The sequence below is a fragment of the Exilibacterium tricleocarpae genome (genome assembly GCF_007004655.1).
GTDB classification, from domain to species: domain Bacteria; phylum Pseudomonadota; class Gammaproteobacteria; order Pseudomonadales; family Cellvibrionaceae; genus Exilibacterium; species Exilibacterium tricleocarpae.
The window spans coordinates 115,344-173,014 of sequence record NZ_ML660092.1 but is presented as its reverse complement, the minus strand read 5'-3'; the positions used below and the strand labels follow the sequence as shown (position 1 = coordinate 173,014).

Sequence of the window (57,671 nt, the reverse complement as noted above, 5' to 3'; positions counted from 1 at the left end):
GTTATACCTGGTCCCCAAAGTGATCGACCAGAGTGATTTAATAGGGACTGTCGAATAACCGCCTCGACACGGATCTCGATAACTGATAGCCAGATCACATTTTTTAAGCGACATACCACCTGAGGACAACTCTCAATGCACGATCAAACCATCGCCGAGCTGAGTCGCGGCCTGGCAGACAAGGCGTTCTCCTGCGAGGAGCTGACCCGCCACTATCTAGAGCGCATTCAGCGCCTGGACACCGCTTACAACAGTTTTATCAGCGTTACCGCAGATGCGGCCCTGGCCCGGGCACGGGCCGCCGACGCCGAGCGGGCCGCGGGTACGGCGGCGCCCCTGTGCGGCATACCCATTGCCCACAAGGATATCTTCTGCACCCGCGGCCAGCGCACCAGTTGCGGCTCGAAAATGCTGGACAACTTCGTGCCTCCCTATAACGCCAAAGTTATCGACAATTTCGACAACGCCGGTTGTGTGAGTCTCGGCAAAACCAATATGGACGAATTTGCGATGGGCTCGTCCAATGAGAACAGCTTCTACGGGCCGGTAAAAAACCCCTGGGCCACCGACAGTGTCCCCGGCGGCTCCTCCGGCGGCTCGGCCGCCTGCGTGGCGGCCCGCCTGGCACCGGCGGCGACCGCTACCGATACCGGCGGTTCGATTCGCCAGCCGGCCTCCCACTGCGGCGTTACCGGCCTCAAACCCACCTACGGCCGGGTCTCGCGCTGGGGTATGATCGCCTTTGCCTCGAGTCTCGACCAGGGCGGCATTATCACCAGGACGGCCGAGGATGCCGCGCTGCTGCTGGCGGTGATGGCCGGCTTCGACGCCCGCGATTCAACCAGCGTCGAGCGGCCGGTGCCGGACTATACCGAGCACCTCAGCGACAGTATCGAGGGTCTGAAAATCGGTGTACCGGCGGAGTATTTCGGCGCGGGGCTGGACGCCGGTGTCGGCGCGGCAGTGGAGGCCGCCATTGAGCAGTATGAGGCGCTGGGCGCGCAGATAAAAACTATCAGCCTGCCCCACAGCAATCTCGCCGTGCCCGCTTATTACGTGATTGCTCCGGCGGAATGCTCAGCCAACCTGTCGCGTTTCGATGGGGTGCGCTACGGCTATCGCTGTGATAACCCGAAAGACCTGGCCGATCTCTATAAGCGCTCCCGCGGCGAGGGCTTCGGCGCCGAGGTGAAACGCCGCATCCTGGTGGGCACCTATGCGCTGTCGGCGGGATACTACGACGCCTACTACAACAAGGCGCAACAGGTGCGGCGCCTGATCAAGCAGGATTTTGTCACGGCCTTTACCGAGGTCGACGTCGTGCTGGGACCCACCGCACCGGCACCCGCGTTTCGCTTCGGTGCCAAAAGCGACGACCCGGTCGCCATGTATCTCGAAGATATCTACACCACCCCGGTCAATCTTGCGGGTCTGCCCGGTCTGTCACTACCCTGCGGGCAGGTAGCGGGAAAACCGGTCGGTTTACAACTGATCGGCAACTATTTCGAGGAGGCCCGCCTGCTGAATATCGCCCACCAGTTTCAACTGGCGACCGGGCACCATTTGCAGGCCCCCCAGGGAATTTAACGGCCGGGAATGAACAACTGGGGCATACACAACTCCTCACAACTTCGCATTGAATAACAAGACATCGAATACACAGGGTATCGACTGAACGAGGCAAACGCATGGAATGGGAAACGGTTATCGGGCTTGAAGTTCATATCCAGCTCGCCACCCAATCAAAAATCTTTTCCGGCGCCGCCACCGCCTTTGGCGCCGCCCCCAACACCCAGGCCTGTGCCGTGGACCTGGCCATGCCGGGCACCCTGCCGGTGGCCAATGAGGCGGCATTTCGCTACGCGGTGATGTTCGGCCTGGCCGTCGATGCGGAAATCGCCACCACTTCGGTGTTCGAGCGCAAAAATTACTTTTATCCCGATCTGCCGAAAGGTTACCAGACCACCCAGTTGGCGAAGCCCATCGTCGGCCGCGGCCATGTGGATGTGCAACTGGCCGGCGGCGACAGCAAGCGGATACGCATTCACCACGCCCATCTGGAGGAAGACGCCGGTAAATCGCTGCACGAGGATTTTCACGGTATGTCCGGCATCGACCTGAACCGCGCCGGCACCCCGCTTATCGAAGTCGTGACGGAGCCCGATATGAGAAGCGCGGAAGAGGCCGTTGCCTGCGCCCGCAAGCTGCACTCGATCGCCACCTCACTGGGTATCTGCGACGGCGATATGTCCCAGGGCTCGATGCGCTTCGATGTGAATATATCAGTGCGCCCCCGGGGCGATAAGACACTCGGTACCCGCACCGAGACAAAAAACCTGAACTCGTTCCGGTTTATAGAGGAGGCGATCAAACTTGAAGTGGCAAGGCAGATTGACCTGATCGAGGACGGCGGTCGGGTGGTGCAGGAAACCCGCCTTTACGACGGCGACAGCAAAACCGCCCGCAGCATGCGCTCCAAAGAGGAGGCCAATGACTATCGTTACTTCCCCTGTCCGGATCTGCTACCCGTGGTGCTTGAGGCGGACTATATCGATGCCATCGCCAAACAACTGCCGGAGCTGCCCGATGCCCGCCAGTCCCGCTTTGTAAACGAATACGGACTGTCCACTTACGATGCCGCCGCCCTCAGCAGCGACGCCGCCGGCGCCGCTTTTTTTGAAGCTCTCGTCGCGGCCTGCGGCGACGCCAAGCAGGCGGCCAACTGGTTAATGGGTGAAGTCTCCGCCCGGCTCAACGCCGACGAACGACACATCAAAGACAGTCCGGTCAGCGCTGCCCAACTGGGTGGCCTGATCGCCCGTGTGCTGGACAACACCATTTCCGGTAAAATGGCGAAGCAGGTTTTTGAAGTCATGTGGAAAGACGGGGGCGATGCCGACACAATCATTGCGAATCAGGGCCTGCAGCAGGTTTCGGATACGGCGGCACTGGAGGCCATGGTCGATGCAGTGATTGCCGACAGTGCCAAACAAGTCGATAACTATCGCAACGCCGACCCCGCCAAGCGGCCCAAAATGCTGGGTTATTTCGTCGGTCAAATCATGAAGGCATCGAAGGGACAGGCAAACCCGCAAATCCTCAACAAGATATTGTTGAAAAAACTCGAGCCGAAAAACAAATAGACACCCTTAACCGCCGACAGCAACACTCCGAAATTCGATGCCAGTATCGGTGGCAGGCAAAAATGAGGTACGACATCCATGTCCCTACGCAAAGACAAACAAAAAGTTCTCGGCGAAACCTTCGACGATGAGCGGATAAAGACTTTTCTACAATTGCAACCCAGCGACGATCTCGATGCGGATTTCCACGTGCTGGAAAAAGCCTATCGCGGTATGAAGGCCGACAACTTCACTACTTTTCTGAAATTCTTTCTCGAGTCCGGCCGCAATATCAACGCCACCAATCAAGACGGCAAAACCTTTCTCCAGGTCGTCAAGCACCACCGCCTGGCTGAAGACTATGTCACGGCCCTCACCGCCGCCGGCGCAAAATAGCCCACCTGCGCCCAACCACTCCCCGAATGTCAATTTTTGCTAAGCCGATGGTCTCCGTTTGGTCGCCCCGCTACAATGCCTGCTTTGATCGGAGTCGACCATGCAGATAAACCGCCTCCCGACCGGGGCCCACTACCTGATGGAAGGCATCAGGCTGATCACCCATCCGCAACTGCGCGCTTTTATTCTGGTGCCGCTGTTAATTAATCTGCTGTTGTTTGTGATTGTGACCGGGGTGTTGATCCAACAGTTCGACAGCGCTATCGACTGGCTGATGAGCTGGTTGCCCGGCTGGCTGGATTTTCTCGCCTGGATACTCGCAGCGCTGGTTGCCCTGACCGTGCTGGTGGCCTACGGCTACAGCTTCAGTGTTATCACCAACCTGATCGCCGCCCCCTTCTACGGCCTGCTGGCGGAAAAGATCGAACTGCACGAAACCGGCGTGGCAGTCGAAAGCGAGCCGCTGAGACAGATGATCCCCCGCACCATTGGTCGCGAGTTTACCAAGCTGTGGTACTTTATTGTGCGCGGTATCGGTATTGCGATCTTGATGGTTGTAATGTCGTTTGTTCCGCTGTTGAACCTTCTGGTCCCGGTTATCGGTATCTTGTGGGGAGCCTGGAGCATGGCCATTCAATACGTCGACTACGCCGCCGACAACAATCGCTGGCGATTTACGGCGTTGAGAGAGCAACTGGGAGGCAATCTTTTCAGCACCTATGGATTCGGCGGGCTGGTGATGCTGGGCACTATGGTGCCCGTCGTCAATATCTTTATTATGCCGGCGGCGGTTGCCGGCGGCACCCTCTACTATATAAGGGAATTAAGCCGGGCGGACACCGACACCTAATGCCGCGGAAACCGCACATCTATCGCCATTCAAATCGTTTTAGCTATTTAATATAACAATAAATTATGTGGCTACCCCAGGGGTAAACCTATACTTAGACGATCAATGAGTGACACCTGTTTTCGGCGGTAGCTGTGAGGATGCGAATGCAATGGAATACCACTGTAGTTGGGCTAGATGCCGTAGCTGTTAGCATCCATCCCGACAACCGACTCAAACCACAGAAACCACAGGCAAGCGGGCATCGAGCAATGGTGGGTTGCCTGCAACGTGAATAACACCAACCCCAAACACTATGCTGCGGCCCAAGCAGCCGCTGCGGTAAAAGTGCACTCTCCCGGCACCACGAATACCGATACCCCGACAATGCCCAGTTTTCCCGTTTGGCTGCTGGCGCTGCCCCTGGCAGCCTGCCTGCCGCCGCTGTTGAGCGGCTGGGGAATCAGCCTTGCCAGTGTCACCGAAATACCGCCGATACAGGCAGTGAACGGCGCCCAAGTAATTTCCAACGGCCTCTTTTTTCACACCTTACTGGAGGCCATGGGTGCAGTAACTGCGACAATCCTGTTGGCTGTAGCATTATCGCACTACAATATCCGTCGCGACACCGCAGTGCCTTTGCTGGCCCTGGCCCTGGCGGCCGGTGGCAGTGCCGACGCCGTCCACGCGCTGTTGGCTGCCGCTATACCGACTGCGCCGCCAAACCCGGCCCCGATTCTACTGACCGCAACTATCGCACGCGCCACCGGCGCCGTGGCACTACTGCTCGCGACGGCGGTGATTCTGCTCGCCAGACCCCGGCGCCTGATATTCGGCACTCCGGGCGTGCTGGTGATCTGGGTGCTGGTTTCGATCGCGGTGTACGCATTGACGGACTGGATGGTATCCGGTGGGCAGCCAGCCGGCAGCCCGCTCGTTCACGCCTCGCCCGGGGTGATATTCCTCGCTTGCCTGCCATTGACCTGGAGGCTCTACCAACAACGGCGGGATTTTTTCACAGCGACCATCACCATCGCAGTCACCCTGAATACTCTCCTCGAAGTCTGCCTAAACCTCGGCTCAGAGCAACTGTTCGACCACTACTTCAACGCGGTTCACGGGCTGAAAATCACCGGCTTCGCCCTGCCGCTGGCGGGCTTGCTGCTGGACTGGCAGGCGCTGGGCAAATGCCAGCGACAGCAGCTATCCGCCGACCCCAACTATATCGAAAGCGAGTCCGACCACCGCTTTCGCGCCTTTACCGAACAATTACCCGTCGGGGTGTTGCTGGTAGACACCGACGGCGTCATCGTCAGTGTCAACCGCGGTGCGCGGGAGCTCTTTGGCTACCAGGAGGAGCAACTGGTAGGTGAGAATGTGGACAAACTGGTACCTGTCAATATTCGCCATCGGCACCAGGCCCTGCGCAACGGCTATCAATACGATCCCAAACCCCGCCGCATGGCGGCCGACGTGGATTACCTCACCGGAGTGCGCAGCGACGGCACCGAAGTACCGCTGGAGATCGGACTCGGCCCCATCCGGTTAAATGGCCGAACCCACACGCTGGTATCGGTGCTGGATATCAGTGAGCGCAAACAATTGCTCGACGACCTCAAGCAAAAAAATACCGTCCTGCAAGAGTCAGAGCAGCGCCTTCGCGCCATCACCGAGCAATTGCCCGTCGGGGTGCTGCTGGTGGACACCGGCGGCGCCATCGTCAGTACCAACCACAGCGCCAGGGAGCTGTTCGCTTACGGAGAGCAGCAGTTGGAAGGCGAGAATGTGGATAAACTGGTGCCCGGCAGCATTCGCCATCGACATCGGGTGTTGCGCGAAGGTTATCAATACGACCCCAAGCCCCGCCGCATGGCAGCCGACGAAGATGTTCTCACCGGGGTGCGCAGCGACGGCATCGAGGTGCCACTGGAAATCGGTCTGGGGCCGACGATGTTGGACGGCCGTCCCCATACGGTGGTATCGGTGATGGATATCAGCGAGCGCAAACGGCTGCTGGACGACCTGACCGATAAGAATATCCTGATGGACCAGACTATCGAGAAACTCACGCAGTCCAACGAACAACTGGAACGGTTTGCTTTTATCTGCTCTCACGATCTGCAGGAACCGGTACGTATGGTACACAGCTTCAGTCAATTACTGGAACAGCGGTTGACAGATCACCTGGAAGACAAAGAAAGGGAGTACCTGAAATTTATTACTGACGGTGCGCAGCGGGCGCGGAACATGATCAGCGACGTGCTGATGTTTTGCCGCCTGGACCAACCGGTCGACAGCCGCAAATCGGTGTCTCTGGCCGAGGTATGCCAACAGGTGTACAACACCCTGCATGTCAGCCTGGAAGAAAGCCGGGGTAAATTCACCTGGAGTGACGAACTGCCCACTGTAACCGCCGTGCCGTCCCAGCTGTTCCAGTTGCTGTTGAACCTGGTCGGCAACGGTCTCAAGTTCAATCGCAGCGACACACCGACGGTATCTTTGAACAGCTCATTGGAGGATAACTTTTGCCGCATCGAAATCCACGACAACGGCATTGGTATAAAGCCGCAATACCAACAGAAAATTTTCCAGATCTTCGAGCGGCTCAACGCGAAAAAAGAATACCCCGGCACGGGTATCGGCCTGGCAATCTGCAAAAAAATTGCCGAGCAGCACGAAGCCAGGCTGTTACTGGAATCCGAGGAAGGTGAAGGTTCGACCTTTGTACTGCTCTGGCCGCTGTATCAGGCAACCAAGACCGAGGCATTTTCAAACTGACACGCGCTCAGCCGACGGCTGCGAACGTTAACCCGCAGGCGGAGTCTACGCTATTTTATTGTAAAGGCAGCACCAATGAAATCTATTGAGATACTGTTAATCGAAGACAACCCCGGCGATGTGGAGTTGACGCGGGAAGCCCTCAGCTCAGGCAAAGTCTTCAACACACTGCAGGTAATCATGGATGGTGAGGCGGCGCTGGACTACCTGTTTCAGCGCGGTAAGTATAGCGGCAGTCGCCTGCCCGATATTATTCTGCTGGACCTGAACCTGCCCAAAGTCAGCGGCCGGGAGATACTCAGGGCGCTAAAGGAAGACGACAAACGCAAGACTATTCCCATCATCATTCTGTCCAGTTCAGAGGCTGCCTTCGATATCAGGGACAGCTACCGCCTGCACGCCAACTGCTTTGTCTCCAAGCCGGTCCAGTTGAAAGATTTTATGAGAGTAGTACAGACAATCAGGTCTTTCTGGATCGATATTGTGCAGCTGTCGACCAGCCCGGGAACTGCCGATGACTAGTCACAGCCGTAAAAGCAACAGCGCCAACCCCAACGAAGACGCCGTGCAAAAACTGGTATATGGTATTTCTCATGACCTGGGCGCCCCCCTGCGCGCCGTAGTACAGTTCAGCCAGCTACTTGAACAACAACTCGATGCCCACCTGGATGAAAAGGCCCGTTACTGGCTGCACCTGATACGCGACGGCGGCAGCAAAGCCCAGGCCATGGTGGAGGCATTACTGCGCTATTCCCGCCTGAGCAGTCGTATGCGCGCCCACAACCGTTTTTCTTTGCAAGATGTCGCAGTGGCGGCTATCGACGAGCAGGTAAATCGGTGGCGTTACACCCACCCGCAAGCCATGCAACCGGACTGGGACATCCCTGCCCCGCTACCCCATATCACCGGCGCCATGGAGCACTGGCACCTGTTTTTCAGTTGTGTGGTGGCAAACGCCCTGCTATTCCAACCCAAGGACCGCCCGGATAATATACCCCGCCTGCGTGTGCTCGACGAGAGCCGTAACGAAACCTTCTGCCTGGTTATCGAGGACAACGGCATCGGTGTTGCCGAAAATCGCTGGCCCGAGTTGACCCGCCCGTTTATGCGCGGACAAAGCGAACAAGATTATCCCGGGCTTGGTATGGGGTTGGCCTACTGCGAACGCATCGCCCACTTGCATGGAGGAAGCCTGGATTTCAGACTATCCTCATTAGGCGGCCTGGCGGTCGTTTATTCCCATGGTCCAGAGACTGGGTAGCAACACGGATACCACCAGACAGATGCTCAATAAAACACCGTCAAAATACGCCAACGTCTACCTGATGGCGGAGGATGATCCGGGCGATGCCGAACTGGTGAAGCAGCTACTCCACCAGGCCTTTGGCGACAGCTACTCCGTTATCTGTGTAGACCGTTTCGGCAAGGTGCTGGACGCACTGGCTAAGGGTCACTTCGAAGCCCTGATCCTCGATATGAATCTACCGGATCGCTCCGGTGTGAAAAATATCACCGCCCTCGGCAACCAATACCCGGATCTGCCCATTGTGGTATTGACAGGACAGGACGATCTCGAGCAGGCGGTCGACTCACTCAACAGCGGTGCCCAGGATTACTTGTCTAAAAACCAGGTTACACCGGAATTACTGTCACGCAGCCTGCGCTATGCCCGCGAGCGCAAAAACATCGAATCAAAGCTTAAAAAAGCGCTACAGGAACAGGCCCACAGCAATGCCCGGCTAAAGAACCTGGCGCAGCACGACACCTTGACCACCCTCCCCAACCGCGCTCACTTTCAGATAACCGTGCCGCGTATGCTGATGCGCGCCGCCCGGGCCAAAAAATGGGTGGCGCTGCTATATGTCGACCTCAACGGATTTAAAAAAATTAACGACAGCTACGGCCATCCGATCGGCGATGAATTGCTGAGGCAGCTTGCTGCACGCCTGAAAGCAACAGTGCGCGACTCGGACTTTCTGGCCCGCCTGGGCGGCGACGAATTTGTCCTGATGACCGATTTATTGGAAGACAAGCGAGAAGTGTACAAACTGATAGGTCGACTGTTAGCGGTTTTCGATCAGCCATTTACCCTGGATAAACACGAGGTTCCCTGCACCCCGTCCATAGGTGTTGCCTTTTACCCGGATGCGGACAATCTGGAACTGTTGATGAAACAGGCCGACTGCGCCATGTACGAGGCCAAAAACCAAGAAAATTCCGCTGTCTGTTTTTATACGACCCAGTTGGAAAGCCAATACGCCCGCAATATGGAGATTGAAGCCCATGTCAATCATGCCCTGGAAGCGGCGCAATTCGACGTGCAATTTCAACCCTTGGTGTCGTCCGGGAATCCCGGCGCCACCCATATCGAAGCGCTAATGCGCTGGCGCTCACCGGAGCTGGGCGATATTCCCCCGAGCGAGTTTATTCCGATTATCGAAAACAGCCCGACGATTAACGAAATCACGCATATCGTGGTTAGAGAATGCGGCAGACTGTTGAAATCGCCCGGGGTCTTCAACCTGGGGTATACCAGGCTTGCCCTCAACGTTTGTGTTTCCCAGATTAGCAGCGCCGCCTTTTGTGACCAGTTGCTTGCCTGGCTGAAGGACTTCGGCATTGCCGCCGACAACATCTGTCTGGAATTGACCGAGGGCCATCTGATGAAAAACGTCGCCCAGTGCGGTGCCCAACTTCAACGTCTGCGATCTCTCGGTATCCACATAGCACTGGATGATGTCGGCATCGGCTATTCTTCCTTCGCCCACCTGCTTGAACTACCGCTGGATTACCTTAAACTGAATCGTATTCTAATCGACCATATCGACAAAAAACCCCGCAACCAGGCCTTGGCGGTCGGTATTGTCGAGATGGCCCATCGACTGGGCATAAAAGTGGTCGCCGTAGGTATCGAGCGCGAAGAGGAATTCCGGACCGCCAGGCAATTGGGATGTGACTATTTACAGGGCTACTATATCGCAGCGCCCATGCAGATCGGGGAGATAAGCCGTTACGCTAAGGATCGACCCCGATCTGACCTTCAACTCAAGAATGAAACCGTTTAAGTTACCGGCACCAGCCCTGAGCCGGCAGCTTCAGCCCTGAGCGAATAAAGCCAACAAACCCAGCCCTGCGCCAACACTCAAGCCGTGAGCGAACCGCCAAAAAGGTCTTCAGCGATTGCTGTGCCTGCCGCGTCCGCGGCGATTTCTGTCCCTGCCATCCCGCTCTCTGTCATCGCCGGGTGCCCGGCGGCGCGGGCCCATCGGCGGCAGCTCGGCCAGCAACTCAAGCGGCGGCTGCACACACTTGAGCTTTTGTCCCAGCAGTTCCTGAATCGGCATCAGCCGGAAGGCGTCGTCTTCGCAGGCAAAACTGATGGAAGTGCCACTTTTGCCGGCGCGGCCGGTGCGCCCGATACGGTGCACATAGTCCTCGGGTTCCTCCGGCAAGGTGAAGTTAACCACATGACTGATACCGTCGATATGAATACCCCGGCCCGCCACATCGGTGGCAACCAACACCTTCAGCTCACCGGATTTAAAGGCATTGAGGGTTTTCACCCGGCGGTTCTGCGCAATTTCCCCCGATAACAGTCCCGCTTTAAAACCGTGACGCTCGAGCTTTTCATGCAGGCGGCGGCATTCGTCGCGACGATTGGCAAATACGATCAGGCTGTCGACGTCTTCCTGGTTCAGGATGTTGTAAAGGAGCGTGTATTTTTCCTCGGTGGTGGAAAGGTACACGTGCTGCTCCACCGTATCCGTGGCGACACTTTGCGGCTCGATTTCAACCGTCACCGCATCCTCGGTCCACTGCTCTGCCAGGTTTACCACATCGGGTGTAATCGTCGCCGAGAACAGCAGCGTCTGGCGGTGGGACTTTCTCGGTGTCTGGCGGATAATGCGACGCACCTGGGGAATAAACCCCATATCCAGCATGCGATCGGCCTCGTCGATGACCAGCACTTCCAACTGATCGAGGTAGACATCCTTGTTGCCGCAAAAATCCAGCAACCGTCCCGGCGTCGCCACCAGGATATCCACCAGCGTATCCTGCAGGCGACGCTGTTGCTTGGCGTAATCCATACCGCCGACCAGCACATGGGTCTCAAGGCCGGTGTACTTGGTCAATACCCTGGAATCGTCGGCAATCTGCATGGCCAGTTCGCGGGTGGGGGCGATGATCAGGGCCCGGGCCTCGCCGGCAAACCTGTCTTCCTGTAACGGGTGCTTGAGCAGGTCATCGATAATCGTCACCAGGAAAGCCGCCGTCTTGCCGGTGCCGGTTTGCGCCTTGCCAACCAGGTCGTGGCCGTTCAGGGAGTGAGGCAGGGATTGAGCCTGGATCGGGGAGCAGTATTCGAACCGCTGGTCGGCAATGGCGTGCATTAACTCAGCCGGCAGGTCGAGATCGTGGAAGCGGGTCTTGCCGGGGACTTCAGGCACCGGAAACAGGCCGAGATGCCAGTCTTTGTCCTCAGTACCGGGGGTGTTGCGGCGGCGCTGATTGCGGCGTTTGCCGCCCTGGGGGTGCTGACTTTTGCCGGACGCCTTCTTCGCAACCGTCGCCGGCTGCTGTTGTGCTGGTTTTTGTGATGCTGGTTTTTGTTGCGCCGGCGCTGAATCCGCATTTTTGTCGCGGTTTGAGCTGAATAATTTACCAATCAAAGTTTGCCTACCCGGTTGAGACTGCTATATCCGCCTGAGTATACCACGCCAACCGGGCTCGTGGTCGACAGAAGCCTCACGCGGGCGCCAGGTCCAATAAAACCGGCGCCGCGCCGGCGCGGCCGGGCCATCGGTGGCGCGCCAGTGCAGCCAGCTGAGCCATTCAGTTACAGATCGGTTGAACTATCCAGTCAGCTACCCGGTTCACCGCCCCATCACTTGTACTCTCAAATTGCCTGCCGTCTCGTTGTTTCAACTTATTGTTTCAACTCACTATTTCAACTCACTATTTCAACTTACCATTTCAACTTACCATTTCAACTACGTATTCGCCGTCCCTTTGTTCAGCGCCCGGCCGATCCAGTAGTCGCCGCTGACGTAGCGGCCGCCGCCGGAAAACAGCAACATCAGACACATAATGAAGTAGGTGATCGCAAATTCGATGCCACTATTGAGCACCACGATATTGCCGCTGGAGGTGAGCCAGTCGTAGTTGCCGTGTTCGCGCAGGATGCTCTTGGCCCGATCGAGCTTCTCCGCCGACTCCATCACCCGTTCATTGGCAAAGGGCGCGCCGGGATCGGCGATCGCCTGCCAGCCATAGTCCCAGTGCACAGTTGCCGCGGCGACCAGCATGGTAAACATCAACGGCACCGCCAGCCAGCGCACAGCCACCCCCAACAGCAGCGCGACGGCGCCAAGGATTTCTGTCCAGGTGGCGAGAAACGCCAGTACCAGGGGCATGGGTAGACCCAGACCCCAGTCGGGATTGCCGAACCATTCGACAGTGCTGTCGAAGTTTTCCCATTTCTTGGTGCCCGCCATCCAGAATACCGGCACCAAGAACAGTCTCAGTGCCAGGGGACCCAACCCCTCGAAATGGCGCAGCCCGGCTACAGCAGAATTATAGTGTTTCGTTAGCGTTGTTATTGAGGAATTCAAGACCCTGCCTCCCTGATGGTAAAAGTTGCTATTCGGACAATGGTCGCCAAAACTTGGTTCCCCGGCCCTGTTATTCTTTATCGAGACTAGCTTATTCGCTTTTCAGCGCCCACACCAACCGCAGCGCCCCGTCAGGACAGGCGCAACGGCTGGCACTGCGCACCCCAGTGACCGGGAGGGCCTTCAAAGACGCCCGCAATCCGGGTACCGCAACCACAGCACAAGCCGGCACTGTCGATCTGCCACCGGCCGAGCTGATACCGGTCCCGTTCGATCACCCGCAGACCGCAGCCGGGACAATAAGTACTGCCGCCCTCGGCATCGCGGACGTTGCCGGTGTAGACATAATTCAGGCCGTTACCCATGGCGATGCGGCGGGCCCGCTTCAGGCTGGCCGCCGGAGTGCGGGTCTTGTCCTGCATTTTCCAGTCCGGGTGAAAAGCCGTAAAGTGCAACGGCACGTCTGTGCCCAAATGCTCGCGCAGCCAGGCGGTCATAGCGTCGAGTTCCGCATCGCTGTCGTTTTCGCCGGGGATCAACAGCGTCGTCACTTCCAGCCACACCGAAGTCTCATCCTTTATATAGCATAGGGTATCGAGCACCGCCTGCAGATGGCCGCCGCAAATCTGTTTGTAAAAACGTTCGGAAAACGCTTTGAGGTCGATATTGGCCGCATCCATATGGTGGAAAAAACGCTGCCGCGGCGCCGCACTGATATAACCCGCGCTGACGGCCACCGATTTCACACCCAACTCGGCACAAGCCTGGGCGGTATCGACGGCGTACTCGAGAAAAATCACCGGGTCGTTGTAGGTGAATGCCACGCTGCGGCAACCGGTGCGCCGCGCTTCGCCGGCCAGTGTCGCCGGCATGGCCACGGCGGCGAGGGTATCCATCTCCCGCGACTTGCTCATATCCCAGTTCTGACAGAACTTGCAGGCCAGATTACAGCCGGCAGTGCCAAAGGAGAGCACCGGGGTGCCGGGTAAAAAATGGTTGAGCGGCTTTTTCTCAATCGGATCGATGCAAAAACCACTCGAGCGGCCATAGCTGTAAAGCACGACGGTGTCGCCTTCGCGACCGCGCACGTAACACAGCCCGCGCTGTCCTTCGCGCAGCTTGCAAAACCGGGGACACAGATCGCACTGCAGGCGACCGTCCTCAAGACGGTGCCAATAGTCGGTGGGAACACTGGCGGGTGCCGGCATGGTTTCACTCCCACTATACTCTTGAATGACAAACCTATACTATTTGACTCTATCCAGTTTGACCATGATCAGGTTTGAGTGCGATCCGGCTTAAGCATGCCCGGCACCTTGCAGCTTTGGTTGCAACGCCGGCAACCGGTAAGCCGGAAGAGTTCGCCCCCTATCGGTACCAGGTGAATGCCATGACCGTTCGACAACCTGCAGTAGCCGGCAGCTTCTACCCCGAAGACCCCCGGCAACTGGCCGGCGACGTCAGGAAACTGTTGAGCAAAGCGCCACTGGCGGCGCTGCGTCCAAAGGCACTGATTGCACCCCATGCGGGCTTTGTCTACTCCGGGCCTATTGCTGCCACCGCCTATAAATGTCTGGAACCTGTGGCCGCCGGAATAGATCGCGTCATACTTCTCGGCCCCGCCCATCGGGTGGCGCTGCAGGGTGTGGCGTTACCCGGCTGCGGCTATTTCAAAACCCCGCTCGGCGATGTCGCGCTGGACCCCGCCGCAATTGCCGCACTGGCCGACTTCGACCAAGTCAGCTGCGACCCCGGGGCCCACCGGTATGAACACAGCCTTGAAGTACAGCTGCCGTTTTTACAGATAGTGCTCGGCGACTTTCAACTGGTCCCGCTGGTCGTCGGTCACTGCCCGCCGCCGGCAGTCGCAGAGGTACTGGAGCGCCTTTGGGGCGGCGACGAAACCCTTATCGTGGTAAGTTCAGACCTCAGCCACTACCACCCCTACGCCACTGCACAGCAACTGGACCGGACCACCACGGCCATGATCGAAGCCCTGTCAGACCAGTTGCAAAGCGAGCAGGCCTGTGGCTGCATGCCGCTGAATGGGCTGTTATACCTGGCGAAACATCATCACCTGCAACTTTCCACCCTGGACCTGCGCAACTCCGGCGATACCGCCGGCAGCCGCGAGCAGGTCGTAGGCTACGGTGCCTATGCCCTACACTGAGCTGACCCGGATACACCTTACCCAAGTACAACAGGACGCGCTGCTGTCACTGGCGCGCCGCTCGATCGAACACGGCAGCCGGCACCAGCAGCCGCTGACGGTCAATCTCAATCTCTACGAGTCCCCTTTGCAGCAGGTCGGCTGCTGCTTCGTCTCACTGCACAAGCTCGGCCAGTTGCGCGGTTGTATCGGTGCGCTGTCGCCCTACCAGCCACTGGCCAAGGACGTCGCCGAACACGCCTACGCAGCCGCTTTCAGGGATCACCGCTTCAACCCGGTAAGCGCGGAGGAAATACCGCTGCTGACCATCGAAATATCGGTGTTGACACCCCAGGCCGAAATAAAATGTGACAGCGAAACAGCGTTGCTGCAACAACTCCAGGAGGGGGTCGACGGGGTGACGCTGGAGGATAAGCACTACCGCTCGACGTTTTTGCCGGCGGTGTGGGAAAAGCTCCCGGACAAGGCGGAGTTTCTGCAACAGCTCAAGCAAAAAGCCGGCATGCCGACAGACTACTGGTCTAATTCGATGAAGGTGTTTCGCTATCGCACACTGAGTTTTGCCGATGCGAAATAACGGCGATCACAAAACCGATCACAAAACCGATCACAAAATAGAGTTAAACAAATCCAGCTGTGCCGTCACCTGATCATCACGCAAATCGACAAACCGCACTCCGAGGCCCAGCAGCCGCACGGGGCGGTCGCCACGGGCGAAGGCCTCTTCGCACAATTCCCGGTAGTCGTGCAGGCGCGCCGAAGTGCCCACCCGCTCCAGGGTCGTGGTGGTGAAGTCGTTGAATTTTAGCTTCACAAAGGCTTTCACGACGCGGTAATCACTGTCGACACGGTTCAGACGCCCTTTGAGTTCCAAAAACAGCTCCGGCAGCTTTTCCAGGCATTGGGGCAAACCCGGCAGGTCTTCGGCATAGGTGTTTTCAACACTGAGGGACTTGCGCCGACGACTGGGTTTTACCTGCCGCTCGTCCTGCCCGCGACACAATTCGTAGAGGCGCACCCCAAAAGCGCCGAAGCGCTCGGTCAGCTCGAAAATGCTGAACTGCCGCAAGTCCCCACAGGTGTCGACCCCCATACGTTTCAGCTTTTGCGCCGTGACCTTGCCGACGCCGAAAATCCGGTCGACCGGTAGTTTGACGACAAACTGGTCCACCTCGCCAGGGGTAATTACGGTGAGGCCGTCGGGCTTATGCCAGTCACTGGCAATCTTGGCCAGAAATTTGTTGGGCGCCACCCCCGCCGATACCGTAATCTGCAACTGCTCACAGACACGCCGGCGAATTTCCTGCGCCATCAGGGTCGCGCTGCCCCGACACCTTTGACTTTCACTGACATCGAGAAACGCCTCATCGAGCGACAGCGGTTCCACCAAATCGGTGTAGTCAAAAAAAATCTCGCGGATTTCCCTGGAGGCCTGCCGGTATTTTTCCATATTGCCGGGCACGATCAGCAAATCGGGGCACAGCCGCTTGGCGTGGGCAGACGCCATGGCCGAACGCACGCCAAATTCACGGGCCTCGTAGTTACAGGTCGAAATCACCCCGCGCCGGTCCGAGGCACCGCCCACAGCCAACGGCCGGCCGCGCAGATTGGGGTCGTCGCGCATTTCTATGGCAGCATAGAAACAATCGGCATCACAGTGGATGATCTTCCGCACCTGAGCTCCGTAAACCGGCTCAAAGACGTCAGTATATCCGGCCCGAGACCTGGGGTCACAGACCGCAGCGGACCCGGCGTCACAGCCGCGGGCGCGCTATAATACGACGCCATTCACTTCAACACCCGGAGAAACTTTATGGGCATTGGCTCCTGGACCCCGGACACAGCCAGCAGCGACAACACTATTAGCGTGGATAGGGCACGCCTGCAGCAGTTTATCGACCTGAGCCGCAGGGATGCCTGGGATCAGTTGCAACAGTTGTTTCCCGGAGACAGCCTGCAACAACAAAGCCGGCTTATGCGGCTGGGAAAACAGCGCTGGTTCGCGATTGCCGACGACTTCGACAGCGATGCCATCGTGCACCTGGTGCGATTTTTTACGGTCGCCGAAATGCAACTGCCCGGCTGGGAGGCGGGTGCGGAGTCACCGGTGGTGTGGCTGGTCAAGGTGCTGCGCCGGCGTAAGAACCCGCCCGCGCGCGAGCTGCTGGTCTGGATCAAGGCCAACAGCACCAATAAATTTCTGCCCAACGGCGCCCTGGTTTAGGGCCCTCACGACTCGCCCTGGCCGCCGCGCCGTGTTACCCCCCAGTGCGGTTAATCCCCAGTGCGGTTGGAATCGGCGTTACCGTGCCGGCTGTGTTGCTCCAGATAGGGCAGCGCCGACTCGAGTCGCGGCGGCAACCGGTAATTGTCTGCGCTTGCGCTGTAACGCACTTCGCCCTGTGCATCGAGTGCAATCAGACCCGGCCACAGCCCATGGCGACAACGCCGCAGTAACCACAACCCGAAAGGCCCGCCGGCGGGAAGAATCAGCCCGGTAGTCCGACTCGCCGGTTCGTCGCGCAGTTGCAAAACCGTGGTTTCAACGCCGGCACTGCGCCGGGCGACGGGGCCCGGCGAGTCAGGTACGAGACAAATAACGGCGGCCCCGCACGCCCGTAACACCGGCATAGTGGTGGCGAGGTTGCGCAGCTCGACCGCACTGAACGGACACGCGCCACTTCTCAGCACCAGCACCAGACAAGGGCGCCCGCGCCATTCATCCAGCCGCCTGGGTGCACCCTGCGCGTCGTAAAGGTTCAGTTGCCGCAGCTGATCGGCGCCGGCCGGGGGCCTGCGACGCGCGCCGAGAGAAGTTGCCCAATAGGTTTGCAATAACAGCCCCAGCACCCCGATAAAGGCAAACAGCAACAGCCAACCGCGCTCACTGTCGCCGACCAGTACCACAGCGAGCCCCGTTAAAGCCAGCGCCGACACCACACTTTCACGCTCATCTGCACCGCTTTCAACGGCAAGATAACGCCGCCACAGCGTCGCCACCACACCCGGCAACACCGTCAGCAGCACTCCTGACCACAACCAATTGCCCTGTTTGATAAACAGTATCGACGCACACACCGACATCACCAGCGCATAAACCGTATGGATAAAATCGTAAATCGATTTGGCTAGTTGCATAATATTTGTAAAAAAGACTGCAAGTCGTCTTAAAAAACTTGAATTTTCACGACAAATTCGTACCTTATACACGCTTTATTTTTTCAAGCAAGTTTCTAGAAACTTTTAAGATAAACAAAATAAGGAAGGAAGCTCATTATGGCTGGCCGAAAAACGAAAATTGTCGACCCCGTTGTTCAGCTCGAAAACGAACTGACCAAATTGAAGGCGCAGCTTGAAAAAGCCCGCGCCAAACAAGAGGCAGACGTTTCCAAGGCACTGACAAAACTCACTCAAACCGCGACCAAGGACGCCGCCAAAGTAAAAACGGCGACAGCCAAACTGGCCGCAGCCCGTAAAAAGAAGAAGTCACCGGCAACCACCAAACAGGTGGCCGACGCCCGTGCTGCTCTGGCCACCGCCAAAGCCAGCGCCCAGGCCAGCAAGCAGGAGGCCGCCGCCGTCAAGCAGCAACTGGCTGATATGAAGGCTGCCAACAAACGTGTTGCCGCCGTCAGCAAAGCCGTTGCCAAGCAGGAAGCCGTTCTCAAGAAGCAGCAGCAGGCTGCCGAGAAAAAGGCTGCTGCCAAGGCCAAGGTCGCCGCCAAGAAAGCCGCTGCCAAGGCCAAGGTCGCCGCCAAGAAAGCCGCCGCCAAAGCCAAAGCTGCCGAGAAGAAGCAGGCCGCCAAAGTCAAAGCCGCCGCCAAGAAAGCCGCCGCCAAAGCCAAGGCCGCCGCCAAGAAAGCGGCCGCCAAAGCCAAAGCCGCCGCCAAAAAGCAGGCCGCCAAAGCCAAGGCCGCCGCCAGGAAGCAGGCCGCTAAAGCCAAGGTTGCCGCCAAAAAGACTGCCGCCAAGGCGAAAAAGCCGGCGGCCAGGAAAGCGACCGCCAAAAAAGCGGTAACCCGCAAGCCGGCTGCCAAGAAGAAGGCCACGGCTAAAAAGACCACTGCCAAAAAAGCCACCGCCCGCAAGCCTGCCGCCAAAAAGGCCGGCGCCAAGGCAAAGGCCAAGCGCGGCCCGGCAAAAAAAGCCGCCTGATCCCGCTGCAGGTGCAACCGGCGGGCGCCCCTTGCGAGGCGCCCGCCGGCGCCATGTCCGGGAACGACTGTGACCGCAGCTTTTATATAAAAAAGCAGCTCTGTAAAAAGGCGCCTCTATAAAAGGGCAGCCCCGCAAAAGAGCCCCGCAAAAGGACAGTCAGCGCCTGGGGGTTATTTTCACCTGGTATTCAAACGCCGGAATCAATTCTCCCTGACGGCGCATACGTTGCTGCTCTTCCTCCGTCTCCTCGATCCGCACAAAGCTGCACAGGGCCCGGTAGCGCAAACGCTGTTTTTGAATATTCTGGGCATCGAAATCCACCGTAAACACATCCTGTAGCGGCACCGATTGATCCGGTTGCGGCATGGTATCGGTCAGCCAGACCAACGCCAACATACGTTTGGTACGCTGATCCAGCTCGCGGCGGCAGATTTCCCAGTATTGTTCATGCCGCAGAGCCTCGAGCTGTGCCGGCGTGTGTTGCTGGCGCCGCTGCCGCGGGGGCGTCAAGTCCCGATAGGTCAGGCCGTCAATCACTACGGTGTAACTAATGCGCTCGCTGTCGCGGCAGGTAATACGGTAAACCGGGTGGTCCGGGCGGCTGCGCTCCCGATGCAACTGCCCCTGCAAGACAGATTCGCAGCGCTCGGTCTGTGCGGCGGTTCTGGCCGCCTTGCGCAGCTTGGGGAAATAGTGCTCGTAGCTCTTCGGCAGCCAGAGACGACTGTCGTCGATAGCAGGCGCCGCGCTGGCGGCCGCGCTCACCCAGAGCGCCAAAACCCACTGGCAGCGACGGTGGCGGCACGCCCTATAAGGAGGCGTGCAGGGTTTTTGCCAACTCACTGAAAACATAGCCATGGAGCACCAACAGATTATCGTCGTCATCTTCGGTAAATTCGATGCCATACACTGCGGGAAGGTTTTCCGCGTATTCGCGAGTGCTGCGCTCGATGCGGGAACGAATCACCGCTTTCAGGCACAGGCGGCGTTCGAGCCTGCCGATAGACACGGCGGCGGCGAGCGTCAGCCCGTCTCCGATATCGCCGATCGGCTCTATCATCTCGACCCGCGCCCCCGATAAACTGATATCGGCCACCATGCCCTGCATACCCATATCGTTGAGACTGGTGCTATTCACAACGTCGACCGGGAGTTGCACATCGACTCGGGTGGCGCCGCGAATCGGCTTGAAATTCATGGCTTTGGGGTAAGAGAGGCATAACATGGGCACAGGCACGGTAGCGGCGTTTTCGATGGCGCAGGCAAATAGACTGATCCCGTTGGCCACCATCATGCGCGCTACCATTTTCTGTCCACTGCGCAGCCGCGTACCGGTCGCCAGTCGCGGTTGGGTAACCAGCACCCACTGCCCCGGCAGACAGCCGAGCAACCGACAGCTCAAGCGCTGGGGTTGACCGCCGGCGGACCGGGTTTCCAACTGCACCGGATAGCCGTAGGGCAAGCGCAAGTCTTCGAAGTTCATCTAAACAGTGTTGCTTATAATTATCACATCGGCAAATGGGGGATAACCACCGGCGCATCGGGATACCGGGTTGGAGGGGAGGTTCCGCTCCCCGTCAGGAGGAGCGGGACAAGGGTATGCGCTGCTGCACGCTGTCGCGCAGCCGCAGCACATGGGGGCGACAAAGCGTCGCAATACGACTCGGCAGGACCAGGCAGACGGGTGTAATCACCAGTGTCAGCACCGTGGAGAACGCCAGACCGTAAACGATGGCGCTGGCCAGGGGCACCCAGAAAGAGGCAATCACACCACCGACCACCACGTCGCGAGCCATTAAATCCACACTGACATTGGTCGCAATCGGCAACAGACCGAGGATGGTGGTCACGGTCGTCAAAAATACCGGCCGCAGCCGCTGGGCACTGGCCATGATAACCGCCTCGGCAGCGGACATTTCCCGGTGCAGCCTGCGCACATGATTGTAGGTATCGATCAACACAATGTTATTGTTGACCACGATACCCGCGAGGGCCACGATGCCCACACCGGTGAGGATGGTGCTGAAGGTCGACTGGGTAATCAGCAACCCCAACATCACACCGGCGGTGGACATGATCACGGACGATAAGATCAGCACGCCCTGATAGAAGCTGTTGAACTGAGTCACCAGCAGCACGAACATCAGAAACAGTGCCAGCGAGAAGGCCACGCTCAAAAATGCCTGGGATTCCGCCTGCTCCTCATTGGAACCGCGAAACACCACACTCACTTGCGGGTCGACAGGGTTTTCGTCGAGCCAGGCCTGAATTTCCTTGACCTTGTCGTCGGCCAGCACCCCCTCCTCGACGTCGGCGCTCACTTTCATGACCTGCACACCGTCAATGCGCTCGACCTTGTCCACTTTCGGCCGCGGATTGCGGCTGACAAAGCTGGAGATAGGCACCGGTCCGCCGGCGGTGTTGACACGCAAACTGTCCAGGGCGCTGATACCGCGCTCGCGGGTCGGGTAACGCACGCGAATTTCCACTTCGTCGTCGGCATCATCCGGGCGGTATTCGCCGACTTTAACGCCGTTGGTCAGCAACTGCACGGCGCGTCCCACCTCGACGACATTGGCGCCCATCTGCGCCGCCCGCGAGCGGTCCACGGTCATTTCCCACTCGATACCGGGCAGCGGCGAAGAATCGGTGACATCGCGCAGACCGTCAACGTTGGCCGCCAGGTGATCGCGCAGGAAGCGGGTTACTTCCAACAATTTATCCGGGTGGTTGGACTCCAACTGCAATTGCACCGGCTTGCCGACCGGCGGTCCGCTCTCAAACGTGCGCGCCTCCACGAAGATGCCCGGCATATCGGCGGTACGCTGTCGTATCTCTTCAAATACCGCGTGGGTGGAGCGGGGTAAATTTTCCGGATCGTCCAGCTCCACCAGGATGGTGCCGATCTGGTCTTTGGTAGACCCGCGGTTGCCGCCCTGGGCACCACCGCTGCTGCCGCTGGCGGTATAGGTGACATTCACCCCCGGGGTCTGCAGCACCCGGTTTTCCACCTCCCGCACGATGCGCCGCGACTCCTCTACCGACAGGTTGCCCTGCGCACGCACCGCTGCATAGCCGTATTTCTCTTCCGTCTCAGTAAAAAACTCCACCCCCACGTTGTATTTACCGTAGAGGGTAAAAATGGAAAACAGCGTCGCCAGTGTGAACAGCAACATCACTCCGGGGCGCTGCAAGACGAAACGCAGCGCGCGGGCGTAGGTACCGGTAACCCCAGGCATATCCACTGCCGCAGAGGTTTCCAGGTGTTTTAGCTGCCGTTGCGTCTCGGTGTCGAGTTTCGCGCGACCGAGTTTAGAACCGATCGCCGGTGCGAACAGCAGGGCGTAGAGCAGCGAACCGATCAACACGGCAAATACCGTCACCGGCAGGAACCGCATGAACTCTCCCGGCACCCCGGGCCAGAACAACAGCGGCAGAAATGCAGCCAGTGTCGTGGCGGTGGAGGCGACCACCGGCCAAAACATGCGTTTGACGGCAATTTGATAAGCGGCGCGACTGCTCATGCCCTCCGCCATTTTCCGGTCGGCAAACTCCGTGATAACAATGGCGCCATCGATCAGCATACCCAGCGCCAGCAGCATCCCGAACATCACCATGAAGTTGAAGGAGAAGCCGACGAAGTAGACCACGATGGTGGCAAACAGCAGCGAGAAGGGAATACCGAATCCCACCAGCAAACCGGAGCGAAAACCCAGCGCCGCCACCACGATAATCATCACCAGCGCCATGGCGGTGACGATATTGCCCTCCATCTCGCTCACCATGTTTTGGGAGAAAGCGGAGCTGTCCAGCACATAGCCTACGTCCAAACCCTGGGGAAACTCGTCCCGTGCGGCCTCGACCACTGCGCGCACAGCCTCGGACAACTGAATCTGATTGGCGCCGGTGCGCTTTTCGACTTCGATGGTGATCGCCGGCTCACCGTTGACACTGGTATGGCGGGTGGGGTCTTTGAAAGTGCGGCGGATATCGGCCACTTCACCCAGGGTGATGACACCGTCAGTGGTGGACTTGACCGGCAGACCATAGACGTCGGCCCGGGTTTCGATCAAACCCGGCACCTTGACGGCGAAACGCCCCTCTCCCGTATCCAACTCGCCGGCGGGCACCAGCAGGTTGTTACCCAATACCGCCGTCACCAGTTCATCGCTGGTGATGTTGTAGTGCTCCAACTGGGCCGGGTCAATCAGCGCTTCGACCACCTCCTCCCGGTGTCCGACCATATTGGCAGCCAACACCGAGGGAATCGCTTCAATGCGGCGCTTTAGTGTCTGTGCGGTCTGAAATCGCACCCGCTCCTGCACTTCGGCGCCGGCCAGGGTGACGACAATGGCGGGAAAATCCTGGGCGGAGATTTCCTCCACCACCGGTTCTTCAGCATCTTCGGGAAATTCCGCTTTGGCGCGGTCCACGGCTTCGCGCACATCCACCAGCGCCTGGTCGATGTCGAAGCCGGAGTCGAATTCCACCACCATGTAGACTGTCGATTCCCGCGCCGTGGCGGTGATCTCGTCGATACCCTCGATGGAACGCAGTTCAGTCTCCAGCGGTCGCACCAACAGGCGCGCGCCATCTTCCGGCGAGGCGCCGTCATAGTAAACCTGAACGACGACAATCGGCACGGAGACCTGGGGAAAACTCTCGATGGTCATATTGCCGCGCACGTACATGCCGGCAAACACGATCAGCATCAACACGCAAAAGGTACTGCGAAATCGGCTGACCGCCGAATCTAAAAATCTCATAACTGGCGAAACCTCAGTCTGTCGCTACTGGCGCGGCCCCGTAACCCGGCATAAGCGCCGCGACCCCGGACGCAAACCCCGGTAGCGGCAGCCCTCAGGTTGCGGCAACCGCTTCAACTGCCGGGCACTACCCCGGGGCAATCTGAGACGGTAGTCACGGTGATGAAAGTGCCCGGAATGATTGAATCCAGAGTGCCGGTATCGACGCTATCAGTTTGGCGCACCGGTGAGTTGCGTGGCCGCCACCCCCGGCTGGTTTTCGAAGCTCACCACCACTTCTTCACCGCTGCTGACGTATTCCTGCCCGACGGTAATCAACAGGGCATTGTCGGGCAGACCGGCGACCCACACTCCCTGCGGGTGATCGCCGACAATATCGACGGTGACGAACTGAACCCGGTGCTCGCCATCGAGAATCCTCAGCCCCACTTTCCCTTCGTCATCCAATGACAGCAGCGCTGAGGGCACCCGGTGGGCCGCTATCTCACCGGCTTTGACACCCAGTTGCGCCGTAATGCCGCTGCGCAATTGCTGTCCGGGGTTGGGCACCGCCACTTCGACTCTGAAGGTGCGGGTAACCGGATCGGAGCTGTGCTCGACAAAACGAATAGTGCCCTCCACCTGCTCACCGGTCAGCAGCGAGGCGCTGGCCTGGCCACCTTCGGGCAGCAGGCCGACTTCGGTTTCCGAAACCCGTCCGGTAATGACCAGGGGATCGAGGTCCAGCACGGTCGCACACACATCACCGCGCTCCATAAAGTCGCCGATCTCAACCGGCCGCTTGTCCACGACACCGGCAAAAGGCGCGCGAATTTTTACATTGTTCAAATCCAATTGGCGGCGCTTGAGCTCGGCCTTTGCCGTCTCGAGTTCGGCCTTTGCACCGGCGATGGCGGTGCGCGATTGGTAGCCGCCACTTTTAAGTCGCAGCGCCCCGTCATAATCCAGTTGCGTTTTAGCGACCAGTGACTCGGCTTCGGCCAGGCGCAGCGCCCGGTCTTCGGCTGCCAGCTCACAAATTATGTCACCGGCTTCTACCTGGCCACCTTTCGCCACCGGCAAGCCGATAATGCGACCGCTCACCTCAGCGCGCACATCGACATCGCGATTGGCCTCGGTGCGGGCGCGAATGGCGACGGTTACCGGGTAAGTCTGGGCGCTGACATACCGGGCCTTCACCTTCGTCAGAGGCACAACCTCCTTGCTCGCATCGACAACCTGTGTAGAATCTTCACCAGCGAACACACCGGACAGCAGCCACAGGGAGATCGCGCCTGCAATCAGCAACGCAATGCGGTAATTGTTTTTCGCCCAGATGTTTTGAATCAGTTGCATAGGACAGCGCTTAGGAAATCCTCGGAGCCCGTTATAATGAAAGCCGGCCCGGGGGTCTGCAAGATAATAAATGTAAAGAACCGGCTATATTAACGGTTATCAGGAAAAATAGCAGCTTTTACCATGATTTTCATTCTCACAAGTCCGGAATGAAAATCATAATTCCGGGGCAACCGGCGCAATGCGTAATGAGGGTTACGGACTATGACATGGATCACACTTATTCTGTTAATCGTTATCGCCTGGCTGGTCAGCCGCTTTGTATTCGTCGTCGATGCCTACCGGCGCGACCTGGCGGACCTGCGCGCGCAGCTGCGCGATTGCCAGCGCCCGGCAAATCCGGCCGCGACAACCCCGGCGTCCGCAACCGACACGGTCACACCGAACGTTTCAACGGCTCCCGTCAAACTGAATTCCGCCAGTAAAAACCAATTGCAACGACTGCCGAAAGTGGGAGCGGTGACGGCACAGCGGATTATCGACGCCAGACCGTTCAATGACGTTGACGACCTGGCTGAGGTAAAGGGCATCCACGGCGACTTATTCACAACACTCAAACCGCTGGTCACGCTTTAGGCAATGACTAAACCTCCGGCAACCGCCGGATTACCGGTAGCAGCTCAGTACCGGAAGTCATTACACCCCAAACGACGGTTACACATCGGGCGGCAACTGCGAGCCGGGCCGTTGTCACAGGGCACGGCATGGTAAAACGCCGGAAAACGGACCGGAAAACGGACAGTTGAACCTGGCTGCTAAATTTCCCAGGCTGTTGAACAGCTTTATTTGGCCGCCACAGCGACCGCAGGCTGCGTGCTCACCGGCGGCAGGGCAAACCCGCCAAACTCACGATTCCAGGCAACCAACAGCCTGGTCAGCGACAGCGCCTGGTCGTGGAGCGCCTGCAGCTCTTCGAATGTGTCCCGGGTGCCGGTAAACAAGCGCACCCGGCGGTGATCTCCCGAGAGGCTGTGCTGCGGGTATTTCATACGATAAACCTCGAGTTTCCAGCGCAGGCTGTGCACCATGTTGCGGTAGTAAGCGAGCTTGGTATACAGACTGACGACACGCGTATCTGCCAGCTCGCCAAACACAGTGAAGTCAGTGCCGAACGCCAACACCTGTTTACAAGCCGGGTCTGCCACCAGCGTTGCGGTGCGTCCCAGTCCCCCGAGCATGGCCAGATCACCGAACACCTCTCCCGGTGTAATCTGGTTTATCGCCACCAGGCTGGCGGCACCATCCCCGGCGTACACAGCCAGTTGCCCTTTCAACAGGAAATAGAGCCAGGCGTCGCGCTCGCCCCTGTTCAGCACAATTTCGCCGGGCGCGCAGCTAACCAGGCGTGAGTGTTTCAGCAACACTTCAAACTGCCAGGGCTCCTGCGATCTCACTGTTTTGTAAAAGGGGACTGCCGATAAGAGTTTTTCCAGGGTAGCACGGGGAATTTCACTGACAGTTTTTGTTTCCATGCACTACGGCTCTGCTTGTCTATTTTCTGAGGAAATTGTAGAGAAGAAACCCTGACGAATTAACCCGCAGATTGGAATTATGATAACTAGCTCACTTATTACTCCACTGCATAAAGGTGCAAAGAGATGACCGCTCAGACTCGGTAAACAACCGCCGGTACCCTCACTGTTAATGCTTACCGGTTAAAAGGCACTCTGCCCTGCGCGAAAATGTCGGCGAATATATCGCCAGTCCAGGGCTCAAGCGGCCTCCGCCACTCTGGCCCAAGGCCGACATTGACACGTTAAATTGCTATTACAACTTGCAGTCAGGGCCAATTTATGTACAGTAGCTGAAATACATTACAAGAATTGCAGGACAACAAGTATATTTCTAATTCTTCTAATAATTAATGATTTCCAAATTCAAGACTAAGCGTTGGTTAATGATGAAAATACTCGATAAATTTACTCGCCGCATCTGGCTGTTACTGATATTTCCGACCCTGGCCCAGGCAGAGCCGATACTCAACGGTATAGCCACCCACCAGGAGCTGGGCAAGGAAAGGTTTATCGCTGCAGTCTACAGCGAAAACATGTACAACGATCCCATGGCGTTGCTGGCCAGCACCGAGCCGCGACGTATGGAACTTAAGGTTACCGCCAATCGCCTGTCCGCCAGGCGCCTCAACAATATGTGGATCGAGGGCATGGCGATCAACAACTCTGCCACCGCCCTGGAACAGCACGCCGACTACATGGTGGAGTTCGCGGGTTTTGTCAAAAAACGGCTGGTTAGCGGCGACGTGCTGACCATTGACGGCCTTCCCGGGGAAGGAGCGCGCGTCAGTGTCAACGGCGTCGAAGTCGGGGCGGTAGAGTCGGACAGCTTTTTCACCATGTTGCTGGCCACCTGGATCGGTCCGGTACCCCTGTCGTCTGATTTCCGCACCGGTCTGCTGACCGGCGGCAACGTCCAGCCGGAGCTGCTCGGTCGTTACCGGTCCATTACCCCGAGCCCCGAACGGGTAGACGAAATCGCCGCCTGGTCGGCGCCTGCCCCCGACCCGGGCACCCCGCCGGAAGCACCGCCGCCCGAGCCCAAGCCCGCTGCTGCCGTAGCCGTGGCTACACCGGCGCCGGCGCCGGCCGTTGTCAAACCTGCCGTGGCGGCAGCAGCGCCGACCCTGGCTCAGGCGCCAACACCGGCGGCACCGACACCGCAACCGGAAGCGCCGGCACCGCGCCCGGCGGCCCCAAAGCCGGAACCCAAACCTAAACCCGCACCGCGCCCCGTGGCCGCACCGCCGGCCGACCCGTTGCTCGATGAAGACCTTCTCGACGAGGATGAGTTGGATGAAGACGGCCCGGCCCTGACCGCGCAGAGCCTGCTCAGCCGCCAGTTGTACCACTCCAAGCTGAAACGCTGGACCTATGAGTACCTCAAGTACCCGTCGCGGGCACAAAAGCGGGGCCAGGAGGGCAGTGTGCGACTGTCGGTGGTGATCGACCGCCAGGGCAACGTCAAGACGGTTTCAGCCGTGCAGGAATCACGTTATTCCCTGTTGAATCGCGAAGCGCTCGGGGCCGTAAAGCGGGCCACGCCCTTTCCACCCATGCCGGATGAGGTACAGGGCAACGAGTTCACCTTCTCCCTGCCGATTGTCTTCCGCCTGCCGGATTGACGGCGGGGTGGCAGCCGGTAACACCGGCTGCCACCTCAGTGAATGTCTTTTAGCCGCTCGATAATGACATCGTTGATGCCCCGTGCCTCAAGGCTCGACAAGTGCTGCAGTTTCTCCAGGTTGATGCAGTGCAGATGCAGGCAGGGTGTGCTGGCGTCAAGCTCCCGCAAGTCACCTTTTTTCAGCACCGGTAACAGCGGCTGATCCTGCGGGCGGCGGCTGTTGATCACTCTCAATCCCACCTGCAGCGGCACCGCCCGATAACGGGTTTTGCCGCTTTTAAAGGGAATGGTTAGATACATTCCACTCTTGCCCAACATTTCCCCGGGGATAATATTCAAGCCCGTTGCAGCAATAGCCGCCTCGGCAATGCCGTGGAAAATATCGTGATGCGCGTAGGGATTCGGTAAAATGACCAGGCGCCGGTTCTCTTCTTTCGGGAAAAAGATATTGTAGTTGGTGTATAGCTGCTGCACAGAGTTCGAGTAAACACATAGCCGGTTTTCGAACCCCATGACAAACTCCAGTGCCCGCTGCCGCTGGTTAAACGACTCCAGGTCCCAGACGAGATCTTTGTTTTCGGTTGCCAAATCCACTGCGGTCCCCCAATACTGATTCTGGGTTTGTAAGGCGGCAGTCCGGTTTTATCTGTACTTTCCCTGAGTTTAGTGCCTAACGACCCGAGATATTAAGATAAATTTGTTCTAAATCAATAGAAATCTATGTAATGTGATCGATTCCTCCACCGGAGCCCCCAACACCGCTGTGAACGCACTCCAAGACCTTCATTATCGCAACCATTTCAGTCGTTTGGGCAGTCATTTTTTTTCCTATGTGCAACCAGACGCCTTTACCCGACCCCACCTGGTACATACCAATGACTGCGGGGCGGCGCTGATCGGACTCGACAGCGCTGCATTTACCAGCCCCGCTTTTCTTGAATATTTCAGCGGCCGGCGCAACCTGCCGGGGTGCAAGCCCCTGGCGATGGTCTACGCCGGGCATCAGTTCGGGGTCTACAACCCGCAATTGGGCGACGGCCGCGGCCTGCTGCTCGGCGAGGTCGAGGGGCCCGGGGGGTTGTGGGATATCCACCTGAAAGGAGCCGGCCAGACCCCCTACTCCCGCAACGGCGACGGCCGCGCCGTGCTGCGCTCGAGTATTCGGGAGTATCTGGGTTCAGAGGCCCTGGCGGGTCTGGGTATCCCCACTACGCGGGCGCTGGCGCTGATCGGCGGCGATGAACCCGTGTACCGGGAGAGCGTCGAGACGGGAGCGATGTTAGTGCGCCTGGCTCGCAGCCATGTCCGCTTTGGCTCTTTCGAATACTTCCACTACCGGCACGATTACGATGCGGTCAAACAACTGGCTGACTATGTAATCGACCGGCAATTTACCGACTCTCACCACGCCGCCGCGGGGCACCGCGATAAGTACTGGCAACTGTTACACGCCGCAGTGACCAATACCGCCCACCTGATCGCCCAGTGGCAGGCGGTGGGCTTCTGTCACGGCGTGATGAACACCGACAATATGTCGATACTGGGGGAGACTTTCGATTTCGGCCCGTTTGCGTTTATGGACGATTTCGAGCCCGGCTACATCTGTAACCACTCCGACTATCAGGGCCGCTATGCCTTCGAGCACCAACCGGGTATCGGCCTGTGGAACCTCACCGCACTGGGCCACAGCCTGTCCTCGCTGCTCGATACCGACGCGATCAAAGACGCCTTGTCCCACTATGAGCCCACTTTGACAGCGAGTTACGCCGAACTGATGCGGGCAAAGCTGGGACTGGCCACTGCACAGGCCGACGATAAGGTGCTTTGCGTTGAATTGCTCGATCTGCTGGCACGCCAGCGCGTTGATTACACCCGTTTCTTTCGCGCGCTCAGCCATACCGACCCGACCCGGCCCGAGGCCGCCTTACTCGATTTGTTTGACGATCGCGAAGCCACCGGCCCCTGGCTGCAGCGCTATGGGCAACGCCTGCTCTGTGAAGAGGTGCCGCCTGCCGAGCGACAGCGGCGGATGCTCGCCACCAACCCCAAATATATACTGCGCAACTATCTCGCCCAGGAGGCCATCACAGCGGCAGCGCAGGGGGATTTCTCCCACATCGACACGCTGTTGCGGCTGTTGCGACACCCCTTCGACGAACAGCCACAGATGGACAACTACGCCCGACCGCCGCCGCACTGGGGCAAACATATGCCCATCAGTTGCTCCAGCTAAACCGGGCGCACCCCAGGGTCTGTTAACACTAGAACATTTCTACATCGCTGCTGCCGCTGGCGCGCAGGTGGGGCGGCACGCGGGTATCCTCCGGACCACTTGTCGTCTGCCGGCTGTGTTCCAATGCCTGTTTAACACTGGCGGACAACTGTTGCAGGTATTCGTCCACCTTGATGCCCTCGTTGAACACGCGGTTGGTATTGGCCACCACGTCGTGAGCGGCCTGTTCGAAAAACCTCTCCTGTTCTTCACTGAGAGCCAGTACCGGAATGCGATCCATAATGGCTTCGGCGGTATCCTCCACCTGGCTGACAATATCGCGCATCACCGCCTGGTAAGCCTGATCGATCTCCTGCATCACCTTGTGCACGTCAGCGGATAGTTTCATTAGTGATTGCTTTTCGTCGATCAGACTCTGTTTGGCATCCAGGGCTTTCACACGGGCATCGATGCCTTGAATCAGTGCAAAGGTATTGTCTTTGATCGAGCCGTATTTACGCTCGTTATCCACCGGCATATTGCGGATCAGAATTGACGCCTGTCCATAGTTGAAAACGGTGCGGCGACCAAAATCGATATAGCGCCCGGCGTCGCGCATCTGGTACAAAAGCTGCGCCTCCAGGTCACGGGCCAAGCCGGTCGCCTCCATGTTCTTGGTTTCGAAGATGCTGCGCATCTGCAAACTGCAGGAGATCCCGTACCTTTGCACCGCGGTGAAGAACAGCAATCCCAACTCGTCCAGGTTATCACAACGATGAACATCCAACAGGAACTGAATGTTACAACCCAGATCACTGTTGTCGGACATCACCGCGTAAGCCGTATCGCTGGCGTCCTTCAGGCGGTTGCTCAACTGTTCGGCGGCAATACGGTTATAGACGGATTTATTGATACGCGCGCAAATCTCTTCGCCCGTGGCGCTCGGCTCGATAAAATCGTCGCAACCGATTTCATAGGCCTTGACCTTGTGCTGGAGTTCAGTCGAGGGCGACACCAAAATCAGCGGTACCCCCACCAATGGCTCCGCAGCCAGCAACGCCTCACAACAGGCGAAATCCGGCGCTTCGACCCCGGACCAATCTGCCACTATCGCCTTGAAAGTAGCCTCAGTCGCGCGCTCGAGACACTGCGCCTGGCTATCGACACAGGTCAACTCAAAGCAGCTCTCCAACTGCTCGCGCACGCCCGAGGCGCCCTCGGGATGGAAATAGAGCACTGTATAGGTTTCCATTGACACCCGCTCCGGTGGGTAGCCCACAATAAACTACCGGTCACCCACTAGGTGTAGACCATAACCCCCGATGCATCCACAGCAAATGAGTATTGCGGCGCCGTTTAGCAGGTCACGGCATGGGGCGGCGGTCCTCTCTCACTCCGCGGCGATCAGGCGCTTAACACTTGTTGCCACTGCGCTTTCCACTATCCTATTAACTGGGGCCCGTTAACACGATTTGAGTTGGCTGACTCAAATCGTGTTAACCGACCCAGCCATAGTCACGGACTAAAACCCAGGTTATGAAGGACTGATGCATGAAAGCCAGCGAGCCAAGCCTGTCCGCCCCGGGACAACGTGTTGCCGAGATTCTGCAAAGCCTTGTCAATACTGGGGACATAGAGGTGCCGCTGCTGCCGGAAGTGGCCAGCAAGGTGGTGACCCTCTCCCAGGATCGCGATTCGGATGCCTCGCAACTGTCGCAACTGATCCAGAGCGATCAGTCACTGGCGGGCCATGTGATGCGTATCGCCAACTCCGCCGCCTACAGTCCCAATGCCACCCTGGTGTCATTGCAACAAGCCATCACGCGCCTGGGCATGACCCTGATCGGCGATATTGCGATGGCCGCCTCGATCAATACTAAAATGTTCCACACCCCGGGGTTCGAGACTCACGTAGACGCGATTTGGAGGCACGCACTGGCGACTGCGCTGTGGTCCAAAGAAGTGGCGCGGGCCTGCCGTCGCAATGTGGAGGCCACATTCCTGTGCGGTTTACTGCACTCGATAGGGCGACCGGTAGTCTTACATACGGCCATTGAAATCGGCCAGAGGCAAGCTACCCCACTCAGCACCGACGATGCCGTGCTGTTGGAAGAGCGCTACCAGCGACGGGTCGGCACCACTGTGGCGGAGAAATGGGAAATGCCGAAAACCGTCTGCGAAACCATCCGGCATTTTGACGACTACCAGAGCGCACCCGGCGCGGCGGAGCAAACCGCGATGGTGTCGGCGGGCGCGCAACTGGCCTGGTACATGCTCACACCCGAGGACCTACCGCTGTCGCAAATGCTCGAGCACCCGGCCTTTGCCGATGTGAACCTGTATCCGGACCAGGTCGAGGCCCTGTTGGAAAAACGCGATGCGATAGTCAGCACCATGGAGACCATGGCACCGTGACGGATCAAGCGGGTACTTTTGACTACGATCTGATCGTCATCGGCAGCGGTCCCTCGGGCCAGAAGGCGGCAGTTCAGGCAGCCAAAGCCGGAAAGTCGGTAGCCCTGATCGAACTGGACCGCTACCTCGGCGGGGCCTGTGTACACCGCGGCACCATTCCGTCGAAGACGTTGCGCGAAAACGCGCTGCGGGTCAAGCATATGCGCCAGAACGCCGAACTGGCGAATTTCGAACTGGCGGAAGACATCGAAATGGCGACGCTGATCAACCGCCTGGACGAGGTCCTGAAAGCGCACGACAGCTACATGCGCCGGCAAATCACCCGCAACCATATCGAACGCATTCACGGCCGTGCCGCCTTTGTCGATAAACACACGATTGAAATCGCCAAAGTCAGGGGTGAGACCGAGCGACTGACGGCGGCTTACTATGTCATTGCAACCGGCTCCTTTCCGCGCAAGCCGGATAATATCCCCGTCGATCACGAACATATCTTTGACAGCGACTCGATTCTCTCGATGCTGTACCTACCCAAAAGCCTGGTGGTGCTCGGCGGCGGGGTCATCGCCAGTGAGTACGCCTCCATTTTTCAGGCGCTGGGTGTCGAGGTCACCATGATCGATAAATACCCGCGCCCCTTGGGCTTTCTCGACGCCGATCTCACCGACACCTTCATCCATGCTTTCGAGACCATGGGCGGTACCTGGAAAGGCGACACGCAAGTCACCCGGGTTTACTGGGACGGACTGGCCAGCGTCGTCATCGAGTGCGCCGACGGCAGCGTCTACCGGGCGGAGAAACTGCTGTGCGCCGCCGGGCGCATCGCCAATGTCAACCACCTGAACATAGAACAGGCCGGCCTGAGCCTGAACGAGCGGGGCCTGATCAGCGTCGATGCCGACCTGCGCACCGAGGTCGATAACATTTATGCGGCGGGCGATGTCATCGGCCCGCCATCGCTGGCCTCAGCCTCCATGGAACAGGGACGCCGCGCCAGTTGTAATCTGCTCGATATCAGCACCGGTGCCATGAGCCAGACCATTCCCTCGGGCATCTACGGTATCCCGGAGCTGTCCGCTGTCGGCTTGAGTGAACACCAGGCTCGAGAGCAACACGGATCTGTGCTGGTCGGTCGCGCCTACTTCGAGGAAATTGCCAGGGGTCAGATTTCCGGAGTGCAGGACGGCATGCTGAAGATTGTCTGCGACCCCCGCGGCGAACAGATCCTCGGGGTCATGATCGTCGGCGAAGGCGCCACCGAGTTGATTCATATCGGCCAGATGGCCATGCTGTCCGATGCCAGAGTGGATATCTTCGTCGAGAGCATCTTTAATTTCCCGACCCTCGCCGAGGCTTACCGGGTGGCCGCGCTGGCGGTTATCGGCCAGCGCGTAACCCGCGGCGATGCTTACTGACCAGCGCCCGCTTCCCGATCCGCGATGCTTACCGACCAGCGCCCGTGTCCCGATCCGCGACGCTTACTGACCAGCGCCCGTTTACCGATCCGCGACACTTACCGACCAGCGCCCGTTTCCCGATCCGCGACGCTTACTGACCGGCGCTCGTTTCCCGATCCGCGACACTTACCGACCAGCGCCCGTTTCCCGATCCGCAACGCTTACTGACCAGCGCCCGCTTCCCGATCCGCGATGCTTACCGACCAGCGCCCGTGTCCCGATCCGCGACGTTATCTTCCCGGGCTACCGCCGGTAGCTGTAAACCTTTGCCGGAACCCAGCATCACCCCCAGCCAGCGCGTATCGTCAACACTTTCGAGGGCAATTTTCACAGTCATGGTCAGCGGCACCGACAGCAACATACCGACCGGCCCCAGCACCCACCCCCAAAAGACCAGCGACAAAAATACCACCAGCGCCGACAGATTCAGCCCCCTGCCCATCAGCCGCGGCTCCAAGATATTGCCAACCCCCACATTGATCACCAGGTACCCGAGTGCCGCCAGCAGCGCCGACCCCGACCCCAATTGCACCAGCGCCAGCAACACCGCCGGAATCGCCGCCAGAATCGAACCGAGCGTCGGTACAAAATTGAGCAGAAATGCCAACAGCCCCCACAGCACGGGGTAATCCACCCCCAGCACCATCAACCAGGTCATGGCCAACACACCGGTGAGCAGACTCAACACCATCTTGATTGCCATATACTGGTTAACACTTTTGCTAAACCGCTCGATCGCCGCCAGCGCCTTATCCGGATCGGCGTTGGCGTAGCGTATCTTATCGGTGACCCCCACTTCCTCGGCGAGAATGAAAATCACCGTCAGCAAAATTAAAAACGCATTAGCCATCACATTACCGAACGAACTCAGGGTATTTCCGGCCAGGGCCAGGGCTGCGCTGGGGTTAAAACTCTCACGCCACTGCGAGGGATCAATGGCCAGGCCGAATTGATTCAAGCGGGCCAATACCTCGGTGGTCATGCCCTGCAGGCGCGCCTGGTACTGGGGGATATCACCGCGAAAACTCTGTATCGATGAACCCACCACCGCGCCGATAACCAACCCCACCAGAACAATGATCCCCATAATAATCAGAATGGAAATCCCGTTGGGCACCCCGCGACGATTGAGCGCAGCCAGATACGGTGAGCAGATCACGGCAATAAACAGAGACAGTAAAAACGGCTCCAGAATGGCCGCCGCAGCGCGCATTCCGGCAACCACGATAATAAACGCCGCCGCCAACAGTAAAAAGCGGGCCATGGGTGAAAGTTCAGTCGACATGTTTGTCCCCATTTACACGATAAGCTTATTTTTTCGCCAAGCCGGTGATCCCCCGCCCGCGGCGCCCTGCGGCACACCGCGGGTATCGAACTTATCACCCGGTTTGACATCTATTATTCCACACCGCTACAGTGGGCGCTCGCGATGACTGTAGCTATCCGCAGGCTCGAGCCCGACAGGAAAACCACGATGACAAACACCCGCATTACTGCCCTGATAACCGCCCTTGCCGCCGGCGTCCTCAGCCTACCGAATCACGCACAAATTATCACCCATTGGTATTTCGGTGCCGGCCTGCTCAATTCCGACCACGAGGTGCCGGATCAAAATCTCAGCGGGCCTTTTTCCGGCGGTGGTACCCAGACACTCAATACCGTGGCGGATACTTCCGATAACGGCTGGAAGCTGTTTGGCGGTTACCAGTTACACAAACACTTTGCCGTCGAAGCCGCGTTTATCGATCTGGGCAAGTTTAACCGCGTGGGCACCAGCAACCTGATTGATGTACCCATTGTCACCGCCGAGGACCAGATCATCATCGACGTTGAATCCGACCTCGATACCGAGCTAAACCCCCAGGGTCTCAGCCTCACCGGGATCGCCCTGTTGCCGCTGTTCAAAGGGTTTTCCCTGAACGCCCGCGCCGGGTTACTGTTTACCAACTACCAGGCTAAAACCCGCTCCGTCACGCGTATCCCGGCATTTATCCTGGAAGGCGACGAATTCCCCGCTACCACCATCAGGGATACCTTCACCGAAACGGTCAACGATATAGAATTCAGCGCCGGGCTCGGCTTCGACTACCGGCCGCTGGCAGACTGGAGTATCGGCTTCCAGTGGGAGCGCTATTTCGACGTCGGCAGCGATGATATCAATGTGGAGGAGGATGTGGATATTGTCGGTGTGAGTGTTACTTATCACTACTAGGCCCGGCAATTATTGCATTGAATGAATCCGGCGTTTTATTTTTACATCAAGCCCTCTGTAACACCCACCGCAATCCACCTGTAAAAATATGTGAAGCAGTTCACACCAGGCCGGTTCTATGTCACTAATGTTACAATTTAAAGACCCGCACCGGCCGGCGACATCCGCAGCCAACTGCTGGTAATCCAAAAAGGCAGGCCGGCTATTGCCTCGTAGAGTTAGAGGGCTAGCGAGCTTCGCTTGCGGGCCCCGGCATAACCCCCTGCGCACCGGGTCCCAACGGCTGGCCATAACTGAACTCGACCTGATTGCCGCCGGGATCGCGCAGCCCGCAATAGTAACCGACGGGATAGGGTTCATCGCGCGGCTCCCAGATCAGACAGCCGTCCTGGCGGGCCCGCTCAGCCACTGCATCCACAGCCGCCCGACTCTCCAGTGCAAAGCCGAAGTGGCGGTAGTCTTGCGCCGGCAGCTCCAGTGTCCGGCCGCCGCTCATCATGACAAAAACAAAGTCGGTTTCGCGCCCCGACTCCGCCAGCCAGGCAATGCGCTTGCGCCCGCTGCTGCGTTCATGAACAACCGACATAGCGCAGTAGTCGCGGTAAAACGCGACACAAGCGTCCAGGTCTTCCACATGCAGGGCGATGTGGGTAATCCGCGGATACATGTCGAGCCTCACCCGTGTGTGTATCGAAGCCTGGGTACAGTGTAGAGAGTTGGGTGCAGCGAGTACAGGGTATAACGCAACGCCTGCTACTGCTTCTCGGGATGCCGCCCGATAAAGTGTCGGTCAATCAGCGCTCTGCAATGCGCAGCATCCCGTTCATGGTGACCACTGGTGGTTATCAGTTGGCACAGGTGCAAAGTCCGGGAGGGGTAATCCAGCGCCACCAACAGCACCGGCACCCCGGCAGCATGGGCAATGCGCACAAAACCCGTTTTCCAGCTCTGCACTTTGCTGCGGGTACCCTCCGGCGTCATGCCCACCCATAACTGCGGGTGATCGCGGTACCAACCGGCCACTTTGGCGACCATGCGGTGAGGGGACCCGCGGTCGGTGGGAATGCCGCCGAACCATTGAAACAACCCTTTGAACGGCCAGAAAAATGCCTCCTGCTTCATCAAAAAAGACAGTCTGACACCGAGCCCCAGAATCGCCGATACCGCGAGAATAAAATCCCAGTTGGAGGTGTGCGGCCCGGCCGCCACCACCAACTGGGAACGGTCGGGAATGGTGCCGGCCACCCGCCAACCCAAGAGGCCGAAAACACGGCAGCCGATCCAGCGGGTAAAACGGTTACCGAGGCGCGGCATATGCCCGGGTCGGGCCAGCGCCTCGAGTCTGACCGGTGTCGTCTCAGTGTTCCCGCGTGGCTCTGAATTCGACATCCGGGTAGCGCTCCTGGGTTAGCGACAAATTCACCCGCGTTGGCGCCAGGTAAGTCAAATGGCCACCGCCGTCGAGCGCGAGATTATCGCCGCACTTGCGTTTGAACTCCTCGAGCTTTTTTTCATCGGCGCAGTCCACCCAACGGGCCGTATTGACGTTCACATTCTCGTAGATGGCCTCTACTTTGTATTCATCGCGCAGGCGGTAGGCAACGACTTCAAACTGTAACACCCCCACCGCGCCCACCACGATATCGTTGCTGTGCAGCGGAAAGAACACCTGCGTCGACCCCTCCTCCGACAGCTGTTGCAACCCCTTCTGCAACTGCTTGGTCTTGAGCGGATCCTTGAGACGGATACGGCGAAACAGTTCCGGCGCAAAGTGTGGAATGCCCGTGAACTTCAGCTCTTCGCCCTCGCTGAAAGTATCGCCAATCTGGATGGTGCCGTGGTTGTGCAGTCCGATGATATCGCCGGAAATGGCTTCTTCGACCGCGCTGCGGTCACCGGCGAGAAACGTTACCGCGTCGGCGATTTTGACATCCTTGCCGATGCGCACATGACGCATTTTCATGCCCCGGGTGTAGCGGCCCGAACACAGCCGCATAAAGGCCACGCGGTCGCGGTGTTTCGGGTCCATATTCGCCTGTATTTTGAAGACAAAACCGCTGAACTTTTCCTCGCCCGCCAGCACCTGGCGCTGGCGGGCCTCGCGGTCCTGCGGTGGCGGGGCCCACTTAACAAAACCGTCGAGCATCTCCCTGACCCCAAAGTTACCCAGCGCGGTGCCGAAAAATACCGGCGTCAGGCGCCCGGCCAGGTACTCGTCCAGATCAAACGTGTGGGTGGCGCCTCGCACCAGTTCAATCTCCTCGCGAATATCATCCGCATAAGCGCCCAGCAGCTCAGAGGCGGCATCACTGTGAAGACCCTCGATGCGAATATCCTCGGGCAGTGTGTGCCCCATACCCGACTGGTAAATGTGTAAGGTATCCGTGTAAAGGTTGTAAACACCCTTGAACTCCTTGCCCATGCCCAGCGGCCAGTTGATCGGCGCCGCGGCAATCTTCAGCACATCCTCAACTTCGTCCATGACTTCGATGGGGTCGCGGATATCCCGGTCCATCTTATTGATAAACGTCAGTATGGGCGTATCGCGCAGGCGGCACACCTCCATCAGCTTAATGGTGCGATCCTCCACACCCTTGGCGCCGTCAATCACCATCAACACCGAATCCACCGCCGTCAGGGTGCGGTAGGTGTCTTCCGAAAAGTCCTCGTGCCCGGGTGTGTCCAGCAGGTTGACAGTGCGTTCCTGATACGGAAACTGCATCACCGAGGAGGTCACTGAAATACCGCGCTCCTGTTCCATGGTCATCCAGTCCGACTTGGCATGGGGACCGCGTTTGCCCTTGACGGAACCGGCCAATTGAATGGCGTTGCCAAATAGCAGCAGCTTCTCGGTAATCGTGGTCTTGCCGGCATCGGGGTGTGAGATGATAGCGAAAGTGCGTCGCTTATTGATTTCATTAACAAAATTGCTACCACTCATACATTAAAAACCCTTATTTGCACCTAATTTTATACTCGTTTACAAAACCACTTTTTGTTCGTTAAAAAGTGAACCTCGGTATCCAGTACTTTGATATCCTTTTTTCAAGCGCCGACGAACGCCAGTAAGGCACTGAAGTCGTGCCTGTCAGCCGCTCTAAGCGCTGCAATATACTGACTGCGCCTCTCATTCATGGCTTTCAGTCTGTAACCACCTGCCCAGTCAATGGCTGGCTCATTTAACAGTTTTGTCAACACAGCATCCGCCATTATTCGCGCATGGCGTCCATTCCCGTTTGGAAACGGATGAATAAATACCAGCTTATGATGAAACCGTGCCGCCAATTCTTTAGGCGGATAGATGCCATGTTCAACCCAGTATTTGGCATCGTCTAACAATTGCCGCAGCTGAATGGCGACCTGAGCAGGATCAACACCGATATTCTTTCCGGTGCACCGGAATGTCCCCGCCCACTTCCATACACTACCAAACAAGCGTTTATGAAGCTCTAGCACGAAGGCTTCCGACAACACATCCGGATGTTTTTGCTTAGCCAGCCATTTCAACCCTTCCGTAATACCCGCCTGTTCAAGCTGGTCTAACTCGCCTCGGGTCGATACGTGCTTAAACTTGAGGCCTGCCAGTTCATCGGGATCAAGCGGCGTCGCACCATCGGGGTTATCGACAAGACTTGAGTATTCATCTGTCATTCATCATTCCAAAAGTCTGACGGTATCTTATCCATGATTTGCGCGGCTACACGCTCAATCTCATACTCAAGCTGGTCTTTACTCAATGACTGCGCTTCAAGCGCCATATGAGTAGATGCGGCCTTGACCTGCGCGCGCGCTTTCTCAATGGCACGCTCTTTGATCACATCTTCTACATTTTGTCTTGGTACAATCGCATACACAAATTTGCAGCCCATCGCCGCTGCCATGGTCTGCATGGTTTTCAGTGTGACGCTGCCATGGGGCTCATCTTGCTCAGCTTTGGATATTCTGGCTTTGGTAACGCCAAGCTTTTTAGCCAGTTGCGTACCTGACATACCAAGCGCCGTTCTGACAGTGCGCAACCAGCCTTCCTGTGGAAGCCCGTAGTTAGGGAGCATAGCCAAGCTACCAAATTGGCTTACGGCTTGGTTAACTTTGTCTCGATATTGCTTGGCAACTATCTTTTCTATGCTCATTGTCAACCTTTATGTGTACAGGCACACAAAATTCGAATACATTTTTATATACCTAAAAACACATTGAGTCAACAAAAAAGTTGACATTTAGCTTTGTTTGGTAAACTTTTAAATTGACTAAAATCAGTGAAAGTAAATATAAATGTATATAAAAACAGTTTGCGACGCCCTCTATTTACGGCGCTAAACGCTGCAAAAACAAGCATACTTAAACCGGTATGATTTAAAACAAAGACGCTATCGGTACCTACAGTGCCAATAGCCAACATTCTTTAAACTTTCCGGGCTCGGCTTGACGGCATGGCGGCAAGTCCAGCGAAGCATGAGCGATTCAGACCATTTGGCCACTGGCCCCAAAAAGCACACTTAAAAGGGCCACACTTAAAAGGGCAGCCCCCGCTCATTTCACTCGAGGTAATAACAATCCCGACATCAGGGGCTAGCGTGAAAAGAACGGTAGCGACACATTAAATCAGGCGGCCACAGTATCGGCCTTGGCCGGCGCCGGCAGCCCCCGCAACCGGGCACGCAGCCAGAGGTAGGCAATCGCGCCGACCAGGAGATTGGTCAGGGCCGTCGCCACAAACAATCCCATCAGGCCGAACTGGGCCATCAAGACCCAGGCCAACGGCAGGAAGATACCGGCCACCCGCAGAAAAGAAATCACCAGCCCGGGAATGGGCATACCCAGGCCGTTAAAGGCGGCGTTGACGGCCATCACGATCCCGTAAGCGCCGTAGCTGATCGGCACAATGGACAAATACAGCACGGCGACGGGCAACACCGTATCGGAATCACTAAACAGGGCGGCGATGGGTTCACCCACCAACCACAACAGCACCGCCACCAGCACACCGAACCCGAGGCAAAACAGGGTGAAGACCCGCAGCACCTCAAACAGGCGGTCGCGACGCCCGGCGCCGAGATTCTGCCCGCAAAACGGCCCCACAATACCGGACAGGGCGTAGAACACGATCAGTGCGATCGGCTCTATCCGCACTGCCACACTGTAACCGGCCACTGCGGCGTCACCGTACTGGGAGATAAAATAAACCACCACAAAACTGGCCAGGGGGATAATGACATTGGTCACCATCGCCGGCGCCCCGATATGCAGTATGGCCTTCCAGGACTCATAGATAGTACGCAGTCGCACCAGCGGGCTGACCAGTATATGCATGCGCACCTGCAGCACATACACCGCCGCAATCAGGGTAATCAGGCGAGTGAACAGGGTAGCCAGTGCCGCGCCCTGTAGCTCCAGGCGCGGAAAGCCGGCCAAGCCGAAAATCAACAGCGGGTCCAACACCACATTCAGCACAGCGCCACCCATCATGATATAAGCCTGGATATGGCTCAGCCCCATAGCCCGCATCGATGCCATGGCGACCATCGGCACCAGTAAAAACGGCGCGCTCAGGTACCAGATACTCATATATTCACGAATCAGCGGCAACAGCTCCGGCGAGGCGCCCTGGGCGGTAAACAGGGGATCGATAGTCAACCACCCAAGCAGACTCACGGCGACAGCGATAATAAAGGTGAGACTGACCCCATCGGTGGCGAGGCGCCGGGTCAGGCTCTGGTCACCGCTGCCGATAGCCCGCGCAACAGCGGACGAAGTGCCGGCCCCGAGACCAATAGCGATACTGGTGAGCACCATCACCACCGGGAAGGTGTAGCCGATCGCTGCCAGCTCCTGCACCCCGAGTTGGGCGACAAAGAAGGTATCGGCCGCGTTGTAAGACATGGTAGCCAGCAGCGCCCAGACCATCGGCAGGGCCATATTGTATAAATGCCGGGGTACCGACCCCTGAGTCAGGGTCGCATGCAGGGTAGGCGCCATAGAATTCCTTACCGTCTGAACCTGGTCAGCCGCCAAAAAGGCGGGAGTATAACATTTCCCAGGTCTGATCCCGGCGCAGATTGTCAGTCGCAGTGATCTTTCCAGCCGGGGATGTGTCGGTGCAGGGTGTTTTTCAGCCCCACACTAAAACCTTGAGCCAAAAGAGAAGTGTAGTAGCAAGCGGCCCCGGCCCGCAGAGGCTCCACTACCGGAAGTCCTGAAAATACCCTGTATCGGCGCGGCCCGCGCTGGATGGCACTCACTTGACAAGGACTTATAGAGCAGAGGGCCGGACACCTGAGCCGATATGGCTGAGGTAGGTTCGATCCCAGCCCGAGCCACAGGCCTCACTACCGATAGGATGCGTGCAAGCTGACCAGTTGCGCACCAACCCCGTAGATACCGCCCGGCACAGGTACCCAGAAAACCTCCGCCGCCAGCCCGGCCCGGTCGCGCACCTCGAGCATGCGGGCGACGGTCGCCGTCTGGCCGTCGTCACCCAGGGGAAAAGTGCCAAAATGGATGGCCATGCTCTGGCGCGACTGTAAAATCCGGTGCGCCTCCAGCGCGTCGGCCGGCGACAAATGATTATCGCGCATAAACCAGCGGGGCAAATAGGCGCCGATAGGCAACAGTGACAACTGCATGGGTCCGAAGCGCTCGTTGATCAACGCAAAGTGGGGCCCGAGACCGGTGTCGCCGGCAAACAGGATCGGCCCCTCGCTGGAGGCAAATACATAACCCATCCACAGCGTACGATTCGTATCCAACCGGGTTCGGGTCGACCAGTGCTGTGCAGGCACGCCGTGGATCGTGAGCTGCCCATTCACTGCCAGGGGTTGCCACCAGTCCAGCTCCACCACCTTTTCAATGCCCGCCCCGGCCAGCAACTTGCGGTTGCCCAGCCCCGCCACCACCGTCGGCTGATCGCGCTCCCAGAGACGCTGCAGGCTCGGCAGGTCCATATGGTCGTAGTGATTGTGGCTGATCACGACATAATCGATCGGCGGCAAGTCCTCAAAGCGCACACCGGGGTCGTGGTAGCGCTGCGGACCCAACCAGCTTACCGGGCTGGTGCGGTGCGACCAGATGGGATCGGTGAGGATATTGATGCCGTCCACCTGCACCAGTACCGTGGCGTGATTAATAAACGTCACCGTCAACCCCTCGCGCACCCGCGCCGGCGGCAGCGCGGGTCCGGCTTCGAGCGGTAACCATCGCCACTGTTCCTCGCGCTCGCGGTTGAACACCCACCTGAGCAGGTCACCCAGCGACTTCTCCCGGTATTCCGGCGCCAGGTTGCGAAAGCGCTCGCCGTCAAAATTCTCGCTGACCGGCCCGCGATAACCGGGCACTGACGAGCAGGCCCAGAGCATGCACAACACCAGTGTCCCGCCCAGCAAAAAACGCCATTTTACGGCCATCTCATCCACCCCATCGTCCTCACCACAGAGGCCGCACTGACAATCACTCGTCGCACTCCCACCACACAGGAACCGGCCCCGCCAGCCACCGACAGAGCGGCCGTACTACAACACCGGCACGCCACCCCAACCGCTCGCGCTGTGACAATGTGCCACATTCCGCGCCCGCCGCGCTACACCTATGATAGACCGCCAAACCGTCGCGTTTTTACGCGCCTGCGATTATCATGGCCAGCATGTCGAAGCTACCCCTCGCCCTGTCCGCTCCCAAGCAAAACCTGCGCCGACTGCTGGCCATTCGCAGCGTCCTGGTCGTCTCGCTGCTGGCGGCGATTGCCTTCGCCCACTTCAGTCGCCAGCTACCCCTGCCCTACGCCACCCTGACCTTGATTCTGGCCGGACTCACCATTATCAGCACACTGACACTGGTGCGCCTGGGCCGCTCATGGCCGGTAACCGAGGGAGAATTCTTCGGCCAGATCGTCATCGATATCGCCAGCGTCACCCTGCTGCTGTATTTCAGCGGCGGCGCCGGCAACCCCTTTGTCTCCTACTACCTGGTACCCCTGAGTATTTCCGCCGCCACCCTGGCCTGGCACTACACCTGGATCGTGGCCCTGCTTTCCCTGGCCGCTTACAGTGGCCTGTTGTTTTACAGCCTGCCCATTGCCGAGTTGGCCCCGCCGAGCGGGCATCACCACGCCGGCGGCGAACTCAACCTGCATATCATCGGCATGTGGCTCAACTTTGTTGTCAGCGCCGGGCTGATCACCTACTTTGTCGTAAAAATGGCGGCGGCGCTGCGGGAACAGGAGGCGCAGTTGGCGGCTCACCGCGAAGACAACCTGCGCGATGAACAATTGATGGCGGTCGCCACTCTCGCCGCCGGCACCGCCCACGAACTGGGCACGCCCCTGTCCACGATCAAAGTCCTGCTGGCCGAAATGCGGGCCGACTACCGGGACAATCGGTCGCTCAACGATGACCTGGCCCTGCTGCAATCCCAGGTTGACCACTGCCGCGACACGCTGCATCAACTGGTGCGACAAGCCGGCCAGGCCAGCGGTGACGGACCGCGCTCACTGCGCGCCTACTGCAATCAGCTTATCGACAAATGGCTGCTGATGCGCCCGGATGTCAAGGCAAAAATCCGTTTTAATGCCACTGGCGGCGATCGCGAGGCAAGTATTCACCCCACCGTTGATCAGTCTATTATCAACCTGCTGAACAACGCCGCCGATGCCAGCCCCGAGCAGGTCGAGGTGGACATCGACTGGACCGAGCAGCAGTTGTGCATCGATATTGGCGATCGCGGCAAGGGCGTGCCGGTAGAACTGGCCGACCAGTTGGGCAAACCCTTTCTCACCAGTAAGGGCAAAGGTTTGGGGCTCGGCCTGTTTCTGACCCACGCCACACTGTCGCGCTACAACGGCACCGTAAAACTTTACAATCGCGAGGGCGGCGGCACATTGACGGAGCTGCGCCTGGCGCTGGCACCCACGGAGACGGCCTCGGCGCCGGCACCACACTATGCACACTGAACCGCACTCGAATCAAACACTGTTGATCATCGATGACGACGAAGTGTTTACGCGCGTACTGTCCCGGGCCCTGGGCCGACGCGGTTACCACATCGTCACCGCCGCCAACGGCACCGACGCGATAGCGGCGCTGGAGGAGCAAGCCGTCGACAAGGCGATTGTCGATCTGAAAATTGCCCGCGAATCCGGCCTGCAATTGATCCCCACCCTGAAACAAGTGCAGCCCTCGCTCGCCATCGTGATGCTTACCGGCTACTCCAGCATCACCACCGCCGTTGAAGCCATTAAGCTCGGCGCCGTGAACTACCTGTGCAAACCCGCCGATACCGATGAGATACTGGCCGCCTTCGACGCCGTCGGCGGCAATCCGGATACGGCAATCACCCATCGCCCGCCATCGGTCGATCGCCTCGAGTGGGAACATATTCAAAAAGTGCTGGCCGAACACGACGGCAATATCTCCGCAACCGCACGGGCGCTGGGTATGCATAGGCGCACGCTGCAGCGCAAGTTGCAAAAGCGGCCGGTCAGGCATTAGCGCAGGGGCCGCCACCTCGACAGTTGAATTGCGCCGCCGGCATAGTAAAGTGGGAGACCTCCAACCCATTACCTAAAACAGGGGAAGGCGCCACCCAATGAAAAATCTGTCGATCACCACACTGCTTTGTCTGTTAGTCTTGAGTGCGCCGGCTCTGGCGCAAAATCGTATTGTCTCCGGCGCGGTTAAAGACATCTATGACGCCAACTGCGCCAGTTGCCACGGCGCCGACCTCAATGGCGGCCAGGGCGGTTCCTTGATCGACGGCCAGTGGCGCTACGGGTCTTCCAACGCCGCCATTACCAAAGTTATCCGCGACGGTATCGAAGATGGCGGTATGCCCGGCTTTGGCGCCACCCTGAGCGAGGAGCAAATTCGCGCCCTGGTGATCCTGATGCGTGAAGCGAAACAGGCGGCTGCCAGCACAACCCTGGCCCGGCGCCTGCAACCCGATAAAGGCGTGTTCAAGACCCAACACCACAACTTCAGTTTGGAACGGATGGGCGAAGGTACCGGTATTCTGTGGGCGCTGGATTTTTTCCCGGACGGCGCCATGATCGCCACCCAGCGCGACGGCGTACTGTGGCATTTCAAAGACGGTAAGCGCACCCCGATTAAAAACACACCCAAAGTCTGGCAGCACGGCCAGGGCGGCCTGCTCGACGTTAAGCTGCATCCCGATTACCCCGATAATCAATGGGTCTATCTCGCCTACAGCGAAAGCGGCGCAGCCGGCAGAGGGATGACCGCAGTGGTGCGCGGGCGGATTAAAGGGGACCGCTGGGTGGACCAGGAGGATATCTTTCGCGCCCCCCCGGAATTTCACAACCGTTCCAGAGTGCACTTCGGCGTGCGCCTGGTATTTAAAGACGGCTATCTGTTTTTCGGTATCGGCGACCGCGGCGCCCAGGACATGGCCCAGGATTTAACCCGGCCCTACGGCAAAATCCACAGGCTCCACGACGACGGGCGCATTCCCAAAGATAACCCCTTTGTCGGTAAGACTTTCGACGGCAAGCCGGCCTACGCCAGCATCTGGACCTACGGCAACCGCAACCCCCAGGGGCTCGACAGCCACCCGGTGACCGGCGCGCTGTGGGAGACCGAGCACGGTCCGCGCGGCGGCGACGAACTCAACCTGATCCGCAAGGGTAAAAACTACGGCTGGCCGGTAATCACCTATGGTATGAATTACAGCGGCACGCCCATTACCGATAAGGTCGAAAAACCGGGCATGGAGCAGCCCGTACACTTCTGGGTACCCTCGATCGCGGTATGCGGCACAGAGTTTTACGAGGGCGGCAACTTCCCGAAATGGAAAAACCACCTGTTCGCCGGCAGCTTGTCGGCGCAGCAGTTGCACCGCCTGGAGATTTCAGAACAGGGAGAGGTCATCGCCGAGGAGATTGTCTTGAAAGACCAGGGGCGCATTCGCGATGTGGCCAGCGGTCCCGACGGCAATCTGTATATCCTGCTCAACCAGCGCTCGCCGCAACGGGGGGCGATCTACCGCCTGGTCAATAGGGACTGACCGGCAGGGACAGGGCCACCCGACCACATAATCAAGGTCACCAGCAGCGCGATAACGCGCTGCGCCTGTGGCCGGCACAGATCATCAGCTACTGCCGCCGGCGACTGCGGAGCGCGACCGCTTAGAGCGAATGCCGCGATCAACCTCACCGCGCTCCACCAGCCGCTGGTGCGCCGCCACCATCCGCTGTAACAGCCGCTCGGCACCGGGCACGCTTTTGTGCACCGTAAAAAATAACTCAGCCTGAAAGAACTGTACGGAATCGAGGCTCTCGATAGCATGGCGCTGCACCGGCCGGTCGGTAACAACTGTCAGGCCGAGAAAATAGTCCACCCGGCCGCTGGCCAACAGGTGCATGGCCTGGTCGGCGGTCTTGACAGTTATCACCTGGTTGCCGTGCTCGGGGTTGGTGACATAGTCGTCGTAGCCGCCGTAGGCCAGCCCCAGAAACACGGCGACGCGCTTGTTTTTCAGATCCCGGATCGTCCCGATCGCAGCCTTGCCATTGCGCCAGTAGATGCGGCCCTGCACCTGCACGGCCGGCTGTCGGGCAAAGATCACCTTGTCGCGATACACGGGAACAGCCCTCGAGAACAGTCCTATCTGTATATTGCCCGAGGCGATATTGTGGTAGAAACGCTTGGTGGGATACTGCCGGGCCTCGTAATCGATACCGGCTTCAGTCATCACGTCGACGAACAGCCCGGCGACTATGCCTTTGACCTCACCATCTTCATAGTAATTGAGCGGCGGTAAGTGTGGATATCCGGTGCGGTAGCGTTCTTCCGCAACGGCGCGGGACAGGCAGAAACTGATCAGCACACCGGCGCACACGGCGGCAATTCTCGCGTTGCGCCGAGAGGTAAAAGCAAGACTCATAAGGTCATCGAACCAGGGTTGGTTTATGGAGTTACCGCGGCTTATGAGTATACCGAGTGCGTCGTTTTTTCCCAAGCGTTTGCTGCGCCTGCGCAGGCGCGCGGCTTATCTCGACTCACCAATACTACAATAACCTCCTGATCCGCCGGTACGCCTCTTTGACTTCTTCAGCCAGCAACCTGGCGGCTGCGCCGACTTCTTTGGACGCCTCGCCCGCCTCGCGACCCACCCGCGCCGCCTTGGCTCTAAAGTGTTCCCACTTGTGCTCGGCCTCGTCCCACTCTTCGCGGGCCTCGAGTTTGGCAAGGTTTAGTTTCACCTGCAACTCATCGCGCTCGCGCTTCAACCGCTCGCCCAGATCATCCAACTCCTCACGTAGTTTATCAAGGGTATCGTTACTCATAATTATGCGCTCCGGTTCGATAGAGTCCTGCCAGTATAGAGGCGCATACCCGCCCGACGTTGACCTGAATCAACAAGAACACGGCCGCCGGCCGCCCACTCAATCCCCTTGAGTACACCGCTAAATAGCATGTTCGTGACCAGGCGGCGAGTCTTGTCCAACCTGTTGTGTAGGGTCGGACCAGCAGAGCGGTCAAAAAAGAGCGGGATTCCGGCGCTGCCGTCCCCTTGAGATTTATCAGTGCGCCCCAGCGTCAATCCGGCGTACCGGCGGCGCGGGGTCCGTCGGCAACCAGGTTGCGCATCCAACGCCGGCCGCGGGCCCGCGCACCAAAGAGCAGCACTTTAGCGAGATCCTCCGCATAGGAGGCAACCACCACCCACGGCAGTGCAAACCCGGCAGCGGCGGCAAACCAGGCCGCCGGCAATCCCACCAGCCACATACCGACCAGGTCGGTAAACAGGCAGTAGCGATTGTCGCCGCCGGCACGCAACACACCGAGAGACAACATCACACTGATGACCTTCAGCCAGGCGCCGGCGGCGATAATCACCAGCACCGACTTTGCCTGCGCCTGGGTCTGGGCCGGTAAGTCGCCATAGGGCAGCAGAATCAGGTCCCGCCCCAACACCATCAGTAAACCGATTACCGCACCCAGCACCGGGGCGGCCAGCGTAAAGTTTTTTGCGTAAGTAAACGCCTGTTCGAATTCGTTGGCCCCGAGACGCTGCCCCACCATCACCGCACAGGCAGAGGCCAGCCCGACAAACGCCGACAAAACCGCTCCCTCAATCGGCGCCAGCATACTGATCGTGGCCAGCGCCCGGGTGCCGAGTTGGCCGTAAATCAAATGATAGACAAAAGCGCCGGCCGACCAGACGCCGAAGTTGAGCGCCATGGGCACCACCAGCCGATAGACCCGCGACCATTCGCGGCCGCTGTAGCGCCGCAGCAGTGCCTGCCTGCCGGGCCAGCACAGGTGTCGCACCCACCAGAGAAAACCTGCCAACAAGAACAGATGAAAAACCCGGGCGATGTTGGTGGCCCAGGCGGCGCCGGCCACGCCCAGCGGCTCGACACCGAGCCCGCCGTTGATCAGCCAATAGTTGAGCAGGATATTCAGCGCAATGGCCACCACACCGAAGACCAGCGGCAGCTTTACCTGCCCCATTCCGCGCAAGGTGCCTTCGAATATCAGTATGAAGCAGACCGGCACTATCGACGGCAGGGTAATGTGAAGGTACCTGGCGCCCGTGGCAATCACCGCAGCGTCATTGCTGGCCCAACTAACCACCACACCGGCATACACCAGCGCCGCCAGCACCAGTGGCAGTGCCAGCACCAAACTGACCGCGCCCATCAACACCACCATCTGGCGCACCTTGGCCGGCTGGCGGGCGCCGATAAGCTGCGCGGCCAGCACGCTGCTGCCGATGGCGAGGCTGTTGAGCAAGATTAACAGGACAAACTGGGCACGACTGCCCAGCCCGACCGACGCCACCGCCACATCGCCGAGGTGGCCGACCATCATCACATCCACCATGCCCAGTATCGCCACCAGAATACTCTGCAGCGACACCGGCCAGGCCAGCGCCCAGCACTGGTGCAGCAGCCGACGGTCAACATTTTTAAACATAGTCAGCGCTGTTTACAGACTCGGAGAATTACAGGTAAGCCACTTGGCGGGCCGGTAAATGTGCAGGAGGCCTGACGGGGCCCGACCGCAGGCACGAGTTTCGCCTATCGGATTGGAAAAAGCCAGGGCGGGTTTTGGATTCAGGATTCACCGCCCTGGGGATTAGCCCGGACTGACATTTCCTTCAGACCTGGTGATGTCGTCGCAAGGACTGAGTACAACAAAAGAGATAAGCCGTTTGGCATAACCAAGCGGCTTATCAATGTGCAGGTCCGAGGGGGTGGAAGGCCGGCTGTCAGAACTTGGCACGCAATCCAAGGGTGAGACGACGGTCAGACTCAAGAACCTGGAACGCGGTGCCGGTCGCACCGGTGTTAACGGTTGACTCTCCAGTTAAGTTGGTAATATTCGCCACCACGGTAAAGTTGTCGTTAATGTCATAGGTTGCCGAAAAATCCCATTGCTCCAGATCTTCCCGGTAATCATTGCCCATAGTTGGGTCATCGGGGTCCGCACCCACAGAAACGCCGAGGGGGCGAACCCGCTTGGTGTCGAAGTTATCCAGGAAACGATCCCGGAAAGTATAAGCCAAACGAATCCCCAGGCCTTGATACTCGTAGAAAAATTGGGCATTGAAGGTATCCTTGGAAATATCTTCCAGAGGCACGCCATCCGGGTCCTCGCTGTCGGCATAGGTGTAATTAAGATTGACACCCAAGCCACTCCAGCGGCCGGGCAGGAAGTCCATCATTTGTTGATAGCCTACTTCCAAACCTTGAACCTTACCGGATTCACCATTGGTCCGGGTGGTTGTCTCAACACCCAGTCGACCTTGCGCATCAAATGCATCGAGCTCTGCACGGCTCGATGAGAAGGTGAAAGTGGGAGAATCGCCGACGCCTTCCGGACGGACACAAACTTTATCAAAGTCATCTTTGTTAGTCTGGGTTGCAACAATGTCCGGCAAGTCGGCACAGAACGAGTCACTTTTCAGGAAAGACTGAATGTCTTTATAGAAAATCGCTACCGACGCCGCATTACCACTGCCCCAGTAGTGCTCAGCCGAAATATCGTACTGGGTGGCACGGAAAGGCTCCAAATCGGGGTTACCCCGGGTCGCAGTGGTAAATGCATCCTGAAAGTTAAAGGCCGGGCTTAACTCATCGAAATCGGCACGGCGCATTACCTTGCCTGCGGCAAAACGTAAAACGGTGTTCTCGCTAAAATCCCAAGTGATATTTAAGCTTGGCAGCGTATCGTCATAAGTAGTGCCATCTGAAACGATGACACCTTGCTCGAAGGCACTTGACGTAATATCCGTTTCTACATAACGGGCACCGACAACGGCGCGAACAGAGCCAAAATCCAGCTCAGTCTGTAGATAAAATGCTGAAGTATCTTCGTTGATCTCTGTGAAAAAGCCCTCTTGAAAGGCGAGGTTTGCGTTAAGATCACCGGTAATCGCCAAGTTTGTACCCGCCAGCAGTTGCTTAACAATGTCGAAAGTCGCCTGTTGATTTCGCAGTGTACTGACGTTAAAAGCCGTGACGCGCGATAATTCGTAAGGGCCGTTGCGACCGGAATAATCAAACGCATCACCCCAACTATAATCAACGATTTGACCGGGGAATTGGGCGGCAATATCCTCCATCCAGATGATATCCGGATTGCCATCGACATCCAGAAGATCCCTATGGATATTGGCTATACGCAACTGGCGTCGAGTCTGCTCGAAATCGCGCTCGGTGCTGCGAAAACCTGCCTTAACCGCACTAATCCATTGCATACCAAACGGTTCTGCATATTCGACATCCAGGCGGAAAGCGTCTTCCTCGTTAACAGCATTATCACGTGTATCTTCATAGCGGCGAAACGCCTGGTTTTGTTGGTCGGTCAGCAGGAAACCTTCCTCAAAATCGACGGTCGGCGCCCCGCTCTGGCTGCCGACAAACCTGACCAAACTAAACCACTCGTTACTCGCTGCCGGGTTTGCCTCTTCCAGCGCGCGGTCGATACCCCGAAAACGGAATTCCGAGGTGGGTTCATAGGTATCGGCTTCCGAGGTACTGAATTCGGCAGAGACTTTCAGTTTATCGGTAAAATCCCACTCACCACCCAGGGCGTGGGAGAACGAGTCTGTGTTGCGGAAATTCGATGCTGATGTCTGTAAGGGGAGCACTGACAACTCGAAATCCTGCAGTTGGCCGTCCCCATCTTCATGAGTCACACCCGGTGTTGTAATTGGGGTGCCGCCAACATGAAGCAACGAGAAGGCCTCTTGGCTACCTGACCTTTCAGTTATATTGAAATCCAGATAGAACTGACCTTGCTCGGATGCCGGCGCCCATTGTAAAGACAGGTTAAAGGCAGTGCGCTCACGGTTCTCGGTGCGGGGATTAAAGGTGTGCTCTCGACCGTAGACATAGTTGCCGCTGGGGGTATTCTGCGCATTATCAGCATCGTCAATGACACCATCGTTATTAAAGTCAACAGCGCCGACCTGGAGTTGAACCAGTGATTCATCGCGTCTTAATGTACGGTCCTGGTATGAAACCATTGTCATCGCACCAAAAGTCCCGGCATCGCCTAAATCCCAAGAACGGCCACCGGATACATTCAATATAGGCGCCCAGTCCTCTGACTTATCAGCGTACTCACCCAATAAAGAAACCGCAGTCAACGGCGCGTTTAGCTCCAGTGGGCGGGCGGTTACCAGATTGATGGTTCCACCGAGCGCACCCTCAACCATTTCAGGCGTGGGTGACTTGATAACCTCTACCCGGGACAGGAAAGCGGCTGGAAAATCTTCAAAGTTAACACCATTGCGGCCGCCGCCCTCGGCATCGGAAGTACCGCCACCCATGGTGGAACGGCCATTGATTTCCACACGGTTTTGCTTGAGGCCACGGATAGAGACTTCAGAACCCACGCCAAAATTGCGATTAATTGAAACACCGGTAACGCGCTGCAGCGCTTCGGCAATATTATTGTCAGGCAGCTTGCCGATATCTTCGGCAACAATGGCATCGATCACGCGCGAGTCGGCTCGCTTTAATTCAGAAGCAGCCTCAAGGCTGGCGCGGATACCGGTTACCACCACTTCCTCGATCGCCTCTTGTGAAACGCTGGTTTGCGCGAACGGCAAAAGTGATGTTGACAGTAGAAACATCGTCACATGTTTAGTACTTTTCATTATATCTTCCCCGTTTATTATTATCTTAGAGCTGTCTCTATTGACTTGGACAGCGCAGACATCCTGCCACAACTCCAACCAATTTGTAATACCAATATTGTAATCATATTATTATAGATTTGGACTATTGGTAATACCAAGCTGTCATAAGCTTTGCTCTCTATTATTACTTTAGAGCTACTTATATTCACCTGAATACCGAGAGCATCTTACCGTAGCGCTAATTAGTAGCGCGGAAGTATCTGCATCAACAATTGGTATTACAATTTCACAATAATGGTAATACCAATTTACTCTGCAATTGATTTGTTGATTAGTTAATTTATCCTGTACAACGGCAGACAGCTTTGATCGAACCTGTATGAACCGATGTGGGAAACGGAAGTGATAACAGACCAATAACGCCCGACAACGGCTCGCTGTGCTGGTGGTGTTCTGGAAAAAGGTGATGGCACAACGACAATTGGGGTAGCCTTTAGTCTAAACCTCTGTGCGACCTGAATTCGTCTGTAGGCAGGGCTCTGTATCGGCTGATTGATTTTAAAAAGGAAAGTGTGGCGGACCGGGCGGGGTTCGAATTCGGTGGTTTGTATTGGTGGCGAATTGAGCCAGGTGAGACAAATCGTTATTTCAGTCAATACCATTAAACGGATTGATAAGCTCAATTTGGCAGTGTTCAAAGTCTTTTATATTTCTGGTGGCCACGCCAAGCCCTCTTGATCTGGCTACCGCTGCAATTTGCCCATCCAAGTTGCTCATAGGGCGGCCGATTTCTTTTCGCTGACACATAATTTCTCCATATATACGGGCAGCACTCTCATCAAATGAAAGAATTCGCTGAGTAAAAGCAGCATCAATAAACTGTTCAAAACGCTCGCTCAGTAGTCGTCGGCGTTTACTTTCTGGCATTGCTCGAAGCCCACAGCCAATTTTAGCAATGGTGATTGTTGTTAAGTACAGCGATGTGACATCTCGGTCATTCAACCAGTTGAGAACCTGACTCGCAGGCGGAGACGGCATAAATTCCGAAACAACATTAGTATCAAGGATGATCATTTAGAAACTCAAAGGCTTATGGATTTCACGTTCGGGTAGGGTTAGTTCTCCGTTGTTATAAGCTGGGCTGAACAGCCTAACGGCAAGATCACCGAGGCGTTCTGGTGTCGTAACAGCACGTTTTAAAATTTGGCGCACCTCTTCTTCCATGGAAGTTCCGTGTTTAGCGACCTGTATCCGCAACAGGCGCAGAGTTTCTTCGTCAATTTCTCTTACGCTTAAACTAGGCATCGTCTACCTCCAAATGTGCAGCTAAATGGATGGTAGCGCTAGCAGTCATTGCTATCAAATTGATAAAAGTGACGGCACAGCTTAAACAAGCCAAGATACTGAACAGAGAATTGATGTGGAAAAATATTTAAAATCAATGACTTATAGGAAATAATCAGAGAAAAACAGATAAGTTATTGATTTAAAAAAGAAAAGCGGCGGACCGGACGGGGCTCGAATTTTTTATTGGTGTTTTGGGGTGTGCATGGATGTATTTAAGCTATTGTTTTTATTGATTATTTGTCACCGAGACACACCGGTGAATACGGCTGTTTTACTAAAACTAGACAAGGCTTGAATTCTCAGAAAGCAGAAGTGGCAAGAAAGCAGTTATAAACGGCGCCAGCCAATTTCCATTTCACCTCGGTCTAGCGGTATCTGAGCTATCATGATAGCATCCGAAAAGTACCCATATTGTGACACATTAGAGGTGATATATGATCGGGTCTATCGGAATACGTGAACTACGGGACTTGAGCAGTCAATTGCCGGAGAAAGCCGCGGCCGGCGAAAGCTTCTTCCTCACCAAGAACGGCACCGCTCTCTATTACGCCATACCAGTTGATCAGGCTTTGATGGATCATGGTTCTCGCCTGGCCATTGCATTGAATCTCTACAAAAATGAAGCGCTCACAATGGGCCAAGCTGCCAAATTAGCTGAGCTATCTATTGAAGAATTTATGATCGAGGCGGGCAAAGCAGGCATAGCTGTTATTGATTACGATGACGATGTCCCAGATTCAGATATTACTGTTTGGGAACAGATACGGATGTAGTCGTAGCGGACGCTACACCGCTAATCATACTCAGCAGGTTGGATTTACTCAATAGTATCGCTGGGTTATTCAAGGCTGTTTACGTTACTCCAGGTGTGGTGCAAGAGTGCACTAAAAACAAAACTATGCCTGGAGCTGTGAAAATAGCCTTGGCTCTTGAGCAAGGTATTCTTTTAGCAAGTAGTGATTTTGATACCTCTGTTGTGGAAACGCTTAACTTGGATCGTGGCGAATCTGAATCAATTGCGTTGGCGCTTGCCTATAAATGTCCCCTTTTAATTGATGAGCGAAAAGGTCGAAGAATCGCTAAGAAATTGGGGCTTGATATTGTTGGTATAGGCGCTGCGCTAGTTATCGGAAAAAATCATGGTGTTATTGAATCAATAGCGCCATTACTTCAACAACTTGGTGCTATGGGCATTTATTTAAGCGAGAAAGTTAAGTCCCAAATACTTTCTCAAGCTGATGAAAAATAGACAATTGTATGATTTAGTCTGAACTAACCCAAGCTATTGAGCCTTTGGTATGCTGTCTAACATCCGCTTTCAACAAGAGCGGTAATAGCACCCAAATCCGCTACCAATACAAAGGCAGGGAATACAGTGAAACCCTCGACAAGCGCCCCAACAAAACCAATATCGCCTATGCGGCTAAAGTAAGACAGCAACGCCTCGACGATTTGCGCTTAGGACGCACGGATGAAGAATGGGAACAAGAAAAACACCAGAAGCCACCCATTGATCCTTTCACGACTTACGAAAAAGAAGCCATTCTGGGGCAACTCGACGGACAAACATTAATTTACTTTACCCTGGCCTTTGAAACCGGTGCCCGTACCAGTGAATTGTTGGCACTAACCTGGGACGATTACGACGGCAAACGATTAGCGATCAATAAATCAATGGTGCGCCGCGAAGTTAAACTCAGCACCAAAACCAATATGGCCAGAGAAGTGCTGTTAACACAACGCGCAAAAAATATTCTTAGAGAATGCCCGACACGGTTTAAAGGCGGCCCGATTTTTACGCATTCGCTCGGCGGCCAGTGTCTGGATGCAGACGACTTTAACCGACGTTGGCGAAAAGCATTAAGTGATGCCGGCATACGTTATCGTCGCGGTTACAACTGCCGCCATACCTACGCCAGTTTGGGATTAACCGCCGGGGCAAAGCCGGGTTTTCTCTGCCAACAACTGGGCCACACATTGGAAATGTTTTTCAGCACTTATGCCAAATACATCAAATCGGAAGATGACGAACTGGAGCTGGCCAAGATAGATGGCTTTAAATCGAACAGGAACTAAAGCGAACCAAAATGCAATAAATTATTTAAAATCAAATACTTACAAAATTTCTCATGTGAGATTAACTCAGCAAAACAGGAGAGTATATCAACTCCTCTAAGACTGCTAAAATGCTCTCAGTTAATGGTTTATTCGAGGTATACCTCATGACACAAGTGAATGTTGAGCTTCCAGAAAAAGTCTTTTCTGTGCTTCATTGCAGCCCTGATGAATTAAGCCAGGAAATGCGCCTGGCGGCGGCAACGTTGTGGTATCAACAAGGGCGTATATCGCAGGAGTGGGCCGCTAGTATCGCGGGCATGGATCGAACCGACTTTCTTTTGGCGTTGGCAGAAATGGGCAAGGACTCGTTTCATGTGGATTTTGACGAGTTGGACCGCGAGTTAAACCGTGGCTAAAACTGTCATTATCAATGCCTCTCCATTAATTTTTCTTTCCCGCAGCGGACACCTCTCATTACTGAAAACATTTGCTGACGAGGTGTGGGTGCCAGAACCGGTTGCCACTGAAATTCAGCAACGCGGTCCTGACGATATATCTGCACA

At 57.1% G+C, this 57,671-nt stretch carries 54 protein-coding genes (2 of these 54 cut by a window edge); 27 read left to right on the top strand and 27 right to left on the bottom strand.

Annotated elements, in window-relative coordinates:
• The 9 genes from gatC to FKG94_RS10820 all read left to right on the top strand — a co-directional run.
• Window positions 1–58: the end of an Asp-tRNA(Asn)/Glu-tRNA(Gln) amidotransferase subunit GatC gene (gene gatC / locus FKG94_RS10860; RefSeq protein WP_142904259.1), read on the top strand. Its footprint begins 251 nt before the window's first position; only the last 58 of its 309 coding nucleotides appear in the window; its start codon lies off the left edge, out of view; its stop codon occupies window positions 56–58.
• Window positions 59–135: 77 nt separating this feature from the next.
• Window positions 136–1,587 (top strand): Asp-tRNA(Asn)/Glu-tRNA(Gln) amidotransferase subunit GatA, encoded by a 1,452-nt coding sequence (gene gatA, locus FKG94_RS10855; RefSeq protein ID WP_142904258.1) that lies wholly within the window; start codon window positions 136–138, stop codon window positions 1,585–1,587.
• A gap of 101 nt (window positions 1,588–1,688) precedes the next feature.
• On the top strand, window positions 1,689–3,143 hold the full coding sequence (gene gatB, locus FKG94_RS10850; RefSeq protein WP_142904257.1) for an Asp-tRNA(Asn)/Glu-tRNA(Gln) amidotransferase subunit GatB: 1,455 nt from the start codon (window positions 1,689–1,691) through the stop codon (window positions 3,141–3,143).
• A gap of 78 nt (window positions 3,144–3,221) precedes the next feature.
• Window positions 3,222–3,518 (top strand): PA4642 family protein, encoded by a 297-nt coding sequence (locus FKG94_RS10845; protein WP_142904256.1) that lies wholly within the window; start codon window positions 3,222–3,224, stop codon window positions 3,516–3,518.
• A gap of 100 nt (window positions 3,519–3,618) precedes the next feature.
• Complete coding sequence (gene cysZ, locus FKG94_RS10840; RefSeq protein WP_142904255.1) at window positions 3,619–4,368, top strand: sulfate transporter CysZ; 750 nt, start codon at window positions 3,619–3,621, stop codon at window positions 4,366–4,368.
• Between the two features lie 270 nt (window positions 4,369–4,638).
• Window positions 4,639–7,125 carry a PAS domain S-box protein gene (locus FKG94_RS10835; protein ID WP_142904254.1) on the top strand — a complete coding sequence of 829 codons (2,487 nt, stop codon included), beginning with the start codon at window positions 4,639–4,641 and terminating at the stop codon, window positions 7,123–7,125.
• Window positions 7,126–7,200: 75 nt separating this feature from the next.
• Entirely contained in the window at window positions 7,201–7,647 is a 447-nt protein-coding gene (locus FKG94_RS10830; RefSeq protein ID WP_142904253.1) for a response regulator, read from the top strand.
• The gene (locus tag FKG94_RS10825) at window positions 7,640–8,386 is read left to right on the top strand and encodes a sensor histidine kinase (protein WP_142904252.1); all 747 of its coding nucleotides are present in this window, start codon (window positions 7,640–7,642) and stop codon (window positions 8,384–8,386) included. Before FKG94_RS10830 ends, FKG94_RS10825 begins: the two co-directional genes overlap by 8 nt.
• Window positions 8,367–10,190: an EAL domain-containing protein gene (locus FKG94_RS10820; RefSeq protein WP_142904251.1), complete on the top strand. Its 1,824-nt coding sequence runs from the start codon at window positions 8,367–8,369 to the stop codon at window positions 10,188–10,190. The genes FKG94_RS10825 and FKG94_RS10820 overlap by 20 nt, the downstream gene beginning before the upstream one ends.
• Window positions 10,191–10,298: 108 nt before the next feature.
• Here the strand turns inward: FKG94_RS10820 and rhlB are convergent, their stop codons facing one another.
• The 3 genes from rhlB to amrS all read right to left on the bottom strand — a co-directional run bounded on the left by rhlB (window position 10,299) and on the right by amrS (window position 13,945).
• A complete protein-coding gene (gene rhlB, locus FKG94_RS10815; protein ID WP_142904250.1) occupies window positions 10,299–11,795 on the bottom strand; it encodes an ATP-dependent RNA helicase RhlB in 1,497 nt (498 codons plus the stop codon).
• A gap of 321 nt (window positions 11,796–12,116) precedes the next feature.
• Window positions 12,117–12,737 (bottom strand): HvfX family Cu-binding RiPP maturation protein, encoded by a 621-nt coding sequence (locus FKG94_RS10810; RefSeq protein ID WP_142904249.1) that lies wholly within the window; start codon window positions 12,735–12,737, stop codon window positions 12,117–12,119.
• A gap of 131 nt (window positions 12,738–12,868) precedes the next feature.
• The gene (gene amrS, locus FKG94_RS10805) at window positions 12,869–13,945 is read right to left on the bottom strand and encodes an AmmeMemoRadiSam system radical SAM enzyme (RefSeq protein WP_142904248.1); all 1,077 of its coding nucleotides are present in this window, start codon (window positions 13,943–13,945) and stop codon (window positions 12,869–12,871) included.
• Between the two features lie 182 nt (window positions 13,946–14,127).
• Between amrS and amrB the strand changes: the two genes are divergently transcribed.
• Window positions 14,128–14,907 carry an AmmeMemoRadiSam system protein B gene (gene amrB / locus FKG94_RS10800; protein ID WP_142904247.1) on the top strand — a complete coding sequence of 260 codons (780 nt, stop codon included), beginning with the start codon at window positions 14,128–14,130 and terminating at the stop codon, window positions 14,905–14,907.
• Window positions 14,894–15,484 carry an AmmeMemoRadiSam system protein A gene (gene amrA, locus FKG94_RS10795; protein WP_142904246.1) on the top strand — a complete coding sequence of 197 codons (591 nt, stop codon included), beginning with the start codon at window positions 14,894–14,896 and terminating at the stop codon, window positions 15,482–15,484. Before amrB ends, amrA begins: the two co-directional genes overlap by 14 nt.
• A 30-nt stretch (window positions 15,485–15,514) precedes the next feature.
• On the opposite strand, the gene dinB is transcribed toward amrA, so the two are convergent.
• Window positions 15,515–16,582 carry a DNA polymerase IV gene (gene dinB / locus FKG94_RS10790; RefSeq protein WP_142904245.1) on the bottom strand — a complete coding sequence of 356 codons (1,068 nt, stop codon included), beginning with the start codon at window positions 16,580–16,582 and terminating at the stop codon, window positions 15,515–15,517.
• A gap of 138 nt (window positions 16,583–16,720) precedes the next feature.
• Here dinB and FKG94_RS10785 point away from each other — a divergent pair, with 138 nt between their 5' ends.
• A complete protein-coding gene (locus tag FKG94_RS10785; protein ID WP_142904244.1) occupies window positions 16,721–17,131 on the top strand; it encodes a hypothetical protein in 411 nt (136 codons plus the stop codon).
• A 50-nt stretch (window positions 17,132–17,181) separates the two neighbouring features.
• Here the strand turns inward: FKG94_RS10785 and FKG94_RS10780 are convergent, their stop codons facing one another.
• Window positions 17,182–18,045 carry a thioredoxin domain-containing protein gene (locus FKG94_RS10780; protein ID WP_142904243.1) on the bottom strand — a complete coding sequence of 288 codons (864 nt, stop codon included), beginning with the start codon at window positions 18,043–18,045 and terminating at the stop codon, window positions 17,182–17,184.
• Between the two features lie 138 nt (window positions 18,046–18,183).
• On the opposite strand from FKG94_RS10780, the gene FKG94_RS10775 reads away from it, so the two are divergent.
• Window positions 18,184–19,062 (top strand): hypothetical protein, encoded by an 879-nt coding sequence (locus tag FKG94_RS10775; RefSeq protein ID WP_142904242.1) that lies wholly within the window; start codon window positions 18,184–18,186, stop codon window positions 19,060–19,062.
• Window positions 19,063–19,221: 159 nt separating this feature from the next.
• On the opposite strand, the gene FKG94_RS10770 is transcribed toward FKG94_RS10775, so the two are convergent.
• From FKG94_RS10770 to FKG94_RS10755, 4 genes are all read right to left on the bottom strand, one after another.
• Window positions 19,222–19,830 (bottom strand): hypothetical protein, encoded by a 609-nt coding sequence (locus FKG94_RS10770; RefSeq protein ID WP_142904241.1) that lies wholly within the window; start codon window positions 19,828–19,830, stop codon window positions 19,222–19,224.
• 43 nt (window positions 19,831–19,873) lie between these two features.
• Window positions 19,874–20,548: a flagellar brake protein gene (locus FKG94_RS10765; RefSeq protein ID WP_142904240.1), complete on the bottom strand. Its 675-nt coding sequence runs from the start codon at window positions 20,546–20,548 to the stop codon at window positions 19,874–19,876.
• 94 nt (window positions 20,549–20,642) lie between these two features.
• Window positions 20,643–23,831, bottom strand: a complete 3,189-nt coding sequence (locus FKG94_RS10760; RefSeq protein ID WP_142904239.1) for an efflux RND transporter permease subunit — start codon at window positions 23,829–23,831, stop codon at window positions 20,643–20,645.
• 210 nt (window positions 23,832–24,041) lie between these two features.
• On the bottom strand, window positions 24,042–25,166 hold the full coding sequence (locus FKG94_RS10755) for an efflux RND transporter periplasmic adaptor subunit (RefSeq protein WP_142904238.1): 1,125 nt from the start codon (window positions 25,164–25,166) through the stop codon (window positions 24,042–24,044).
• Window positions 25,167–25,370: 204 nt separating this feature from the next.
• Here FKG94_RS10755 and FKG94_RS10750 point away from each other — a divergent pair, with 204 nt between their 5' ends.
• Window positions 25,371–25,742, top strand: a complete 372-nt coding sequence (locus FKG94_RS10750) for a ComEA family DNA-binding protein (RefSeq protein WP_142904237.1) — start codon at window positions 25,371–25,373, stop codon at window positions 25,740–25,742.
• A gap of 206 nt (window positions 25,743–25,948) precedes the next feature.
• On the opposite strand, the gene FKG94_RS10745 is transcribed toward FKG94_RS10750, so the two are convergent.
• Window positions 25,949–26,638, bottom strand: coding sequence for a cyclic nucleotide-binding domain-containing protein (locus tag FKG94_RS10745; RefSeq protein WP_142904236.1), 690 nt, complete (start codon window positions 26,636–26,638; stop codon window positions 25,949–25,951).
• Window positions 26,639–27,063: 425 nt separating this feature from the next.
• On the opposite strand from FKG94_RS10745, the gene FKG94_RS10740 reads away from it, so the two are divergent.
• Complete coding sequence (locus FKG94_RS10740; RefSeq protein WP_179957594.1) at window positions 27,064–28,302, top strand: TonB family protein; 1,239 nt, start codon at window positions 27,064–27,066, stop codon at window positions 28,300–28,302.
• A gap of 35 nt (window positions 28,303–28,337) precedes the next feature.
• Here the strand turns inward: FKG94_RS10740 and FKG94_RS10735 are convergent, their stop codons facing one another.
• On the bottom strand, window positions 28,338–28,898 hold the full coding sequence (locus FKG94_RS10735) for a hypothetical protein (RefSeq protein WP_142904234.1): 561 nt from the start codon (window positions 28,896–28,898) through the stop codon (window positions 28,338–28,340).
• Window positions 28,899–29,067: 169 nt separating this feature from the next.
• On the opposite strand from FKG94_RS10735, the gene FKG94_RS10730 reads away from it, so the two are divergent.
• On the top strand, window positions 29,068–30,537 hold the full coding sequence (locus FKG94_RS10730) for a protein adenylyltransferase SelO (RefSeq protein WP_142904233.1): 1,470 nt from the start codon (window positions 29,068–29,070) through the stop codon (window positions 30,535–30,537).
• A gap of 28 nt (window positions 30,538–30,565) precedes the next feature.
• Here the strand turns inward: FKG94_RS10730 and FKG94_RS10725 are convergent, their stop codons facing one another.
• Window positions 30,566–31,768 (bottom strand): response regulator, encoded by a 1,203-nt coding sequence (locus FKG94_RS10725; RefSeq protein WP_142904232.1) that lies wholly within the window; start codon window positions 31,766–31,768, stop codon window positions 30,566–30,568.
• A 299-nt stretch (window positions 31,769–32,067) separates the two neighbouring features.
• On the opposite strand from FKG94_RS10725, the gene FKG94_RS10720 reads away from it, so the two are divergent.
• Complete coding sequence (locus FKG94_RS10720; protein WP_142904231.1) at window positions 32,068–32,931, top strand: HDOD domain-containing protein; 864 nt, start codon at window positions 32,068–32,070, stop codon at window positions 32,929–32,931.
• A complete protein-coding gene (gene sthA, locus FKG94_RS10715) occupies window positions 32,928–34,346 on the top strand; it encodes a Si-specific NAD(P)(+) transhydrogenase (RefSeq protein ID WP_142904230.1) in 1,419 nt (472 codons plus the stop codon). The genes FKG94_RS10720 and sthA overlap by 4 nt, the downstream gene beginning before the upstream one ends.
• Window positions 34,347–34,584: 238 nt before the next feature.
• Here the strand turns inward: sthA and FKG94_RS10710 are convergent, their stop codons facing one another.
• On the bottom strand, window positions 34,585–35,673 hold the full coding sequence (locus tag FKG94_RS10710; RefSeq protein ID WP_142904229.1) for an AI-2E family transporter: 1,089 nt from the start codon (window positions 35,671–35,673) through the stop codon (window positions 34,585–34,587).
• Between the two features lie 189 nt (window positions 35,674–35,862).
• Here FKG94_RS10710 and FKG94_RS10705 point away from each other — a divergent pair, with 189 nt between their 5' ends.
• A complete protein-coding gene (locus FKG94_RS10705; protein ID WP_179957593.1) occupies window positions 35,863–36,600 on the top strand; it encodes an outer membrane beta-barrel protein in 738 nt (245 codons plus the stop codon).
• A gap of 226 nt (window positions 36,601–36,826) precedes the next feature.
• Here FKG94_RS10705 and FKG94_RS10700 read toward each other — a convergent pair whose 3' ends face one another.
• The 8 genes from FKG94_RS10700 to FKG94_RS10665 all read right to left on the bottom strand — a co-directional run bounded on the left by FKG94_RS10700 (window position 36,827) and on the right by FKG94_RS10665 (window position 44,000).
• Window positions 36,827–37,267, bottom strand: coding sequence for a VOC family protein (locus FKG94_RS10700; RefSeq protein WP_142904227.1), 441 nt, complete (start codon window positions 37,265–37,267; stop codon window positions 36,827–36,829).
• Between the two features lie 86 nt (window positions 37,268–37,353).
• Window positions 37,354–37,989 (bottom strand): 1-acyl-sn-glycerol-3-phosphate acyltransferase, encoded by a 636-nt coding sequence (locus tag FKG94_RS10695; RefSeq protein ID WP_246125079.1) that lies wholly within the window; start codon window positions 37,987–37,989, stop codon window positions 37,354–37,356.
• A complete protein-coding gene (locus tag FKG94_RS10690; protein WP_142904226.1) occupies window positions 37,958–39,541 on the bottom strand; it encodes a peptide chain release factor 3 in 1,584 nt (527 codons plus the stop codon). Before FKG94_RS10690 ends, FKG94_RS10695 begins: the two co-directional genes overlap by 32 nt.
• 104 nt (window positions 39,542–39,645) lie before the next feature.
• Window positions 39,646–40,251 carry a mobile mystery protein B gene (locus tag FKG94_RS10685; protein WP_142904225.1) on the bottom strand — a complete coding sequence of 202 codons (606 nt, stop codon included), beginning with the start codon at window positions 40,249–40,251 and terminating at the stop codon, window positions 39,646–39,648.
• On the bottom strand, window positions 40,248–40,730 hold the full coding sequence (locus FKG94_RS10680; protein ID WP_142904224.1) for a mobile mystery protein A: 483 nt from the start codon (window positions 40,728–40,730) through the stop codon (window positions 40,248–40,250). The genes FKG94_RS10685 and FKG94_RS10680 overlap by 4 nt, the downstream gene beginning before the upstream one ends.
• A 68-nt stretch (window positions 40,731–40,798) precedes the next feature.
• Window positions 40,799–40,999: a hypothetical protein gene (locus tag FKG94_RS10675; RefSeq protein WP_142904223.1), complete on the bottom strand. Its 201-nt coding sequence runs from the start codon at window positions 40,997–40,999 to the stop codon at window positions 40,799–40,801.
• A 203-nt stretch (window positions 41,000–41,202) separates the two neighbouring features.
• Window positions 41,203–42,576, bottom strand: coding sequence for an MATE family efflux transporter (locus tag FKG94_RS10670; RefSeq protein WP_142904222.1), 1,374 nt, complete (start codon window positions 42,574–42,576; stop codon window positions 41,203–41,205).
• A gap of 350 nt (window positions 42,577–42,926) precedes the next feature.
• On the bottom strand, window positions 42,927–44,000 hold the full coding sequence (locus FKG94_RS10665) for an MBL fold metallo-hydrolase (RefSeq protein ID WP_142904221.1): 1,074 nt from the start codon (window positions 43,998–44,000) through the stop codon (window positions 42,927–42,929).
• Between the two features lie 236 nt (window positions 44,001–44,236).
• On the opposite strand from FKG94_RS10665, the gene FKG94_RS10660 reads away from it, so the two are divergent.
• The 3 genes from FKG94_RS10660 to FKG94_RS10650 all read left to right on the top strand — a co-directional run bounded on the left by FKG94_RS10660 (window position 44,237) and on the right by FKG94_RS10650 (window position 47,610).
• Entirely contained in the window at window positions 44,237–45,541 is a 1,305-nt protein-coding gene (locus FKG94_RS10660) for an ATP-binding protein (RefSeq protein WP_142904220.1), read from the top strand.
• Window positions 45,531–46,079 carry a response regulator transcription factor gene (locus FKG94_RS10655; RefSeq protein WP_142904219.1) on the top strand — a complete coding sequence of 183 codons (549 nt, stop codon included), beginning with the start codon at window positions 45,531–45,533 and terminating at the stop codon, window positions 46,077–46,079. Before FKG94_RS10660 ends, FKG94_RS10655 begins: the two co-directional genes overlap by 11 nt.
• 97 nt (window positions 46,080–46,176) lie before the next feature.
• Window positions 46,177–47,610, top strand: coding sequence for a PQQ-dependent sugar dehydrogenase (locus tag FKG94_RS10650; protein ID WP_142904218.1), 1,434 nt, complete (start codon window positions 46,177–46,179; stop codon window positions 47,608–47,610).
• An 84-nt stretch (window positions 47,611–47,694) separates the two neighbouring features.
• Here FKG94_RS10650 and FKG94_RS10645 read toward each other — a convergent pair whose 3' ends face one another.
• The 6 genes from FKG94_RS10645 to FKG94_RS10620 all read right to left on the bottom strand — a co-directional run bounded on the left by FKG94_RS10645 (window position 47,695) and on the right by FKG94_RS10620 (window position 55,008).
• Window positions 47,695–48,489 (bottom strand): substrate-binding periplasmic protein, encoded by a 795-nt coding sequence (locus FKG94_RS10645; protein ID WP_142904217.1) that lies wholly within the window; start codon window positions 48,487–48,489, stop codon window positions 47,695–47,697.
• Between the two features lie 124 nt (window positions 48,490–48,613).
• Window positions 48,614–48,892, bottom strand: a complete 279-nt coding sequence (locus tag FKG94_RS10640; RefSeq protein WP_142904216.1) for a hypothetical protein — start codon at window positions 48,890–48,892, stop codon at window positions 48,614–48,616.
• A 253-nt stretch (window positions 48,893–49,145) separates the two neighbouring features.
• Window positions 49,146–50,528, bottom strand: coding sequence for an MATE family efflux transporter (locus tag FKG94_RS10635; protein WP_142904215.1), 1,383 nt, complete (start codon window positions 50,526–50,528; stop codon window positions 49,146–49,148).
• Between the two features lie 295 nt (window positions 50,529–50,823).
• Window positions 50,824–53,721 (bottom strand): TonB-dependent receptor, encoded by a 2,898-nt coding sequence (locus FKG94_RS10630; RefSeq protein ID WP_142904214.1) that lies wholly within the window; start codon window positions 53,719–53,721, stop codon window positions 50,824–50,826.
• Between the two features lie 630 nt (window positions 53,722–54,351).
• Entirely contained in the window at window positions 54,352–54,777 is a 426-nt protein-coding gene (locus FKG94_RS10625; RefSeq protein WP_142904213.1) for a type II toxin-antitoxin system VapC family toxin, read from the bottom strand.
• The gene (locus FKG94_RS10620) at window positions 54,778–55,008 is read right to left on the bottom strand and encodes a FitA-like ribbon-helix-helix domain-containing protein (RefSeq protein ID WP_142904212.1); all 231 of its coding nucleotides are present in this window, start codon (window positions 55,006–55,008) and stop codon (window positions 54,778–54,780) included.
• A gap of 476 nt (window positions 55,009–55,484) precedes the next feature.
• Here FKG94_RS10620 and FKG94_RS10615 point away from each other — a divergent pair, with 476 nt between their 5' ends.
• From FKG94_RS10615 to FKG94_RS10595, 5 genes are all read left to right on the top strand, one after another.
• On the top strand, window positions 55,485–55,823 hold the full coding sequence (locus FKG94_RS10615; protein WP_142904211.1) for a DUF7317 family protein: 339 nt from the start codon (window positions 55,485–55,487) through the stop codon (window positions 55,821–55,823).
• On the top strand, window positions 55,802–56,299 hold the full coding sequence (locus tag FKG94_RS10610; RefSeq protein ID WP_142904210.1) for a PIN domain-containing protein: 498 nt from the start codon (window positions 55,802–55,804) through the stop codon (window positions 56,297–56,299). Before FKG94_RS10615 ends, FKG94_RS10610 begins: the two co-directional genes overlap by 22 nt.
• 44 nt (window positions 56,300–56,343) lie before the next feature.
• Window positions 56,344–57,126, top strand: a complete 783-nt coding sequence (locus FKG94_RS10605; RefSeq protein WP_179957592.1) for a site-specific integrase — start codon at window positions 56,344–56,346, stop codon at window positions 57,124–57,126.
• 146 nt (window positions 57,127–57,272) lie between these two features.
• Window positions 57,273–57,524, top strand: coding sequence for a UPF0175 family protein (locus tag FKG94_RS10600; RefSeq protein ID WP_142904208.1), 252 nt, complete (start codon window positions 57,273–57,275; stop codon window positions 57,522–57,524).
• On the top strand, window positions 57,517–57,671 hold the beginning of the coding sequence (locus FKG94_RS10595; RefSeq protein ID WP_142904207.1) for a PIN domain-containing protein. 328 nt of this gene lie beyond the right edge of the window; only the first 155 of its 483 coding nucleotides appear in the window; the start codon lies at window positions 57,517–57,519; the stop codon falls past the right edge of the window. The genes FKG94_RS10600 and FKG94_RS10595 overlap by 8 nt, the downstream gene beginning before the upstream one ends.

Coding starts and splice junctions, on each gene's coding strand:
- FKG94_RS10600 (WP_142904208.1), top strand. CDS start 57,273: ATGACACAAGTGAATGTTGAGCTTCCAGAAAAAGTCTTTTCTGTGCTT.
- amrS (WP_142904248.1), bottom strand. CDS start 13,945: ATGCCGGCACCCGCCAGTGTTCCCACCGACTATTGGCACCGTCTTGAG.
- FKG94_RS10785 (WP_142904244.1), top strand. CDS start 16,721: ATGGGCATTGGCTCCTGGACCCCGGACACAGCCAGCAGCGACAACACT.
- FKG94_RS10755 (WP_142904238.1), bottom strand. CDS start 25,166: ATGCAACTGATTCAAAACATCTGGGCGAAAAACAATTACCGCATTGCG.
- cysZ (WP_142904255.1), top strand. CDS start 3,619: ATGCAGATAAACCGCCTCCCGACCGGGGCCCACTACCTGATGGAAGGC.
- FKG94_RS10650 (WP_142904218.1), top strand. CDS start 46,177: ATGAAAAATCTGTCGATCACCACACTGCTTTGTCTGTTAGTCTTGAGT.
- FKG94_RS10690 (WP_142904226.1), bottom strand. CDS start 39,541: ATGAGTGGTAGCAATTTTGTTAATGAAATCAATAAGCGACGCACTTTC.
- FKG94_RS10645 (WP_142904217.1), bottom strand. CDS start 48,489: ATGAGTCTTGCTTTTACCTCTCGGCGCAACGCGAGAATTGCCGCCGTG.
- FKG94_RS10760 (WP_142904239.1), bottom strand. CDS start 23,831: ATGAGATTTTTAGATTCGGCGGTCAGCCGATTTCGCAGTACCTTTTGC.
- FKG94_RS10695 (WP_246125079.1), bottom strand. CDS start 37,989: ATGTCGAATTCAGAGCCACGCGGGAACACTGAGACGACACCGGTCAGA.
- FKG94_RS10700 (WP_142904227.1), bottom strand. CDS start 37,267: ATGTATCCGCGGATTACCCACATCGCCCTGCATGTGGAAGACCTGGAC.
- FKG94_RS10625 (WP_142904213.1), bottom strand. CDS start 54,777: ATGATCATCCTTGATACTAATGTTGTTTCGGAATTTATGCCGTCTCCG.
- FKG94_RS10845 (WP_142904256.1), top strand. CDS start 3,222: ATGTCCCTACGCAAAGACAAACAAAAAGTTCTCGGCGAAACCTTCGAC.
- FKG94_RS10655 (WP_142904219.1), top strand. CDS start 45,531: ATGCACACTGAACCGCACTCGAATCAAACACTGTTGATCATCGATGAC.
- FKG94_RS10710 (WP_142904229.1), bottom strand. CDS start 35,673: ATGTCGACTGAACTTTCACCCATGGCCCGCTTTTTACTGTTGGCGGCG.
- FKG94_RS10740 (WP_179957594.1), top strand. CDS start 27,064: ATGATGAAAATACTCGATAAATTTACTCGCCGCATCTGGCTGTTACTG.
- FKG94_RS10725 (WP_142904232.1), bottom strand. CDS start 31,768: ATGGAAACCTATACAGTGCTCTATTTCCATCCCGAGGGCGCCTCGGGC.
- FKG94_RS10720 (WP_142904231.1), top strand. CDS start 32,068: ATGAAAGCCAGCGAGCCAAGCCTGTCCGCCCCGGGACAACGTGTTGCC.
- FKG94_RS10630 (WP_142904214.1), bottom strand. CDS start 53,721: ATGAAAAGTACTAAACATGTGACGATGTTTCTACTGTCAACATCACTT.
- gatB (WP_142904257.1), top strand. CDS start 1,689: ATGGAATGGGAAACGGTTATCGGGCTTGAAGTTCATATCCAGCTCGCC.
- FKG94_RS10640 (WP_142904216.1), bottom strand. CDS start 48,892: ATGAGTAACGATACCCTTGATAAACTACGTGAGGAGTTGGATGATCTG.
- FKG94_RS10745 (WP_142904236.1), bottom strand. CDS start 26,638: ATGGAAACAAAAACTGTCAGTGAAATTCCCCGTGCTACCCTGGAAAAA.
- FKG94_RS10775 (WP_142904242.1), top strand. CDS start 18,184: ATGGCTGGCCGAAAAACGAAAATTGTCGACCCCGTTGTTCAGCTCGAA.
- FKG94_RS10825 (WP_142904252.1), top strand. CDS start 7,640: ATGACTAGTCACAGCCGTAAAAGCAACAGCGCCAACCCCAACGAAGAC.
- FKG94_RS10620 (WP_142904212.1), bottom strand. CDS start 55,008: ATGCCTAGTTTAAGCGTAAGAGAAATTGACGAAGAAACTCTGCGCCTG.
- amrA (WP_142904246.1), top strand. CDS start 14,894: ATGCCCTACACTGAGCTGACCCGGATACACCTTACCCAAGTACAACAG.
- gatA (WP_142904258.1), top strand. CDS start 136: ATGCACGATCAAACCATCGCCGAGCTGAGTCGCGGCCTGGCAGACAAG.
- FKG94_RS10705 (WP_179957593.1), top strand. CDS start 35,863: ATGACAAACACCCGCATTACTGCCCTGATAACCGCCCTTGCCGCCGGC.
- FKG94_RS10660 (WP_142904220.1), top strand. CDS start 44,237: ATGTCGAAGCTACCCCTCGCCCTGTCCGCTCCCAAGCAAAACCTGCGC.
- FKG94_RS10615 (WP_142904211.1), top strand. CDS start 55,485: ATGATCGGGTCTATCGGAATACGTGAACTACGGGACTTGAGCAGTCAA.
- FKG94_RS10665 (WP_142904221.1), bottom strand. CDS start 44,000: ATGGCCGTAAAATGGCGTTTTTTGCTGGGCGGGACACTGGTGTTGTGC.
- FKG94_RS10780 (WP_142904243.1), bottom strand. CDS start 18,045: ATGCAACTAGCCAAATCGATTTACGATTTTATCCATACGGTTTATGCG.
- FKG94_RS10830 (WP_142904253.1), top strand. CDS start 7,201: ATGAAATCTATTGAGATACTGTTAATCGAAGACAACCCCGGCGATGTG.
- FKG94_RS10750 (WP_142904237.1), top strand. CDS start 25,371: ATGACATGGATCACACTTATTCTGTTAATCGTTATCGCCTGGCTGGTC.
- FKG94_RS10675 (WP_142904223.1), bottom strand. CDS start 40,999: ATGTTGGCTATTGGCACTGTAGGTACCGATAGCGTCTTTGTTTTAAAT.
- amrB (WP_142904247.1), top strand. CDS start 14,128: ATGACCGTTCGACAACCTGCAGTAGCCGGCAGCTTCTACCCCGAAGAC.
- FKG94_RS10635 (WP_142904215.1), bottom strand. CDS start 50,528: ATGTTTAAAAATGTTGACCGTCGGCTGCTGCACCAGTGCTGGGCGCTG.
- FKG94_RS10670 (WP_142904222.1), bottom strand. CDS start 42,576: ATGGCGCCTACCCTGCATGCGACCCTGACTCAGGGGTCGGTACCCCGG.
- FKG94_RS10685 (WP_142904225.1), bottom strand. CDS start 40,251: ATGACAGATGAATACTCAAGTCTTGTCGATAACCCCGATGGTGCGACG.
- FKG94_RS10765 (WP_142904240.1), bottom strand. CDS start 20,548: ATGAACTTCGAAGACTTGCGCTTGCCCTACGGCTATCCGGTGCAGTTG.
- FKG94_RS10680 (WP_142904224.1), bottom strand. CDS start 40,730: ATGAGCATAGAAAAGATAGTTGCCAAGCAATATCGAGACAAAGTTAAC.
- FKG94_RS10820 (WP_142904251.1), top strand. CDS start 8,367: ATGGTCCAGAGACTGGGTAGCAACACGGATACCACCAGACAGATGCTC.